The sequence below is a fragment of the Stenotrophomonas sp. STEN083 genome (genome assembly GCF_056759195.1).
In genome coordinates, this window is sequence record NZ_JBRRCU010000005.1 from 1 (window position 1) to 57671 (window position 57671).

Sequence of the window (57671 nt, forward strand, 5' to 3'; positions counted from 1 at the left end):
CGGCCCTCCCCCGCGGTGCCCTGGGCGCGCCGCCGCTCCGGGCGCGCGCGCGCGCTCGGCGCGCCTGTGCCGCGCGCACCCCCCCCGCCCGCCGCCGCCCGCCCCCCCCCCCCCCGCTCCTACAAAGCGCTGCAGCTTTGCAGTGTTGGGGCGTGGCGATTGAAGCACTAACGGGCAGGCCGCTGCCGAGCATGGCTCGGCACTACCAGTGCTTGGCTGCATGCTTTTGTGGGAGCGGCGTGAGCCGCGAAGCCCGGAATCCTTGCGATCACGGGCTTTGCTGCAATTCCAGCTGATCGAGCTTCGCGGTTTACACCGCTCCCACAAGGATCAGATGCCTTGTGGGTACGGGTGCCGAAGCGGTATCGGGCAGGCCGCTGCCGAGCTTGGCTCGGCATTACATGCCGGATCTGCAGTGTGATCGCCTGATGGTCAGGCGATGCGTTCTGCGCCACCCATGTACGGGCGCAGTGCTTCCGGAATGGTGATCGAGCCGTCCGCGTTCTGGTAGTTTTCCATCACCGCGATCATTGCCCGGCCTACCGCCACGCCCGAGCCGTTGAGGGTGTGCACCAGCTCCGGCTTGCCATTGGGGTTGCGCCAGCGCGCTTGCATGCGGCGCGCCTGGAAGTCACCACAGTTCGAGCACGAAGAGATTTCGCGGTAGGTCTGCTGCGACGGCAACCAGACTTCCAGATCGTAGGTCTTGATCGCCGAGAAGCCCATGTCGCCGGTGCACAGCAGCACCTTGCGGTACGGCAAGCCCAGCTTCTGCAGCACCGCTTCGGCGCAACCGGTCATGCGCTGGTGCTCGGCTTCGCTGTCTTCGGCGGCGCAGACGCTGACCAGTTCCACCTTCTCGAACTGATGCTGGCGGATCATGCCGCGCACGTCGCGGCCACCGCTGCCTGCTTCGGAGCGGAAGCACATGGAGTGCGCGGTCATGCGCACAGGCAGACGCTCAGCGTCGATGATCTCGTCGCGGACGATATTGGTCAGCGGCACTTCCGAAGTCGGGATCAGATAGCGCGTGGATTCACCCAGCGCGGTCTTGAACAGGTCTTCCTCGAACTTGGGCAGCTGGCCGGTGCCGCGCAGCGAGTCGGCATTGACCAGCACCGGCACATTGGTTTCTTCGTAGCCATGCTCGTTGCTGTGCAGGTTGAGCATGAACTGCCCCAGCGCACGGTGCAGGCGCGCGATCGAGCCGCGCAGCACAGTGAAGCGCGCGCCGGACAGCTTGGCCGCGGTTTCCGCGTCCAGGCCATTGTTGCGGGCGCCCAGTTCGACGTGGTCGAGCACCGGGAAGTCGAATTCGCGCGGGGTGCCCCAGCGCAGCTGCTCGACGTTCTCGCTCTCGTCCTTGCCAGCCGGCACATCGGCGGCGGGCAGGTTCGGGATGCCCATCGACAGGGTTTCGATCTGCTCGCGCAGCACGTCGAGCTGGGCCTCGGAGCTCTTCAGCTCATCGGCGAACGCGGCCACTTCGGCCATGATCGCCGACACGTCCTCGCCCTTGGCCTTGGCATGGCCAATCGACTTGGAACGGCTGTTGCGCAGGCTCTGCAGCTCCTGGGTGCGCACCTGGATGCGCTTGCGATCAGCCTCCAGCGATTCGAAGGCGGCCACATCCAGCACATAGCCGCGCGTACTGCGCAGGCGTTCGGCAAGTTCGGCGGGCTGCTGGCGAAGAAGGGCTGGATCAAGCATGGCTGGGCACTGTGTACGGGTGTGAGCGGTAGATTATCGCGCGAACTGCGCTTGTCTGCCGCGTGATTCACCTTTCCTGTGCAAGAATCGGCCTGATCCACACGGTCAAGACCATGTCTGCCTCAAGCTCCCGCTCCGACCAGAATTTCACTTTTCACCTGCCTCGCAGCAGCCTGAAGATTGCCGGTATCGCTTTTGGCGTCGGCGTACTGTTGTTCCTGGTGGTCTGGCTCAATGCCCGCCGCCACAACGAGTTCTACCGTGCCGACCCGGCGCAGCCGCAGGCAAACAGCGCCGTGCTGGCTCCATTGCCAGCGCCACTGCCCGCCGGTGCCGGCGCCAGCGACATGCCCGATGCGCGCCCGGAAGCCGTGGAAGAAACCCCGGAGCTGGTGGAAACCGTGCCTGCCGCGCCACCACAACCCATCGCCGAGGCCGCACCGGTCGATACCGCACCCGCCGCGCCTGCCGCTGCGGTCGCCCCCAGCGACCAGCCGGTGCCGCTACCCGGCCAGAGTCCTGCCCCGGACTACCCGCCGGCGGCGCTGCGTCGTGGTGAAAGCGGTACGGTGATCGTTCATGCGGATGTCGATGCCAATGGCGTTCCTTTGGACGTCCGCGTCGTCCAGCGCAGCGGCTCGCGGGACCTGGACCGGGCCGCGCAGGAAGCCGTCCGCAACTGGCGCTTCCAACCGGCGCAAAGCAATGGCCAGCCGATGCAGGGCAGCCTGGAAATCCCGTTCGACTTCAAACCCAGCCCTTAAGCTGAACCCCGGCTCCCCGAGGGGGCCGGTTCATGCCCAAAGTCATTCGCCGTTTGGGAGTGCAGGACCAGACTTGCTGCGTAGACGTTACGCAGAGCCAACATGTCGATGTCCAGCATCCCGCAGCACAACACAACCCACCACCCAGTTTCAGCCCGCCCGCATGGCGTTGCTGCGGCTTGGCTGTGGGGCCTGTTGGCGCTGGCGGTTGTGAGCATCTTCAGCCTGTTGGGCTACCGTACCCTGCAGACACCTGTGGCCACCGGTCCGGTGTCCATCACCACGGCCGATACCACCTCAGTGGTCAGTGTGGCCGGCAACCGTGGCGCTGAGCCGCTGGCCAGCAATCCGACGCCTGACTACCCCGCCGCCGCGCTGAATGCCGGTGTCGAAGGCGATGTGATCGTGCGCCTGCAGGTGGACGCCAACGGCCGGGTCAGCCAAGCCGTAGTGATCGGACACGAGGGCGGCATTGATCCAGCTCTGGATCAGGCCGCCATCGCAGCACTGCAGCAATGGCGCTTCCAGCCCGCGATGCGGGATGGACGCGCAATCAACAGCGTCGTACAGGTACCGGTGGAATTCAGGACCGGACGCTGAGTCCGAAGCCGGCACCACTGGCCAGGCTGTCGAAGCCCGGGAATGAGGTCGCCACGTTGGCGACATCATTGATACGCACTTCACCGGTGCTGAGCTGACCGGCAATGGCGAAGGCCATCGAGATACGGTGATCGCCATGGCTTTCGATGGTGCCGCTGCCCAGCGGGCCGCCGAAGATGGTCGCACCATCTTCGGTTTCGTCCACGCGCAGGCCCAGGTCACGCAGGCCGGTCGCCATCGCCGCAAGACGATCAGACTCCTTCACCCGCAGCTCGGCCGCACCGCGTACGACGGTCTGGCCTTCGGCGGCAGCTGCTGCCACGAACAAGGCCGGGAACTCGTCAATCATGTCCGGTACCAGCGCTTCTGGAATCTCCACGCCCTTCAGCTGGGCGTAGCGCACCACCAGGTCAGCGACCTGCTCGCCACCGTGCTCGGCGTGGTTCTCCTCGGTGATATCCGCTCCCATCAAACGCAGCGCCGCCAGCAAGCCGGTGCGGCGCGGGTTCAAGCCCACTGAGCGCAGGCGCACTTCCGAGCCGGGGATGACGCTGGCAGCAACGATGAAGAACGCCGACGACGAGAAGTCTGCCGGCACCGAAATATCAGTCGCACGCAGACGCTGGCCACCGCGCAGGCGCGCTTTGCCAGGCTCGAACTCGATCTCGACGCCGAACGCGCGCAGCATGCGTTCGGTGTAATCGCGGGTCGGATGCGGCTCGACCACCGAGGTCTCGCCCTGCGCATACAGGCCAGCCAGCAGCACCGCCGACTTGACCTGCGCACTGGCCACCGGCAGTTCGTAATCGATGCCCTGCAGCGACTGCCCGCCATGGATGTGCAGCGGCGGCGTGCCATCTTCCTGGGTGTCGATGCGCGCGCCCATCTGCGCCAGCGGCCCGGTCACCCGGCGCATCGGCCGCTTGGACAGCGACGCATCACCAATCAGCGTGGTGTCGAAAGGCTGTGCGGCCAACAGGCCCGCCAGCAGGCGCATGCCGGTACCCGCGTTGCCGCAGTCCAGCTCGCCTTGCGGCGCCTTCAAGCCATCCACGCCTACGCCATGGACGATCCGCTGCGACGCCGACGGCGTTTCAAAACGCACGCCCATCTGCTCGAAGATGTGGGCGGTGGCGCGGGTGTCCTCGCCTTCAAGAAAACCATCGATATGCGATACGCCATCAGCCAACGCGGCAAACATCACCGAACGATGCGATACCGACTTGTCGCCGGGTATGGCGAGCGTGCCCTGCAGGGCGGAACCTTTGCGTGCAATCCAGTAGGGCTGGGAACTCATGCGGTCTCTCTAGTATTCAGTGCGCCAGCGGCGCGTCAGCAAACCCTTCTCCCTCCGGGAAAAGGTGCCCGAAGGGCGGATGAGGGCAAGGGCGAAGCCTGTCTGCACTGATTGGACAGCACGTGCCGCCCAACCCTCACCCCAACCCCTCTCCCGCAGGGAGAGGGGCTTTGTCACTCACGGCACGGCCACCGGGTAGGAGCCGAGTACCTTGATCTGCGCCGAGTGCGCCTTCAGCTCGGCCAACGCGGCCTGCATCGATTCGTCTTCGATGTGGCCGGCCAGGTCGATGAAGAAGCCGTATTCCCACTTGGCCTGGTGCGACGGCCGCGACTCGATGCGGTTCATGCTGATGCCGTGGCGCGCGAACGGGCTGAGTACGTCGAACAATGCGCCCGGCTTGTCGTGGATGAAGACCAGCACCGAGGTACGGTCATGCCCCGAAGACGGGAACAACTGGCGGCCAATCACCAGGAAACGTGTGGTGTTGTCGGCGTCATTCTGGATCGGCTTGGTTACCACCTTCTTCAGGCCGTATACGTGCCCTGCACTCTCGCCGCCGATGGCCGCTGCGTCTTCGGCATTGCGGGCGCGGCGGGCACCTTCGGAGTTACTGGAAACCGGCACCTTTTCAGTCCTGGGCAGGTTCGCCCGCAACCACGCCGAGGTTTGCATGAAGGCCTGCGGGTGCGCGTAGATGCGCTCGATGTCTTCGATGCGGCCGGTGCGCGAGAGCAGGTACTGCTGCACACGCAACTCGACTTCGCCACAGATCTTGAGGTTGGAGGTCAGGAACATGTCCAGGGTTATCTGGATGGTGCCTTGCCCGGAGTTCTCGACCGGCACCACACCGAAGTCGGCGTTGCCGCTCTCGACTTCCTGGAAGATCTCTTCGATGTTTGCCAGCGGCAGACCCAGCGCCGAGCGACCAAAGTGCTTGTGCGCAGCCTGCTGGGTGAACGAGCCTTCCGGGCCAAGGTAGCCGATCTTCAGCGGCTCCTGCTGGGCCAGACAGGCCGACATGATCTCGCGGTACACATGCACCAGCACTTCGTCACTGAGCGGGCCTTCGTTGCGGTCAACCACCATCCGCAGCACCTGTGCTTCGCGCTCCGGGCGGTAGTAATCAACGGCGGCGGCGAGCTTGCCCTTGGCCTTGCCCACTTGATGGGCGAAGTTGGCCCGCTCGGCAATCAAGGCCTGGATGCTGCGGTCGATCTGATCGATCTTGGCGCGCACATCCGACAGTACCGGCTTGGCGACGGTCAGCGTTTCGGCGACAGCCTTACTGCTGACAGCGGCTTTCTTGGCTGCAACTTTCTTGGCCGGCGCTTTCTTCGCGGCAGGTTTGGCTGCAGCGGCCGGCTTGGTCCTGCTGGCGGTCTTGCTTGGCTTGGTCGCCATGGAATCGTCTACCTGATACAGGCCGGCGCAGTGCGCACGGCGGGAATGGTTCAACCGTTGCGCTGCTGGAAGTCGCGCATGAATGCCGCCAACGCCTGCGCGCCTTCCAGCGGCATGGCGTTGTACAGCGAGGCACGAATGCCACCGACAGCCTTGTGGCCCTTCAGTGCCAGCAGGCCGGCCGCCTTGGACTCACTGACAAAGCGTGCATTGAGCTCGTCGCTGGGCAGGAAGAACGGGATATTCATGCGCGAACGCACCGCCGCAGCTACCTCGTTGCGGTAGAAACCGCCCGATCCATCAATGGCGTCATAGACTGCCGACGACTTGGCAAGGCTGAGCCTGGCGAAGGCTTCCACACCACCCTGGGCCAGCATCCACTTGAACATCAGCCCGGCCAGGTACCAGTTCCAGGTCGGTGGCGTGTTCAACATCGAATCGCGTGCGACATGCGAGCGGTAATCGAAGATGTCCGCACGCGGCTGGCCGGCGCGCTCCAGCAGATCGCGGCGGATGATGACCACGGCAATGCCCACCGGGCCCAGATTCTTCTGAGCGCCGGCGTAGATCACGCCATAGCGCGATACATCAATCGGCTCGGAAGCAATCGATGAGCTGAAGTCAGCGATCAACGGCACGCCGCCCACATCCGGCACATCGCGGAACTCGATGCCGTGAATGGTTTCGTTGGCGGTGATATGCACATAGGCCGCGTCGTCCGACAGCTGCCATTGCGAGCGCCCCGGGATATCCCGGTAGCCACTGGCCTCACCGCTGGCGGCGATGTTGACCTCGACATAGGGCTGAGCCTGCTTGACCGCGGTGTTGCCCCAGTGACCACTGACCACATAGTCCACGCGCTGGCCGGGGCTGGCGAAGTTCAGTGGCAACAGCGCCTGCTGGGTGGTGGCACCGCCACCGAGGAACAGCACCGCATAATCGTCGGGAATGCCGATCAGACGGCGCAGATCGGCCTCAGCCTCGGCCGCCACGGCCATGAAATCGGCGCTGCGATGGCTGATCTCGACAATGGACGCGCCTACGCCATTCCATTCCAACATTTCCGCCTGCGCCTGACGCAGGACCGATTCCGGCAATGTCGCAGGGCCGGCACTGAAATTGAATGCGCGCGTCATGTCACACCTGTTGAGCAGAACCCCTAGTATGCCGCAGCGCAACAGCCTTGGGCCATCTGGAAAAGGTTGCATCTGCACCCATTCCGGGCCGCCGTTTCCCGCCTGCCCCGGCATCGGGACAACTGCTACTGCAGCTGGTACTCAGCGTGCGCCGAACAGCAGCAAGGCGCTGATCGCCGCGCCCAGCAGCAAGGCGCTGAGCAGCAGCCATGGCCAACGCCGCGGCAGCTTGGGCTTTGCCGGTGCCAACGTCGATGGCTTGAGCGCCACCGGCTCGTCATCGTCCTCGACTGGGAATGCCGCACCGGCAGAAACCGGGCCCAGCGGTATTTCCAGCACAAAGCGATGACTGCCTTCGAACACCACCTGGTCGCCGGCCTGCAGCCAGCAATGCCGGGTAATTACCCCGTTGACCAGGCTGCCGTCGGCCGAGCCCAGGTCGCGCAGCAGCACCTTGTCGCCGTGCCGCTCGAATCGGGCATGACGCTCGGCGAAGGCCGGGTCGTCGATAAGAATGTCGCTGGCCGGGTCACTGCCGATGATGCGCGGCTTGTCCAAGGTAAAGCTGCGTCCATGGTGGCGCCCGCCTACCCCGCGCAGCAGCACCCGCAGATCTTCGCTGCCGTCACTCGGGGCTTCGGGGGGATGCGGCACCTGCTCGCAGTCGCCACGCAGCAGCATTTCCGCGCCGTCGGCATAGACCGAATCACCGGCGCGCAGCAGAGCCATGCGCCGCACCGGGCGACCATTGACGTGGATGCCGCGGCCGCCATTGGCCACCTGCAGCCAGACCCCGCGCTGATCGGTACAGAACTGCGCCAACAGCAACGGGCCGACGCTGCCGTCACCCAACCTGACTTGACCAGAGGCGTGGCGCACAATGCGCTGGACACCCGGCATCAAGGACTGATCCGGCTGCTGACGATTACTGAAATGTACTTGCAGAGTGCGCACCGGCAGCAGACTAGCAGGTCATCCGGTCATGCAGAAGATGCACGCGAGGCTTGGACTACGCCGCGCAGGTCCGCACAATGGCGCATCTTTCTTACTACCAGCAGTTCAGGCCGCACGCCATGTCCAACATTGATATCCAGCACCCCCATTCCCTGTCCGATGACAAGGCGCGCACCGCCATTGCCGAAGTCGCCGAGAAACTGCAGGAACGCTTTGACGTGGTCACCCGCTGGGACGGCCCCGTGCTGCACTTCAACCGCTCCGGCGTAGACGGTGCCATCGAGCTGTTGCCGGGCGCTGTGCGGGTGAAGGCCGAGCTGGGTTTCCTGCTGTCGGCAATGAAGGGCATGGTGGAATCTGAAATTCAACGCGTGCTGACTGACAAGCTCGGCTGAGCTGGCCCCGTCACACAACTTAAGACGCTAAGCCGTTACGGTGTAGCTGGACTCTTCAACCCCGCATTAGGAGCATCGTCATGACCACGTACGAGCAACGCCCGGAAGACGAGGACGACAGCGCTGGCGCACAGGGCCAGGCCGAGCGCTTGACCCGGAAGGTGACCGAGTCGGCCCAGCAGGTCTGGCTGGCCGGCCTGGGCGCGCTGTCGCGTGCACAGGCCGAGGGCAGCAAACTGTTCGAGACACTGGTCAAGGAAGGCCAGGACAGCGAAGCCCGTTCCCGCGAGCACTCGCGCAAAGGCGAAAGCCTGCGCGACACGGTGGAGAACACCCTGGGCCAGGCCCGCGAACGCGCAGCCGGTACCTGGGACAAGGTCGAAAAGTCGTTTGAAGACCAGGTCCACAACGTGCTGCGGCGCATGGACATCCCCTCACGCAAGGATATCGAGGCATTGAACGATCGTCTGGACGCCCTCAACCGCCGGCTTACCCGGGCCGAGAGCCGCGCCGCGCACGACGGGCAACAAGCTGAAGATCAGTAATGTTGCAAAGCAGCAATTCTTGCGTGAGAATCAACCTACCCGCCAGCAGTACCGCGCCGTAAGTCTCCCTCCCCTCACGGCATCGGATGGCGGGTTTTTCATGCCTGCGATTTGCCCGGGCAGCCATTTCTCGGGTTTCAAACCTGCCAGCAAGCGATAATCCACTGTTCACCGCGCCGCTTCGGCAGCATCAGGCGGCGCAAGCAATCGCTGGAGGCACGCATGCAAACCCCGCACCCGGACGCTGATTCCGGCACCCAGACCCGTCACGCCCTGCACGGCCAGTACCCGCGCGCCGACAGCGTGGATGACTTCCGCCAAAATCTGGCGCTGGTCCAGGAACGCATCGCTGCAGCTTGCCAGCGCGTCGGCCGCGACCCGTCCGGCGTGCGACTGCTACCAGTCAGCAAAACCATCGACGAATCCCATATCCGCCTGGCCTATCAGGCTGGCTGCCGCCTGCTCGGCGAGAACAAGGTGCAGGAAGCGCACCACAAATGGGAGGCCATGCAGGATCTGGGCGACCTACGCTGGTCGGTCATCGGCCACCTGCAGACCAACAAAGCCAAGCTGGTGGCGCGCTTCGCCGACGAATTCCAGGCCTTGGACAGCCTGCGCCTGGCCGAAACCCTGGAGCGTCGACTGCAGACCGAAGGCCGCTCGCTGGACGTGTTCGTGCAGGTAAACAGCTCCAACGAGGCCAGCAAGTACGGCCTGGCGCCTGAAGCGGTCGCCGGCTTCCTGCAGGCCCTGCCGCGCTCCGGCGCGTTGCGGGTCCGCGGCCTGATGACCTTGGCCCTGTTCTCCGCCCAACCCGGACAGGTCCGCGCCTGCTTCGTGCGCATGCGAGAGTTGCGCGAGCAATTGCGTCAGCACGCGCCAGCACACATCGGGCTGGATGAGCTGTCGATGGGCATGTCCGGGGACTTCGAGATCGCCATCGAGGAAGGCGCCAGCGTGGTCCGGGTCGGCCAGGCCATCTTTGGCGCGCGGGCGCTACCAGACAGCCATTACTGGCCGACCGCAGCGCTTGCGGATTAATTCGCAGGCGCTGCTCAAAAAGGCGAAGTCAGCCTGCTCTTACGGTCGTCAGGGAAGATAGACTGGGCCCCATCTCTAGGCTTTCAGGTATGTCGATGTTTTCGTGGATTCTGGCCCTGTTGCTTGCGTTGCTCTTGTGGGGTCTGGCTTCTGCATACCTGTGGTTGGTCGCCCGCCGTCAAACCGAGCGCCAGCATGGTTTGGCCGCACTGGCGGGCATGCGCTGGCGCGAATTCTCCCGCATCGTGCATCAGGCCATGGCCGAGCAGCGCGACCTGTACCCGCTGACCGATGCCGAGGACAACGATCGCGGCACCAGCAGCGACTTCCTGCTGCAACGCGACGGCCAACGTTGGCTGGTTTCGTGCAAGCACGGCCGCGCCTATCGGTTCGATGCCGGTGCAATCCACGAACTGGCATCGGCGATCAGCCTTACCGGCGCCGCCGGCGGCCTGCTGATCACCGAAGGCCACGTTGAACGTGATGGTCTGGCCGAGGCGGAAAAGCACTCGATCGAAGTCATCGATGCACGCCAGTTGTGGGAGCTGCTGAAGCCTTACATGCCCGCCGAAACGCGCGAGACCGTTACCGGCATCGCCCGCCGCGAAGCCGTTCGTCACACCGGCATTGCGGGCTTGGCAGCAGTCACCTTGGGCCTGCTGGTAGGCATGGGCTACATGACCATGCAAGGAGATTCCCCAGCAGCTGCGCCGATCGCCACGGCGCCGCGCGTTGTCGCCGAACCAACTGCCGGATCGGCAGCTCCAGCTCCAGCTCCAACTCCAACTGCAGCCGAGCCTGCCATTGAACCGGGCAAGGCCAAACCAGCAGCTGCCGCTGCAGCCAAGGGTGCCCCTCACCCGGGCGATCTGGTCCAGGATCCGGACGCTGCTACCTTGCTGCGCTACCAGCAATCCGTTTCAAAAGCCCTGGCAGGCACCTCTGGCGTGGTCAGCGGCATCTGGCTGACCCGCTCCACCCTGTCGGTCGAACGCAGTGGCGATGACGCCCATGTGTGGCCGCTGATCTGTCAGCAGCTGCAGCGCTATCCGGCGCTGCGCACCACCCGCGTACAGCTCAACCCGCGCCCGGGTGTGGATGAGCCGGTACGCTGGCGGCAGTGCAGCACGATCTGAAGATCAGCAGCGTCCAGCCCGGCCGCCGGCTTGGCTGGATGTTGAATCAGGCGGATTGAAACATACGCGTAGAATCAGCGTGCGCCCGGCGCGAAGCGTGCAATCAGGTCGTAGGCATCGCCGAGGAACATCTGCCGCACCCAGGTAATGGGCAGCTCGCCGCGCCAGGTCTGGCGGTCGATGACCAGGCAGGCCGTGCCCACTGCCACCTTCAACAATGCAGCTTCATCAGCGGTCGCGGCCACCGCGCTGATACGGTGCTGGCCGCGTGTCCATGACACGTTCTGCAGCAACCAGCTACCCGGCGCGTGGATGGAGAAATCCACTTTCAGGGTTTCCGGCACCGCTTCGGGATTGATCAAGCGGCGCTCCAGCGCCAGCGGCTTGCCGTCGGCCAGGTGCAGGCAGCGCATCGCCAGCAACTTGCCCTCGCCTACCAGCAGCAGCTCTTCGGCCGAGTTTTCCCTGGCCTTGCGATGTGCGCGCTCCAACAGCTGGAAGCCGTATTCGTGGCCGCGATCAGTGACCGCCACCTCGATGTCGGGGATTTCCAGCGCCACCTGCTCCAGGTGTGGTGGTTGCCGCGCCACGAACGAGCCGGCGCGACGGCGGCGCTCGATCATGCCGCTCTCGGCCAGCGCAGTGAGCACCTTGTTCACCGTCATCCGCGAGCAGCCGTACTGCTCCATCAACTCGTGTTCAAACGGAATACGGAAGCCAGGCTCCCATTCGCCGCTGAGGATGCGGCCTTCGATGTCACTGCGGATGCGGTGATTGAGGGTGGGAGCTTTCTTGCCCTTCACTCGGGTTTCCTGAAAGAGACGGCGTCTGGCCGATAACCGACCTTAGTCCAGTATCCGCGCAAGCGCGGTACGGTAACGCGCCATGATCGCATCACGGTTCACGTGACGACCATCGCGGACCAGGGCACGACCGTTACGCCAGACGCTACGAAGGGCGCCATTACGTGCGGCGAACAGCCAGCTGTCAAGCAAGGCGTCACCGCTGCGATTGAGAAGCGCTGGATGCTGGGCATCCAGTTCCAGCAGGTCAGCGGCAGCGCCCACACTCAAGCCACCCTGCACGCCCAACGCCTGTGCGCCACCCTCGCCTGCCTGCTGGTAGAGCCAGCGACCACTGGACAGGTCGCCGGGGGAGAGCACATTGCGCCCGCGCAGTTGCAGACGCTGGCCGTACTCGAGCAGACGCAGCTCCTCGGCTGCATCGATCAATACATTGGAATCGGAACCGACGCCGAAACGGCCGCCGACCCGCACGAACTCGCGCATCGGGAACAGGCCATCGCCCAGATTGGCCTCGGTAATCGGGCACAGGCCCACCACCGCGCCACTGTCTGCCATCAACTGCACTTCCTTGTCGTTGACGTGGGTAGCGTGCACCAGGCACCAACGCGCATCGACAGCTGCATTTGCATACAGCCATTCGACCGGTCGCTGACCGCTCCAGGCAAGGCAGGCATCGACTTCGCGGGTCTGCTCGGCAATATGGATATGGATCGGACCCGGTGCCAATGCAACCAACGCCTGCAACTCCTCCGGTGTGCTTGCGCGCAGGCTGTGCGGGGCCAGCCCCAGCACCGCATCGGGCGTGTCTGCCAGGGCGCGTTTGCAGCCTTCAAGCAGGTCCGCAAAACCATCGATGTCGTGCAGGAAGCGTCGCTGCGCCGGGGTTGGCGCGGCTCCGCCAAAGTCGCTGTGCGCGTAGAACACCGGCAGCAGGGTCAGGCCCAAACCGGTTTCATCCGCCGCCGCCGAAACCCGGACCGACATTTCTGCATGGTCGGCGTAACGGCTGCCGTTTTCGGTGTGGTGCAGATAGTGGAACTCTCCGACGCGGGTGAAGCCGCTTTCCAGCATCTCCATGTAGGCCTGCGCGGCGATGGCCTGGAAGGTGTCCGGATCCAGCCGGTCCAGGAACCGATACATAAGCTCACGCCAGCTCCAGAAGCTGTCGCCCGAGCGCCCACCAACCTCGGTCAGCCCGGCCATCGCCCGTTGGAAGGCATGGCTGTGCAGGTTGCCCAAGCCCGGGACCACCACGTCCAGACGTTGCGACTGGCCGTCCCAGACTTCGCCGACAGCCACTGCCGTGATCACACCAGCGACGCTGTCGATGCGCACATCCTGCGCCCAGCCCTGCGGCAACAAGGCCTGGGCGGCGTGGAAACGAACAGATGAGGCTGGCTTGATCGTTGTCACTGGACACTCTCCGATGGTCGCCGTTATTGTATATACAAATAGGCACGGAGAGGGACAATGCGCTGCGACACGCTATGGCACAACGCCAACCTGATGACCCTGGACGACGCCTCGGGCGGACTGGGCAGCATCCGCGACGGCGTGATCGCCGCCCGCGACGGCCGCATCCTGCATGTCGGTCCGGCAGCGGACGCACCTGTATTTGATGCCGATACCCGCATCGACTGCAATGGCCGCTGGATCAGCCCCGGCCTGATCGACTGCCACACCCATCTGGTTTATGCAGGCAACCGCGCCAACGAGTTCGAGCAGCGCCTGCAGGGTGTTAGCTATGCGCAGATCGCCAAGGCCGGTGGCGGCATCGTTTCCACAGTCAGCGCGACCCGTCTGGCCGACGACGCTGCCCTGATCAAGGCCAGCCTGCCTCGGCTGGATGCGATGCTGGCCGAAGGCATCACCACCATCGAGATCAAATCCGGCTATGGCCTGACCCTGGCCGACGAGCGCAAGCAACTGCGCGTAGCGCGCGCGTTGGGCGAATTGCGCACGGTGGAGATCGTGCCGACCTTCCTCGGCGCGCATGCAGTGCCGCCAGGCCACGAGGCACAGGCTTACATCAACGAAGTCTGTGCAGTAATGATCCCGGCTATCGCAGCCGAAAGCTTGGCCGAGGCGGTCGATATCTTCTGCGAGAACATCGCGTTCTCGCCGGCGCAGGCGCAACAGGTTTTCGATGCCGCCAAGCAGCACGGACTGGCAATCAAGATCCACGCCGAGCAGCTGTCCAACCAGCACGGTGCGGAGTTGGCTGCACATAATAGTGCGCTGTCCGCTGACCATATCGAACACCTGGACGAAGCCGGCATTGCTGCGATGCGCGTGGCTGGCACCGTAGCTGTGCTGCTGCCCGGCGCTTACTACTTCACCCGCGAGACGGTGTTGCCACCCATCCAGGGCCTGCGCGATGCGGGCGTACCGATGGCCTTGGCCACCGACTGCAACCCTGGCACCTCGCCGCTGACCAGTCCGCTGCTGACGATGAACATGGGCGCCACCTTGTTCCGCATGACTGTGGACGAGTGCATCGCCGGCTTCACCCGCGAAGCCGCACGCGCGCTGGGCCGCGCCAACCGGGTTGGCAAGCTGGCTGCAGGCATGGACTGCGATCTCGCCATCTGGGACATCGACGCACCTGCCGATCTCGTTTACCGGATCGGTTTCAACCCGTTGCATGCCCGCGTCTGGCGCGGACAAACCGTCTGAACTCCCCGCTTCAATCTCCCACGTTGAATCTCGCACTTTGAATCTCGCACTGCTGGAGCACGCATGAGCACTACCTTGACCCTCCTCCCCGGCCACGTTCCGTTGGCACAATGGCGGCAGATCTATCGCGGCGCCGATGTGCGCCTCGACGAATCCGCCCAAGCCGCAGTGTTGCGCAGCGCGCAGGTGGTAGATGCCATCGTCGCCAAGGGCGAGCCGGTGTATGGCATCAATACCGGCTTCGGCAAGCTGGCCAGTGTCCGCATCGAGCGCGAAGATCTGGCAACCCTGCAGCGCAACATCGTGCTGTCGCATGCCGCCGGTGTAGGCGAGCCAATGCCGGTCGATGTCGTGCGGCTGATGATGGCGCTGAAGCTGACCAGCCTGGCCCAGGGCGCCTCGGGCATTCGCCCGCAGACCTTGGCGCTGCTGGAAGCAATGTTGCAGAAGGACGTAGTGCCGGTGGTGCCCTGCCAGGGTTCGGTTGGCGCTTCCGGCGACCTCGCACCGCTGTCGCATCTGGCCAGCGTGATGATTGGTGTCGGCGAGGCTTTTGTCGGTGGTGTCCGGATGCCGGCCGAAGCCGCGTTCGAGCAGGCCGGGCTGAAGCCGTTGGTACTGGGCGCGAAAGAAGGCCTGGCGCTGCTCAATGGCACCCAGTACTCAACCGCTTATGCACTGGCCGGTCTGTTCGAGATCGAAGTGGTTTTCCAGGCTGCACTGGTTACTGGTGCATTGTCGGTGGAAGCCGCCAAAGGCTCCGATACGCCGTTCGATCCGCGCATCCATAGCATCCGCGGCCAGCGCGGACAGATCGCCACCGCCGCTGTGCTACGCGAACTGATGCAGGGCTCGGCGATCCGTGAATCGCATCGAGACAACGACGTGCGTGTGCAGGACCCTTACTGCCTGCGCTGTCAGCCGCAGGTAATGGGCGCTGCGCTGGATGTGATGCGTCAAGCGGCCACCACGCTGGAAATTGAAGCCAATGGCGTCTCCGACAACCCACTGGTGTTCACCGATACCGGCGAAGCACTGAGCGGCGGCAACTTCCACGCCGAGCCGGTGGCATTCGCAGCGGACATGCTGGCGATGGCGGTCTGCGAGATCGGCTCGATCAGCGAGCGTCGTACCGCGATGCTGGTGGATCCTGCGTTGTCTGGCCTGCCAGCCTTCCTGACCCCGAAGCCGGGCCTGAACTCCGGCTTCATGATTCCGCAGGTCACCGCTGCGGCACTGGTGTCGGAGAACAAGCAGCGAGCCTACCCGGCCAGCGTCGATTCGATCCCGACCTCGGCCAACCAGGAAGACCATGTATCGATGGCCGCGCACGGCGCACGTCGTCTGATCGCGATGGCCGAGAACGCTGCCAACGTGATCGGCATCGAGTTGCTCGCTGCAGGCCAGGGCTGTGATTTTCATGCGCCGCTGCGTTCGAGTTCGGCATTGGAGCAGGTGCGTTCGACCTTGCGCGCGCAAGTGCCAACCTTGGTAGACGATCGTTACTTCCACCCGGACATGGTGGCTGCGACTGCATTGGTGCGTGCTGGGGCACTGACGGCCGGGCTGGGTGTGCAGTTGCCGGGTGTTGATGTGACTGACAAGGCCTGATCGAAGCGTATGCAGAGCTGCTGGCTAACGTTGGGGCTTTATCGCGAAGAGCGCCCTCACCTGCCCTCCGGGCATCCTCTCCCGCACGCGGGAGAGGCGACAGCGAGCAGCGCTGCAATCTGCCAGACCAAGCACAGTTCGCCGCAAGCCACGATGCAATCCCTTCTCCCGCTTGCGGGAGAAGGTGGCGCAAAGCGCCGGATGAGGGAAGTTGTTGACCTTCACCGCGTAAAGCGCCCCCTTCTGCCCTTCGGGCATATTCCCCCGCTACCAAGGGAAGACAGAAGCCCACCCTGCCACAGGAACCTCCATGACGAACTCCACTGACTGGCTGCAGATTCACCACGGTCACGCTCCGCTGATCGTCAGCTTTCCGCATACCGGCACCGAACTGCCGGCATCGCGCGTCGGCCACTTCGTATCTCCGTGGTTGGCACGCCGCGATGCCGACTGGTGGGTGCACGAGCTCTACGCCTTTGCCAAAGCGATGGGTGCGACGACGGTACGCACCGCGATCTCGCGCTCGCTGATCGACGTCAATCGCGACCCCTCCGGCATCTCCCTGTACCCAGGCCAGAACACCACCGGCCTGTGCCCACTCACCACCTTCGACAACCAGCCGCTATACCGCGCCGGGCACGAGCCCGACGAAGCGGAAATCCAGTACCGGCGCGAGACCTGGTTCGATCCTTACCACGCAGCTATCGCTGCCGAAATCGAACGCTTGCGCGCAAAACACGACACGGTTGTCGTCTACGACGCGCACTCGATCCGCTCCCTGATTCCGCATCTGTTCGAAGGCGAACTGCCGCAGTTCAATATCGGCAGCGCCGGCCCCAGCGGCGCGCCGGATACCTCCTGCGACAACGCACTGACTGACGTGGTCGAGAACCTGTGCGCCATGAGCGGCATGTCGCACGTGCGCAACGGCCGCTTCAAAGGTGGCTGGGTCACCCGCCACTACAGCAACACCGCCAACGGCGTGCACACCCTGCAGATGGAGCTGGGCTGCCGCGGCTATATGCACGAACCCGCCCCCGAGGACGTGGACGAGCACAGCTGGCCCACGCCCTACGACCCCGAACACGCAACCCCCGTCCGCAACACCTTGCAGCAAGTGCTTGGCGCTTGTCTGGAATTTGCTACCAGGAGAAATGCATGACCCGTCACGACCCCTCCCGCAACCCGCGCGCACCTCGCGGCAACACGCTCAACTGCAAATCCTGGCAGACCGAAGCGCCGTTCCGCATGCTGCAGAACAACCTCGATGCGGAAGTTGCAGAAGACCCGACCTCGCTGGTGGTCTACGGCGGCATCGGCCGCGCCGCACGCGACTGGGAAAGCTACGACAAGATTCTGCACACGCTCAAGCGCTTGGACGACAACCAGACCCTGCTGGTGCAATCCGGCAAGCCGGTTGGCGTGTTCCCTACCCATCCGGATGCACCGCGCGTGCTGATCGCCAATTCCAACCTGGTGCCGCACTGGGCCAACTGGGAGCATTTCAACGAGCTCGATAAGAAGGGCTTGATGATGTACGGGCAGATGACCGCCGGCAGCTGGATCTACATCGGCAGCCAGGGCATCGTCCAGGGCACCTACGAGACCTTTGTCGAGATGGGCCGCCAGCACTACGGTGGCAGCCTGAAGGGCAAATGGATACTCACTGCGGGTTTGGGCGGCATGGGTGGCGCGCAGCCGCTGGCCGCGTCGCTGGCAGGCGCCAGCAGCCTGACCATCGAATGCCGCCAGAGCAGCATCGATTTCCGCCTGCGTACCCGCTACGTCGACGAACAGGCCAGCGACATCGACGACGCACTGGCACGTATCGCCAAGTACACCGCCAGCGGTGAAGCCAAGTCGATTGCTTTGCTCGGCAATGCCGCCGAGATCCTGCCGGAACTGGTACGTCGCGGCGTGCGTCCGGACTGCGTCACCGACCAGACCAGCGCCCACGATCCGGTACACGGCTATCTGCCGATCGGCTGGAGCGTGGAGCAATGGCTGGCCGAACAGCAGGCCAATCCGGAGAAGGTCCGCGATGCCGCCAAGGCGGCGATGCGCGTGCACGTCGAAGCCATGCTCGCCTTCCATGCCGCAGGCATTCCGACCGTTGACTACGGCAACAACATCCGTCAAATGGCCTTCGACGAAGGCTTGAAGAATGCCTTCGACTTCCCCGGTTTCGTGCCTGCGTATGTGCGTCCGCTGTTCTGCCGCGGCATCGGCCCGTTCCGCTGGGTTGCACTGAGTGGCGACCCGGAAGACATCTACAAGACCGATGCCAAGGTCAAGGAAATCATCGCCGATGATCCCAGCCTGCATCGCTGGTTGGACATGGCACGTGAACGCATCGCCTTCCAGGGCCTGCCAGCGCGCATCTGCTGGGTTGGCCTGGGTCTGCGTCACAAGCTCGGCCTGGCCTTCAACGAAATGGTTCGCAATGGCGAACTGAGCGCGCCGGTGGTCATTGGCCGCGATCATCTGGACAGCGGCAGCGTCGCCTCGCCCAACCGCGAAACCGAATCGATGAAGGACGGCTCCGATGCGGTCTCCGATTGGCCGCTGCTCAACGCCATGCTCAACGTCGCCGGCGGCGCCACCTGGGTCAGCCTGCACCACGGCGGCGGCGTTGGCATGGGCTACTCGCAGCACTCCGGCGTGGTCATCGTCTGTGACGGCAGCGAAGCCGCCGACCAGCGCATCGCCCGCGTGCTGTGGAACGACCCGGGCACCGGCGTGATGCGCCATGCCGATGCCGGCTACGACATCGCCATCGACTGCGCCAAGGAGAAGGGATTGGACCTGCCGGGCATCCTCGGCTGATCCAGCGCCCCCAGGTTGCGACTACAGCGGGCAGGCCATTGGCCTGCCCGCTGTGTATTCAACATTGCATGGCTTCTGGTCCCGGCCTGCAGAAACACTCAGCCGCGGCGTCCGCTCAAGCCATAGCGGCCACCACCGGTGACCACCAGCAACAACAACCCGCCCGCGATGGACAGGTTTTTAAGGAACTGGATCAGGTTCATGGCTCTGTCCGCACCCTCCATCGTCCAGAACGGGTGGCCAAGAACACTCGCACCCAGCGCAAACAACGCGAGCAACAGGCTCAATGGGCGCACCCACAGCCCAAGCATCAACGCGATCCCGACAACCAACTCCATCGCCACCGCAATCAGCGCCGCCAGTTGTGGCATAGGCGCGTGCAGCGAATCCATATACCCCACCGTAGCCTGGAAATCGCTCAGCTTTCCGAAGCCCGAGTACGCAAAAACCAGCGTCATCGCGATGCGTACAAACAGGATGATTCCATCGCGATTATGTTCTACCAGCCTATCCAACATGGCATTGCTCCCACGTTCTGCACCGCATGGCAGCCGATCTGGCCGCCGTCCTTGAATGCGCCCCTGCCCGCGCTCACCAGCCCGCTTGTTACCTCCGTTCGAACGATGTGCTATTGAAGGCCATCGTCACAGCTATGGTCCTCACATGCGCGGCTTGCTTGTCGTTCTTCTATTGCTTTGTGCGGGAACTACCTCAGCACAGAACTTATCGGCCGTTGCGCCTGCGCGGCAGCATGATCACGCGATCGATGCGGCCATGCCTGAATTGGCCCAGGCCACTCTGGCCAGTCACCAGCACGCTGACCCGCAACGTCTCCTCGACAACCGCTTCCGCCTGCAACTTGTAGCAGGCGAGTACGCGCAGGCGATAGAGAGCATCCACCAGCTGCGTGCACTGCGCAAGGGTCCGTCACAGCAACCACCGCTGTACCTGCAGTACGAGGTGTACGCCTCGGCCAAGCAACTGCAGCGCGATGAACGCATCAGCTTTGCCGATGCGTGGAATCGCAGCTTCGCGGCGCACTTTTCGCAGCTGGACGATGTCAGTGCGCTCAGGGCCGAGTATTCCTTTGGCAGCAACCTGCAACGTTTACGCGCCGATAGAGACAGGCAAATCGATGGCGCCGGCAATCTCAATGCGTTGAGCGAGGAACAAACCATCGCGCTGCTCCGCGCATGGCAGGTTCACAGCGCCTACGCTGAGTTTCTTCCCTTGGTGGCGCAAGCGATTGCCGAAGACGATGCGCGCCGCTACCGCATCGATCGCAATGTCACGGTCACCACCAGCGATGGCGCGCGCATCTCTGCCATCTCCGTGTATCCAGCCAAAGCAAGCAAACTACCGGTGTTGCTCACCTTCACCATCTACGCCAATGACGAGTGGGCGTGGTTGGATGCAAAAACCATGGCTGCGCACGGCTACGGCAGCGTTGTTGCTTACAGCCGCGGCAAGGGGCGCAGTCCTGATCCAATCCGTCCTTTCGAACACGATGGCAGCGATGCAGCCGCGGTAATTACCTGGGCTGCTGCACAGCCCTGGAGCAACGGCAAGGTCGGCATGTACGGCGGCAGCTACAGCGGTTTTACCCAATGGTCGGCGCTCAAGCAGCGACCTCCAGCGCTCAAGGCCATCTCCACCTCGGCAACCACCGCACCCGGCATTGACGTGCCGATGGAAGGCGGAATCTTTCTCAATTTCATCTATCCGTGGCCGTTCTACACAACCAACAACAGCGCGCTGGACGACGCCACTTATGGTGACAGCGAACGCTGGAGCACACTCAACAGCCGCTGGTACGGCAGCGGCCAAGCGTATCGCGAGCTGCCGAAGCTGGACGGCGTTCGAAACCCTTTGTTCGAACGTTGGCTGCAGCATCCAACCTACGATGCTTACTGGCAGGCAATGATTCCGCAGGGGCGCGAGTTCGCCGATATCGGCATCCCGGTGCTGGCGACAACCGGTTACTTCGACGGCGCCCAGATCGGCGCCCTGCACTATTTCCGTGAGCACCTGAAGCAGCGCCCGGACGCCGATCACACACTGCTGATCGGCCCCTATGAGCACTTCACCATGCAGACCGGCGTGCCGGAACAGGTGCAGGGCTACCGCCCGGAGCCGGTGGCGCGCATCGACTTGCAGGCGTTGCGGCTGGCATGGTTCGACCATGTGCTGAAAGGCGCCGCCAAACCCGCGTTGCTCAGCGATCGCGTCAACTGGCAGGTGATGGGAAGTAATCGCTGGCGGCATGCGGCAACGCTGGATGCCATGCCAACGCGGCAACAGCGCCTCTACCTGGTGCCGGGGAGCGATAGCACTCAACAACTGGCTGTGGAAGCTGCCCCGGTACGCAGCAGCCTGCAGCGCGTCGATTTTCGCGACCGCAGCGATGCGGGTTGGCAAGCGCCACGCGACGTCATTAACCGGACGCTTGACCCGCATGCCGGGCTGGTCTTCCGCGGTGAGCCGCTGACGCGGGAAACCGAACTGGCAGGCGCGTTCAGCGGCATACTCGATTTCAGCCTCAACAAGCGCGATGCCGATGTGGCGCTTGCCATCTACGAGCTCACCGCCGATGGCCAGTATCTCGATCTCGCCTACTGGCTGCAGCGGCTAAGCCATGCGCAGGACCCGAGCCAACGCCAGCTTCTGAAACCCTCGCAACGTCATCGCGTGCGCATCAGTGATAGCCGCCTGATCGGCCGCAGACTCGCCGCGGGGAGTCGCGTGGTGGTCACCTTGGGAGTGATCAAACAACCGGACCTGCAGCTCAACCTCGGCAGCGGCAGAGACCCCAGCGACGAGACGATTGCCGATGCGGGCGCGCCATTGGAGATCCGCTGGCATGGCAGCAGCCATATCGACCTGCCCGTTCGCGATTGAAGACCAGCGCTTGCGTTGAGTGCCCTGCGAAAAGTGCGGACATTCGCAGCAATTGCCACAGATGTTCAGATACTTCCTGTAGCCAAAGCGCAGGAGTGGGTCCCGACGATTGCTGAATGAACTCAGCCAGGGCTGGGCCATTCCAGACCTGCAACCGGCCTCTACATTCTCTTGCCCATCGCCGGGCTAGAATCGACCGGTAGCCCACAATGAGATTTGCCATGCTGGATCAGGATGCCCTGCTGGCCCCGATTGACGGACACGCTGCGACCGGTGAAGACCTGTCGTTCTCCGTCGAGTTTGATCGGATCATCGAAAACCGTCGCGCCGACGACCCTACCCTGGACCAGGGGGCGTGGCAGACCGACATCAAATACGCCGACTGGGGCAGCGTGCTGCGCGACTGCAACCAGTTGCTGCAGACCCGTACCAAGGACCTGCGGCTGGCGGGCTGGCTGTGCGAAGCAGCAACCCAGCAGGATGGCTTCAACGGCCTTGCTGCGGGCTTCCGGGTCACCGCAGGCCTGTGCGATCGCTATTGGGATGATGTGCATCCCGTAGCGCACGACGGCGACTACGAAGAACGCATCGGCAACCTGAGCTGGCTACTGACCAATACCTCGCAGTGGCTGCGTGCAATCCCCATTGCCGTCGCACCGCAGGGCCGCTTCAGTCTGGCTGATTTCGAACATGCGCATGCCAGCAACGGCGACCATTCCGATGGCCGCCCGAGCCTGGACGTTCTCGAAGCGGCGCGCCGCAGCACGTCACACGATGTCTATCGGCAGCTGGTTGCGGCCCTGCCCGACTGCAGCCAAGCGCTGGATGAGCTGCAGGCCGCCGTGGACAGCCGCCTAGGCATGGATGGCCCCAGCTTCAGCGCGGTACGCGAACAGCTGGATCACCTGCAGCGCACGGTTCGGCGGTTTGCCCGCGAAGCCGGCATGTTGCTCGATGGCGAAGTGGATGACCCCGCTGATGATGCTGGCGACACCTTCAACGCGTCCACCGCTGCTACCGAGCCAACAATGAACAGTGCCGCGCCACGCGGCCCGGCAGGTGCCCCGACCAGCCGCAAGGAAGCCTTGGCACAGTTGCGTCAGGTGGCCGAGTTCTTCCGCCGCACCGAGCCGCACAGCCCTGTCGCCTATCTGGCCGAGAAGGCCGCCAATTGGGGCGAGATGCCGCTGCATGTCTGGCTGAAGCGCGTCATCAAGGACCACACGACCCTCGAGCAGATGGAAGAAATGCTCGATGTCAAAAACGAAAACGACGGGCTTTAAGCCCGTCGCTCTCTTTCACAACTGACAAAGCGCTTTTACTGGATCTTGAACTCGATACGACGGTTGCGCGCGCGGCCGTCGTCGGTGACGTTGTCGGCCACCGGCTCATCCGGGCCTTTTCCAAGCACGTCCATATGCGTGCTGGGAATGCCCTTGGACATCATGTAACTCTTCACTGCAGCTGCACGCGCATGGCTCAAGGACAGATTGGATGCGCGCTGCCCCACATTGTCGGTATGGCCAATGATCAGGAAGCGGCTGTCCGGCATCTGCGCCATCTTGGCGACCATCTCGTCGAGGATGCTCATACCGAATGGCGTCAACCTGGCGCTACCGCTCTGGAATTCGATGATGCGGTTGGCCAGCGTCTGATCCAGCACGCCCTGCTGTGAACCCACCTTCAAGGCATTGTTGACCGTGTAGCTGGTGTTGCTGGCGAGGCTGAGATCACTGGCCACCTGCTGACGCAGGGCTTCATTGGCCACCTCGCCGGTGACGCGTACAGATTGGCCGTTGACCTCGAGCTTGCCCGGCGACACGCGCTTGAGCCCGGGATTGATCATTCCGGCAACGTAGTCACCCCAATTGGGCGGCGTGGCGATGCTTTCGACCTGGATACGATCCACAACGCGTTCTGCGCCATATACCGCTCGCAGATTGTTGAGCAATTTGGCCTTGGTGGTCTGATCAGGTACCACACCCTCGATTATCACTGGCCGCTCTGCAGCCGAGGGCGCCGTCACGGTTGCCGACGGCGCGGTCTGCGCGAACACAGGCGTGGCCACCAACATCAACGCAGCGATATAGCTAACTTTGAACAAATGCATCGTCAGGTTCCCAGGAAGGTCTCGCCAAACAGCCGACGCGCAGTGACCAATGCAAGGTCATCACGTTCGAGGAAGCTGCCGAAGCGGTTCAAGTTGTAGTCGCCGTGCAGGTAGTCGTCCACCCACTCCGAATGCTGCAGGTGAATCAGGTAGTCGCCAGCTTCGGACGGATCCAAGGCCGCGCGCAGCACCATGCGATCCGCGCCATTGAAGCCGATCACCATCGTCGGCTTGGCATCATTGCGGATCAGCACCGCCAGCTCGAAGTCACCCCGGCTGACGAAGCTGGACACCAGGTCCAGCCAGAACGCGGCCACCAGCGGCCGGTAGGCCGGGTCGCGTACCAGCGGCAGCACCAGTGCCTTGTCGATGTTCACCTCGCCACCGCTCAACACGGGCTGCAACAGCAGACCCAGTGCCGGCAGCATCTGCCGCAACGAAACCTCGCCATGCCCAGCCTCACGCAGGCGTTGTTCGAAGCTGGCGATGGTTGTGCCTTCAAGGAAGTCCTGGAAGCTGGCGTTGTAGTCGGCCGGATCGGTGCTGATGCTGAAGCGAGCATCAGACAGCTGGCTCAGCGCCTGCGTTGCATCGGCATCTTCGTTGGCCTGCCGAGCCAGACGGGCCAGCCCCGACCATGCGTTGGACAATGCCAACGGGCTGCGGCCGATGAAGGGCAGCGGCTCGGGCGCCTCCAGTCGCAGTGCTGAAAGCAGCGGGAAGCGCCGCTCAGAGGCATCGCGACTGGCAAGGAAATGGCCGCACACCAGCATCTTGCTGCGCGAGCCGAGGAAGGCGTAATTGATCTCCGGCGCCTCGTCGTAACGCTGCTTCCAGTCCGGGCTTTGGCTCAGCAGCTCCAAGGATTCGCCAGCCCAGCGATCAAGCCAGCCAAGCAACTGGTGGTTGTCGGCGGCGCGCACGAAGTCACCGCGCGACGGCACCTTTCCGAAGTAGGAAACCCCGGCGCTGACAACGCGGCTCATCGTGCACCTCCCGCGGCCTGCTGCGGCGCGGCTGGCGCGCTCGCAGGTGCTTGCCCTTCGGGTGTAACCGGAGCAGCAGCGGCGACAGGTACGCCACCGGCCACCCGCTCCGGCAACTGCAGGCCACGCTGCCAATCACTGCCATCAGAACCCGTGCCAGCACGGCGCACCACGCGCATCTCCACGGTCACGGCAACGCCGCTGCCTTCCCAGGTGATACGGCTGGAATCATCAAGCCGTTCGTACTGGCCTTCGGACATCAGGCGTTTGAAGCCGTTCGAGCCCGGTGCATTGAACACCTCCACCGTGCGCCCATCACCAGTAACCGCCGAAATCTTCACCCCAGGAATCTGGCCTGCGTTCGGGTATTGCATGGTGGTCCACTGCGGCGGTGTGTTGCGATAGCGCAGCTGCTGGCCATCAATCTCGATGGTGTATTCCACCGCACCGGTTGCAGGCGACGGCAACAACTCAAAGATAGTCGTGTCCTGGGCAGCGCCTGCACCCGCGCCACTTACCCAATTGCCATAGTTGGCGACCAGTTCGGAAGACAAGTTGATACCGATACCTGCCCAACGGCGTGCTTCAAGCAAAGGACCACGCTGGATGACCAAAGCCCCCATCGCATCCTTGTTGAAGGTGGCGATGCTGCCGCTGGCACCGAAGATGGCAGCGATGTCGCTGGCGGCTGCATCCACATCCGAGTTCAGGTTGAACGGATACTGCTGGCCGATGCGCGCCTTGAAGGGATCATAGACCTGGGCCTTCCAGGTCTTGTTGACCTCATCCTCGGTCGGCAACACCAGGGCCGCAAAGGTCTGCGTCAACGGACGCAACAACAACGGACGCAATGCCTCGCGCTGCTTCTCGTCCAGCCCGTTCAATACCTGCTCGTCGACCAGCGCCAAGGCAACGCTCAGCTCGGAGCCCTCATTGCTGAAGGTGTCCTGCATCAGCTTGCGTGCACCAACGCCCACGTCGCCTTGCGACTTGATGGCGTTCAAGCGTGCCCGCAGCTTGCCCAAGGTATCAAAGTAGGCCGAGATTACCGCCGGCTGATCACCGCGCGGCATTGTCAGCCGTGCGATGCCTTCAAACGCCTTGCCAATCGGCCCCACCGGCGCGGCAGCGGCGGCCGCCGCCGGGTCCTTGCGCAGGATGGTGCGCTGGAACCAGGCCACGAAGCCCTTGCCGGACTTGCTGGAACGCGCCTGTGCAGGCGGGTTGTCCCAGATGGTTTCCTCGTTGATCTTCTCAAGCAAGGTACGCAGCGGCGAGTTGCTGGCATCACCAAGGCGGTTGATGCGCGCCGTGGCCTCGTCGAAGGTATTGAACTCGGCAACACTCAAGCCGGCAACGAACTTGCCCCACTCGCGCGCGTACTCCTGCTTGTACATCGTGACCAGCTCACGCGACACGTGTTCCGGGCTGCCGGCCAGCGACAGGTCGCTTTGTTCGGTCGTGCCCAGCACCCAGTCGGTGGTGCTCAGCTGGGTATTGGCCGCTTCCTTGATCGCGTCCTGAACATAGTCTTCCCAGGCCTTGCGGCTGAAGGCGCCGGAGATGGCATAGCTGCCATTGATCAGGCGGGCATTGCGCTCCTCGCCCACCAGACCATCCACCGTCACCGTGCCAAAGCGCGCACCAGCACGCGCCTTGATCTGCGCGAAGACGCGCTCCATCGCCGGCTGGCCCTTCATCACCTGCGACAAGGCCTGGCGCGAATCGGTGACCAGCGTCACCTTGTTCTGCACCTGCGGCCAGCCCGGTTTACCGGCCTGCGCCACATAGAAGGTCATCAGCTTTTCGGCGGCCCGCACCATTTCCTCGCGGCTCATCTGGCCACGGTTGGCTTCCAGCCAGTTGCGCCAGAACAGTGTCAGCTGCTGCGACAGATGTGCGCCTTCCACGTACTTGGGATTGCCCAGCATCAAGTAGGTCTTGAGCGCGTTGTAGGCGTCGTTGGTGCTGGTCGGCGATGCGTTCTGGTACAGCGTCTCGCTCTCCGCAGCGCCTGCGTTGGCCTGGCCGAGCTTGTCGCGCTCGGCAACCACCTGCCCAAGATAGTTCTCGAGGTTGGAAACGGTGGGGGCCAGCATTACCTGCTGCATGCCGTGGTTGTACTCACGCAGCAGCTTCTCGCGGATCGCGTCGCCTTGGTACAGGCCGAGGCTGGTGGTGATGCCGCCTTCCTTCTTATAGCGGTCCAGCTGTTCCATGCGGTCCTGCAACAGCAGCAGCGCATCGACGCGGGACTTCAGATCCATGCGGTCCTTCTGCACGCGCACGGCCTGGTCCAGATCCTTGGTGGCATTGGCCACCAGCTGCGCATTGGTGGTGTAGGACCAGGTCCACAGGCCAAGCCCGAGCGCCAGCACACCCACCGCGCCTAGGAAAACACCGTAGCGCAGGCGGTTCTGGTGCGGACTCGCGTACTGCCGTACCAGATCGCGGTCAGCAAAGATCACCTTGCGGAACAGGTCCTTCAGGAAGAAGGCAGTCTGCCCGCTTGGTGCTTCGTCCACGTTCGAACCGCGTTGCAGGCCAAACTGCCTGCCCACGCGCTCGGACGCGTGATGCACTGAGCGACCCTCCTGCAGCGCACTGCTGAAGTAGAAGCCACGGAACACCGGCTTGAACTGATAGGGGTTGTCTTCGAACAGAGTGGCGATGAAGGTCCGCAGCGCGGGCTTGATGCCAACGAACTCCAGCGGCAAGGACAGCAGGCCCGGCGATACTTCGCGCCCGCGCTGCATCGCCATGTGCGTCAGGCTCATTTCCTTGATGCCGTCGGCCAGCTCGTCGAAATGCTTGTCGAAGGCAGTCAGCGCATCACCCTGCTGCAGCACATCAGCCGGCAACGTCGCGCCCCAGACATTCTCGCGTTCGCCCGGATCCAGATTGCCAAAGAATTCGCTGAAGCCGGCAATCAGGTCGGCCTTGGTGAACAACACATACACCGGAGCGAACACCTCCAGCTGCTCGGTGACTTCCTGCACACGCTGGCGCAGGTTCTTGGCCAGCTCCATCGCAAACTCGGGCTTGCTGCCAGACAGCTCGGCAATGCTCACCGCGATGATCACGCCATTTATGGGTGCGCGCGGACGGTTCTTCTTCAGCAGCCCGAGGAAGGTCAGCCACTCCATGCGGTCTTCGGTACTTACCGAATAACGACCGGCCGTATCCAGCACGATTCCGTTGGTGGTGAAGTACCAATCGCAGTTGCGGGTACCACCGATGCCCTGGATGACATTGCTGCGGTTGTCCTCGAACGGGAACTGCAGCCCGGAGTTGAGGATCGCCGTGCTCTTGCCCGCTGCCGGGTTACCGATGATCACGTACCAAGGCAACTCATACAGCGCAGCTTTGCCTTTGAGCATACCCATCCGCGAGGACTTGATCTGCTTCACCGCATCCAGCATGCGCTTGCGCAGGGCCTCGGTATCGGCACGCTGCGACGGTTGCGCGTTGGCCACGGCCTTGTCGGCCTCGCCCTGCACCATCGCCTCCACACGCCGCGCCGCGCGCCGCGCCATGATCCGCTTGATGATCCAGACGATCAGCGCAATGACCAACAGCGCTGCAAGCACGATCGCCGCCCATATCCCGATCTGCCTGGCCTCGGCCTCACCGTATTTGGCCAGCCCAGCGGCGCCGATAAGACCAATCACCATCCACAAGCGATAGTCGCGCAGGTAGTAGCTGAAATTGCTCAAACTCATGCAAGGAATCCAGGGTTCAGGAGACTGCCGGCATTGCAACCGCCAGCGTCGGGGAAGGAAGCGGCTCTACGAGGCCAAACAAACGTTGCTGCGCGTCGGCAACGCCCAGCAACACAACTGCCTCGGACTGGCGCTGCAGCTGCGCTTGGGCCAAAGCCAACAAGGCGACCGGCAACACCGGGCCGAGCTCACCAGAGCACAATGCCAGGGCAAGGCTCTGTGAACTGAAATCAAGATCAGGGTTGATCGCAGCCGTGACTGCCGCTGTATCAACCAGCGATTCAGGGCGTTGATCGGAATCATGCATCACGAACTGCACCCGCGCCGCGTCGGCAAGCAAAGGCTGCAACCACTGCGTTGCCGCGCTGGCGAGCTGACGGCGGAGCTCTGCAGGACGCGTGCCGTGAACCGGCTCCAGACGCTCGAACTGCGGCCGCCAGAAACGAGCGGCACCCTCATCTGCGAGCTGGCTGCTGGCCAGCAACACACCAGCGGCACCCTCGCCCGGCACGTGACCATCGGCGTGTTGCGCGGTTGCCAGCAGGCCGCGCGCCAACCAGTTATTGATGACCGCAGCGTCTATCGCTGAATAGCAGGAAGCGATCAAATGCCAACGCGGTGTGCCCGAGCTCAAGGCATCCACAACCCGCTGCAGATGTGGCCACACATCACCGGAACGCTCGAACGCGCTGATGCGCACATCAAACCGTCGCGCATCCAACCCGGCCTGCAGCGCCTGTTCTTGCAGCCATGTCTGCGCCCAATGACGCAGACCGTCCGACCAGGATGGCGAAACGACGAGCTCCACGGTAAGAACATTCTCGACCCGATCTTCTTCGCGCCGACGCAGACCAGCAATCACAACTTCTTCACCACCAACAATTGCCGGCATCGCGCCATAAGCCGCGTCGAGTAATTGTTCGAGAACGGGCTGCAACAACGCCATCGCGCGCCGCTCATGGGCTGCGGTATCAATCGCTCCTTCGCGCTCAGACAACACTGCCCACTCGTCAAGACCAGCGACGGCACTCACACGAATCGGAAGATTGTTGGCGTCGCGGAAACGCGTGTCCAACTGCGGCCGTGGCAACGCCGAGGCGACGGCCAACACCGCGTTCGCATCGTTGCCCGCAGGCAGGTGAACGCTTCCTGCGGTGATTGCCACCGAGGAAACATGCGTGCCGCTGGACTCGACTGCAGCTGCAGGTTCGGCCTCTTCGGCATTCGCGCTGGCTGCAACCGCCTTGTCAACGCCACGTGAAAGCATGCCGCGCAGCATGTAGCCCGCACCGCTCAACCCCACCGGCAATACGCCGAGGTAGGCCAGCATCTGCATGCCATTGGGGGTGGTGCCACTGCTACGCCAGTACATGATGGCCGCTGCCCAGGTGGCGGCAAAGACCATCATTACGCTCCCCGCGTTCTTCAACCATCCTGCCATCAGTCGCTGTGCTCCATGCGCTGCTCCTGTACCGCGTGTTGCGCTCAGCCCAACCCAGTGCTGCTCTGTGTGGCCATCAACGTGGCCCCACATGCAGTGCGATCTCCGTCACGTGCTACAGGCTGCCCGTCGATTACGACGGTAGCGTCACCACTGATGATTGAAGTTGCCCCGTGCACCGCGCAGATGGCGCGGTCCCCGATGCGGGAAACCGGCTTTCCATTCACGTCTGTCTGGGCAGTGCCAGACACCACGCTACCACCATGACTTAACTTGTCGCCGACAACGATAAACGGTCGTGCCATGCATCACACTCCTTGATTCGCCGTGACCCAGTCTTTCCATCGCCCCTGTCCAACGGCGACCCGAGTCATCACCGGCGTACGATACCAGCACTTGTTCGCGCTTATAAGCCTTGGCGTCGCAGTTCATCACGCTTCGCGTTGCGTGCCACCTTGCATCGCGCCGTGGCCTCTACGTGCACATAGTCCTTGATGCTGCGCCAGTTGCCGCCCCAATCCAGACCTGCCTGTTCAGCAAGCTCGCCGTACAGAAAATAACCGCGCCGGGTCCACGGATCTTCCATGTCCCATTGCAGACGTCCGTCACGAATTGGCGCACTGTCCACACCCAAACCGTACTGATGACAGCTCTGCCAAGCACCGGCGCGGGTCGCCTTGCCACCGGCCATCAACTCGGCCTGTCGCTCGGGGCTGCGATAGCCTTCGATCAACACCATCTCGTAACCATACTGACGGCGCATGACTTCGTAGATAGCCAGAACGCGTTGCTGCAGATCCGGATCAATCTGGTTCCATTTGCGATCAGCAGTGACTATCTCTGGTCGCAGGCGGCGAATTTCAGTGGTCGTGAACACTTCCGGCGGCGGCGCAGGCGGCGGCGTCAGACGCTCACCACGCAGCAACTGCGCAACCATGGAGCCGGACTGGGCAAGATCATCACCGCGGAAATCAGACAGCACCACTGTCTGTCGTGACATCAGAATTATCACCGGAGGAATACACAGCAAGCCTATTGCGATGGTCAGCACGGGCCAGTGACGACGCAGCGTGCCACGTACACTCACAACCTCTTCACGAACCCCGCTGCGCACACGCGCAGCACCTGCGCCAGCGCGATCGCCTGCACGTCCCGCCCTTTGTCGCACTGCAACCCAACGCGCCCGCAGACGCGCAAACACCGGACCCAGCGACTCAGGGAACAACAGGCCCCAGCAAAGCAACGCAACAAGCAGCAACAGCACAATGGCTACAACGACAATTACAGTCACCGGTCCTCCATGACGACAATGCAGGTTGACGCATCGAGAGGCTTACTCTACAAATGCGCGTATTCGTCTCGGCACTAGCCGACTCAAACCAAGGGCTGGAAGCACTTGAATAATGGCGGAATAAATCGGCCGAGTCTGCTCTCAGGGGGAGCGCAGAACAACGGCCCGGCACCGAACACGGGCCGCATTCTCGCAGACATGGAAGGTCGACAGGTTGCCGCATCATCGCGCGCCACCAAAGACCACTCCCCCCAAAGCCGGCGTGTCTGGTGGTGGGTTGGTGCGGGTTGCGCACTGCTGCTTGCATTCACAAGCGCAACACTGTGGTGGCTCTCAAGCAGCCGCACACAGGACGATGCCGAGTACTCGTTGAACCCTGACGCAGTTCCAGATTCGTCTGCAACTTCTGTCACCGGACACCCCGATGCACCCGCAGCTGCAGGTAGCAATGGTGCCGCGATGATTGTTGATGCACCGGACACCACGGACGCAAACAGCCGCAATGCAGCCACGTCGGCGCAGGCGTTGCCGGCGACAGCAAGTACAACTTCAAGTGCAACGGCTGCAGCTCCTGCAAGAGAAGCGCGTGCGCAGCGCGCACCAGCAGCTGCACGCACCGCTGCAGGCAGCAGGACGCAGGATGAAAACCTGCTCGGCACGCTGCTGGGCATCATCAAGGAAGAAGAAAGCAAGAAGAAGAAAGCTGCTGCAGCGCCACAGCCTCAGACCATGGACGATCTGATCGCGAAGATCGAAGCAGACGACAAGAAGCGTGCCGATGACGAACGCGTCGCGTTCGAGCAGGTGGCAACGCGGAAGACTGCTTCAACAGAATCGACCATCCAGACCCAGCTGCGCGCCTGCCCTGGTGCGAACACCACCAAGGGTTTGGAGTGTCGCGCGAAGATCTGTGCAGGGGTACGTGGAAGGGATCCGGCTTGTCCTGCTATGTGATGGCGTGTGTGATGCGCTTGGGCATCGAAGGGAAGTCAGCAATTCCCGAACGACGCTGACTCAGCCATCGGGAGGCTCTGCACTGCTTCTCAACGAGCCCGCCTAGGCGGGCTTTTTCTTAAGCGAAGCAGGCATCGAACTACAAGGGGTCTGTACCGCCCCTTCCGCGCTTCCGCTCACGATGAAGCTGCCTCATTCTCGCCACTACGTCCGGGCGCTCACCAAACTGGTCGATGTATTCAGGCTCTTCCCAACGCCCCTCGTCATTTGGATCAAATCTACTCTCCGCAACGGTCGCGGGCGAAAAATGGGGCGTCGCACATGTTGCCATAACCAGCCAACGAGTTAGCGCCAATACCCCATACCAAGGAAACAGGAAGTGTCTTAAGGGAAACAACGACCTGCCAAGCAAGAAGCAGGTCCAGCGATATGAGTTCCTAAAGCTGTTCTTCATGGACAGCGTAACGATCTTATCCGACTCGTGAGCAACAGCATAATCGGGCCCACCGTCCATATACCTGTTAATAAATTCCCAGCGACCACGAACTCGCGAAGGATCGTCAGTGAAAGTCCCCACAGTAAACGTATCTACGATGATCCGATTTTTATCTAAAATATGGCGACGAAGGTCGCACAACTCTTTGTTTTGATTGCCCCAGCCCAAAAAGAAGAAGAGATCCTCACTTCCCCAGGAAACAACAACCTCGCCATTCGCGCCGTTATTCCTGAAAATATGAACCTTCCTCGTCAGCCTGTTGAATCTGATCGGATAATAACGGCATGCAAATAAGTCGTGCCGAAGCACCAGGTTCCAAAAAAAGTATACGAACCCGCCCATCAGCAATAAAAAAAGAACCACAACCGTGAACTCGGTCAATGTTGGATCCACCGGAAAAACCAAAACCACAGCGCAAATAGTAAGAACGGCGCCGAAAAGGCTAAGAGCACCTGCGGCGAATGTAGGGATGAAACCTTTCATTGAAAAGGTTCGATCCACGAAGTCCGCATATGTCGAGTTAAGGGATATCAGTGATGCGGAGTCATCTGGATGGAAATCACCGCCTACCCCCTGAGCAAGATGCTCTTTCTTTTCGACATTGAGTATCCCTCTCTCAGCCTCAAATTTTGGATACCAACCTGTCAACATATCAACTCACTCCATATGCACGCAAATACCCATCCGTCGCTTGCATAACTATCAATACAGCGTTGAAATTTACGAACCTCGACCAGCTATAGGAAGACCGCAATCGATTACGGAATCTCCAGTTAACAATACTGCTTCTGATACCGATTAATAGCGGAAATAGAAAGGACCGAGCGCTGGCGGATCATCCGGCCGAATAGAAGTCATAGTCTTCTTGCGCAAATTTATTTCCCCAGGGTTCTTCCAACCAACCGAAGTGAAAACAATCTCCGCCATTTTCACAAACGGAAGATACTTTCTTGAAACATTCCAACCAATAAGTGAAAAAATAGCGACAACCGCCAAAATAACTACACCAATAGTTACCATCAGCATAGGCAAATCCCCTCCACCACCTAGAACCCAGAAAAAAGCTAGCACGACATTAGTGACGATAACGACAGCCAATGACATCCACAGCAAACCCCTGATTGTGGTCTTAATATGCGCCGATCTACCGGACACAACGTGAGGGAAAAGAGCGATGATCCGGTCACGTGGACGAAGCACGGCGAATGCTCGCATGTAACCATCGGCCTCTTCCGCCACCACTTCAACCTCGTCTCCATCCTGAAATGGGTTCCCCCATAAAACCGCACGCACTTCCTCATCACCCAACTGAAAGGTCAGCGCAAAAGCCTCCTCGCGCATCTCTTCCATAGACATAGCCACCATCCCAGCAGCTAGCCCACTCAATCCGGCAGCAGCTGCCAGCGTTCCGGCAAGCGCACTGCGCTTTTGCAACTCCTCCCCCTGGAACGCGTCAACCGTTGTTACTTCAACTTTAAGGCTGCGCATGGTGCCCACCAGAACTCGCACCAATGACGTCGCTTCAGCATTCATCATTACCCTCCACCGGCATTCACGATTCTAACGTCGACAACTGCCGCTCCAAAAGCTTTAGTCTGCTCTTCGCTCGTCTTGTACTTTGGCTCACTGCCTCCGAATCCAATCATATTTTTTTCTCGAACCTTACCCAAGTAATTTCGCTCACACCAGATCTCCAGTTCGTTGGGCGAAAGAACCCAAACCAACCCTTGTAGAGCGACAACCGCGAGAGCCACCTCCCACCCCGCAAGGAATAGCACGCCCCTACCAACTCCAGTAAGCGCACCAGTTCGAATTGCTGCAGAAGATGCCGCCGTTCCCGCAGCACGTGCCGCGCGAGCTGCCGTTGCCGCCTCGATGCCATAACGTGCATTGGTCAACCAAATTGTTGTTGCCCCCCTCCCCGCCACTCTCTCAAGCAGGGGCGCCGAGTAAACGATAACCCCAAGTAATTGAGCGCCGGAGACAAACAAATTTATTATTGCCTTCGTGGCAAGGACCATACTAAGCTCCCACCTTTTTGCTCTCCCAGCCTCAATAAATTCGATGCCATCCTGAAAGGTTGCCAGAGAACTACTTATTCCTCCTAGAAGGCCACCAATAGTTTTAATCCGGGCAAAGCTCATACTATCCTTAGAGAGCAAAGTCTCACTCACCTTGGTTGCAACTGTAACTCCTGAAGATGCCAGCGACAGCCCGGACGACACTAAACTGACATAGTCTTTGGCTCGCTTATCAGACCGAAAAGCAAGATTCGTAAAATTTATTACCTCTAGAACAGCCGTAAGTCCGGCCAATCTAATTGGACTCCTTGAAGATTGAGTCAACCCCCTCCAACGCTCGCGCATTACATCAACTCCTCTATGCTGCTCCAAATCAGCTAGAGCTAGCATATTCGCATTCGCGCGAGTGCTAGAGTTTCCATAATAGTGCTTCACGCGATCCGAGTAGTAAGCCCGTATAGCTGGGAGATGCGCCGCTTCAGCCGTTATTAAATTGCTCGACTCCACCGGATCCATTAACGCGCGAATTGACAACACATGCTGGACCATGTATTCACCCAGCAACTTGTCACCCTTTTCAAGACGCAAAGCCTTCATCAAAAAATCGCCGGCGCCGACCACAAAATGATCAACACCTGCATTTTTCAACGCCCTCCCAACGAACGAGTCAGAATAAACATCCTTCTTAAGCTCCTCGTAGCGTTTGTAGTATCCAATAAATTTATTAAGACCAGCAGCGGCTGTTGTAAATACACTCCAGCCAGCACCTACAGCACCTAAAACTGCGCTTTTGTTATCATCTGCAGCTTTCAGATATGCGTTTAGCTCATCACAAGCATCATCTTGATTGAGCGCGATCGCGCGCCATAAAATGCTCCGCTTATCATTTACGCAAATATTGCGGGACTGTTCTTCCAGGTACTCTCGTCCAACATCGTCGGCCCCAAGCCCAACAATAGCTTCTGATATAGCAACTTCGAAATTAAACCCGCTCTTGATATCTTTGGTATCAAAATCCTCGAGTACGACTAGGAACAAGGGGTTAGAAAGCCACGCTTTAAGGGCGCGCGAACGAGGCACCACCAACGACATTGCGGCGGCAACCATCGCCTCATACAAATCTTTTCTTTGTTTGTGCGCGTCCCAATCTATTAGAGGCTTATACTTCTTCTCCCACCTATCTCGAGCGTCGCGCTGAAAGCTTTCCAGAACAGCTCTGGATTGTCCTGTCCAAGTCTGCGGCGTATCCATCACCCTCAAGCTGTCGTGGGCAGAAAACCGCCTATTAATTTCATCGCGTCTAGCATTTGGATTCAGATAATCATTATCCGCTGATAGACCCGAATGGCGCGCAATCGACGCATTACGTCGCTGTAGATATTCCGACCAGCCAACTTTTCCGTCACGAAAATCCAGGTAAATACTTCTATTCTCAGAAGTTATCGCCTTCTCACTCCCCCTTAAACCCTGGTCGACATACTCATCTCCATCGGCAACCATGCCGCGCAAAGCATCCCGGTTCGAACTTGCAAACTTATCTGCCATGACTGCAGCATTGTTGTGCTGAAGCACTACAATCTCATCGATGTACTCCTTTGCACTCAGTGCAAGCTCTTGCTCTTTTCGATATCTCGCAATATGGCCCAGCACATCATTCCTGTACCCATTTAGCTCATGAACGGCGCCAATTGGATCCCAAAGCTTTAGCAAGAGCGGAGTATAGGGCTTCTCCTGAGCCGCTCCTCCATGGCTGGCTGCCTTAATGATGTTGAAGCGCTTATCCAAAGGTCGCTCGCCGGTCGCGGCACCTAGAACCGAGTTCCGAAGGCTCCACGGATATCTTGTAGAGCTGCTATTGAGAACATCAGGATCGTAGCCGCCATCAGCAGTACTAACCGGCCTCGGCACGGATAGGTGGGGAAGATCCGCCGGCTCGGAGGACGGGTATGGGCGGTATTCCATTACGCTGACCAGCCTCTCCGCACTATCCAACGGCACCAAATCGCCCTTTTGCTCAGGACTAGCTATCCAGTTTTTTGGCTCGATATACTGCATGCGCTTTGCGCGCAACGTTGCGTCGCTTGCATACCGCTCTCTTGTGCGTTCAGTCCAAGGTTCTTGAGAGTAAGCAATCCATACTTTCTCACACAGTTCGGGACGTTGGATGACCAAGAACTCCATCCGCTCATGCGTGTGTGCCTTACGCGAGCAAGTAGGAAGCCCCCCTCCAACTATTCGCTCCGAGGCACCAATCGTTGCTCTAATCCATAACGTACCGTTCTCGGCAACGGCATAAGCCTCCCATTGGTTTGCACCAAAGGGACCGCCCCCCTCGTAGTACAGGTAAACCATGCCTTGTCGGAGAGTTCGCAATGTATAGGCGTAACCATGTTGGCCTATAGGAACGTCACAACCAGGGCTTTTCTCCTGCAAAATGCCTTGCCCAGCTGCGGTGCACGTCTTGGGCACCACTGCATATCGCACGGGAAGGATCGCAAGACCTGTGGTACGGCAAACATCACAGGGAACCTCTCCTGCCGCCCCTGGCGGTGGAACTCTAACTGTCGGAGCTGTAGGAATCCCCTTCGACTGCCTACTGGGCTCCACGACATTGACCGTAACATTCTCAGTCGGTGTTATCGTTTCACTCATAGCGCCACGTTCCTTGTGAATGAATTCATTCTCTTTGCCTCTTCGCCAATCAAACGCCACTCATCGTCGTCGACCTCATGAGCCAATCCGATATAGTCACTGTTCGAATCAACTCTCCGAACCATCCTCTCGACTTTCGGGTGATTCAAAATCTCGGGGCCGTACTGAAATATATGCCACGCGAAATAGTCCATATCGAGACGACCATGCAGGCCAAGCGCTAACGCAGTAAAAAGCGCCTTCGCCGCTTCGTCAAATGATTTTCTATCTGCCGAAAGTTTCTCGCGCTTTGCGCGAAGCCAAGCCTGATGGAGCGATCCAACCCCAGCCAAACGGCTCCATTGAATATCTGTCAATCGAAGCACAGAATGATTAGCACCGGCCGACTTGGCCGTTTCGCCGGATACTACGTGCAAATTCTGCCAAGGGTCGACAAAACACCACGAGCTGATACCACTGAGAAGGCCGATTCTCTGCTGTTCCTCAAGTACTGGCCAAAAAACCAAGCCAACAATCGGATCATAGAAACGCATCCATCGATATCTAGATGACCTAGGCGATCTGATAATCGCGGCAGCTCTGATCGCGCGCTCGACATTTTCGGCACTATCATTGGAGAAAATGAACGCGCAAACTCGCTGAACGCATCCACGACTCAAGGCATCAAGTTCTAGATCGTGATTAACCATTGCGCGGAGGGCATCCAGTATCTGCCAGTGCATACTTTTCTGGAGATCAAGATGTAGCAACAATGGATGTAATTCTGAAGGAAGCTTCGCGAGAGCAACAGACTTCACAACGACACAAGCGGAACCGCATAAATTATCAAACGCCTCCGCATCACCTCCTGCATCTGCAGAGCGCTGCATCAACACAAAACATCGCCCTCCAGCCGCAGCTGCAATTTTCGACAAACCATCAAACCAAGGCGAAACGTGGGCCTCTCCGCCGTCGCTTGAAGCAACAGCGCAGCTCATAGCCCAATCTCCACGAAAGCCTCTTGTCTCAGCACGGCGTTAGCAAGCCCGGGTTGGCAGCCTTGATAAACACCGCTCGCTTTCCGCACATCACCACTCACACTAGCCGGCCCCACCCAATCCCTCTGACTCGCCTTGAACTCAATCTTCCCGGGCGCGCCCAGCTCGATGTTGTCGCCCTCAATCCGGATGTAAGCACCAGCCGCAGTAGCCAGCAGATGCTTGCTCGGCGCCGCCATTTCGATATTGGCTTCGGTGCTGGCAATGCGGACATTGGTCTTCGCAGCGATCGTGGCCTGGTTCTTGTGCGCGCGTGCGCTTACCTTGCCTTGTGCTGCGTGCAGGGCGATGCCGCGCTCCTGATTGGGGCTGTCTTTCCTGCCCTCGCTGCCCACGGTGTAGAGCACCAGACCTTGCGCGACTGCCAGGCTCAGCGAGCCCTGCGTCATCCAGTTCAATGCGACACCGCTGCTCAGCAAGGTGTGGGTACCACTTACCCATGCTTGATCGGCTGGGGTCAGGCTCATCACGCCGGCTACGCCGCTGCCGAGTAGTACGGGCGCGCTCCAGCCGGGTGCTTCGCCGTCGCCGCCATTGATGCTGCCGGCGCTGCTGCCGCTATGCGTTGCTTTCAGCTGCTCCTGCAGTTCGGCCAGGGTTTGGTCGATGGGCAGTTCGGCAGGATCTTTGGGCAGCTGCGCTGTTTGATCAGTTGCGGAGTCGGCCAGGCTCTTGAGCAGGTCGTGGCCTTGCTGCAGCTGTGCGATGGCTTGTGGTGCTGCCATCTGCGGCGTGCCCTCCTCCGTTGTCAGCAGCAGGCCGCGACCGGCGCGCAGGCTGCCGTGTGCTTGGGTTGAAAGCTCGACGCCGAAACCGCGCTCGCCTTCGCGCACGTTATCGTCACCGCCTTTCAGGTGACCGAGGGTCAAGGTGGTATCGTGCTGCGTTGTCGACAGCTGGGCGCGGCCCTGCCCCGGCGTGTCGTCGAAGCGTAGCTGCTGGTAGCCGCCGGTGCCGCTTTGGCTTTCTGCCAGCGCCTGGCTCTTGAAGCCGGTAAACACGGCGGCGTGATCGTTGCCTTCGAACCATGCGGCGGCGTTGCCGGTGGCGTTGGCGCCACCGCTGTTCAACTTGTTGTGCTGTGCGTCCTGTTGGCCGCGGCCGTTATAGAGCGCGCCAACAATCACGGGGCGGTCGATATCGCCCTCCAGAAATGCGACCAATACTTCCTGGCCGCGCCGCGGCAGCACTACGCCACCCCAGTTGTCGCCGGCCCACGGGGTCATTACGCGCACCCAGGTCCAGGCATTGCCGCTGGCGGGCGCATTGTCGTCGCCGGCCGGGTGCGCCAAGCCGTTGCTGGCATTGCCGCCTCGCTGCCACGGGAACTGCACTTTGATGCGGTGGTCGCGGTCAGACAGCAAGGGATCGCCATCACTGACCACAACTGCACTCAAGGTGCCGGTCACGCTGGGCCGCGGGTGCAGGTGTACGCCATGCCCGTCTTCAGTCTGCGGGCGGTAGATGACCTCGGCCGGAATCACCGCGAACTGGTTGTCGTAGAAACCTGTGTTGATGTCATTACGGCCTGCACCATTACGGATGCCCGCCAATGCCGTTGGCAGCTCCAGTGCGCGCTGGTTGATCGGGCCAAGCGTCTGCTCAAGTGCATCGAATACATCAGCATCCAGGTTATTGCGGGCCTGATGTCGTACCGAGATACAGAGGAATGCAGCGTCCTCGGCTACCTGCGGGTGCTGTGACAGGGCGAGCTTGGCGCCCGGCGCAAGTGCACGCCACTTGCCGCCGCCTTCAATCAGATGCGAGCGCACGCGCATTGCATCCAGATGCTGCTGCGCGCGACGTTGCCCGCGCGCATTGTCCTGCCAGCCGTAAGGTCCACTGGTGTCCTGGTCAACCACGCCCAGGTTGGCGCCCAGCTCTGCTTCGGCGCTTGCTTGGCGGCGCTCAAGGCTGCGGTAATCCCAGGTTGCCCGCTCCACCTTCGGCGTGCACCAGCTGCGGGCTTCCTGCCACTGCTGGATGGCATCGCTGCGTTCGCTTTCGTTGCTGCGATGGAAGCGAACGCTGCCGAGATCGGTAACGTCATGCGCGTGATCGGCCAATACCAAGGTGTGCTTGCCGAAAGCCGCTGCATCCGGGTCGCCTTCATGCTCGAACCAATAGAAGATGCCTTCTTCAGCCAGCAGGCGCTGTACGAACGCCAGATCGCTCTCCTGGTACTGCGTAGTCAGGCTGCGCTTGGCGTATTGGCTGGCATCGGTAAGCACCCAGCGCCACTCGGGCGCCAAGCTACCGTAGTCGGCAAAGATGTCTTCGATGATCTCGACCACGGTCTTGTCGTGAAACACATAGCTGTCTACGCGCTGCGACAGAAATGCCAACCATGGCTGCAGGCGCAGGCGATAACGGGCGAGTCCGCCATTGCTGCCAATCCGTTCGGCGGCGGTGATGCGTCCGTGCAATGGCCGGTGATTGCCATCGGCCTGCTGCAGCTGGAGCAAGGCGGGCTTGCCGATCAGCGGCTGCAATTGCAGGCCAGCATCAACGGATAGCGCGGTCATCGTCCATTGAAAGCCGATACCGTCGATCTGCTCGACGCCATCCAGGGTCTCCGCAACCAGCACGTCGCCGCCCAGCGCGGTATGCAGCCGCAGGAAGCGTTGTGTCTGCGCGGGCCCGGCCAGGGCTGCCAATACGTTGTTTACCAAATCCATGGTGTTGATCTGCCTTCATGGGCTGTAGTGCGCGCTACGGCCCGGACTGAAAACTGCTGGATGCATCTGTTTGTTGCCATCCATTCCGGTACCCGCCAGCACCGGAATGGCGTTGTTAGCGTTGCATCAAGCGACCTGCGCGATTTCCTCAAGGCGCAGACGCACGCCTTCGCTGACCTGCAGACGATAGTCACGTCCACCAGCAGAAATAAGCACCTCACGCATATTGCTCACCAGCTGCGGCTTGCCGACCGGCGCGCTATCCATGTGGATGCGCCAGGAGCCACGACTGATCTGGCCAGCCACAATGCGTGCATCCTGGCGTGCTGCCGGCACTGCAGTTTCGAGCAGCTCGACGATGTGCTCCGGGCGCAAGCGGTTCCATGCGCGCACGCGGTCGAGGTCGCGCCCCAAGCCCAGCTCGAGGCTGTCGCAGTGGTCCAGTGCTGCCTGGCGGTCAAATCCGAAAAATTCCATGCTGTTCTCCTTCTTCCGTAATCAAGAAACTTTGTACTTGAAATCGCCCTTCTTGCCGGCGCTGACTTTGATGCTGTTGATGCGGGTGCCTTCGGCCATGGCGGTCAATACGTTCTCCGCAATCTCCGGCAGCAAGGTGCCGTTGAGAATGTGATCGACATTGCGTGCGCCCGAGTCCACCTCGGTGCAGCGCGCCAGTACAGCTTCAACCAGACCTTCATCCCAGCTGAAGCTGGCCTTGTGGTTTACGCTGACGCGGTCACGAATTCGGCCGAGCTTGAGGCTGATGATGCGCACCAGCACGTCATCGCTGATCGGGTAGTACGGCACGACCTTCAAGCGTCCAAGGAAGGCCGGTTTGAAGCTGCGCATCAGGATCGGCCGCAGGGCTTCGGAAAGTGCGTCTGCGGCGGGAATTTCTTCTGCCGGTTTGTTGAGGCAGGACTGCATGATCTGCGAGGAACCGATGTTGGAGGTGAGGATGATCAAGGTATTGCGGAAATCGATTTCGCGCCCTTCCGCATCATCCATCACACCTTTGTCGAACACCTGGAAGAACATTTCCAGTACGTCCGGATGCGCCTTCTCCACTTCGTCGAGCAGCACCACGCTGTACGGGTTGCGGCGCACAGCTTCGGTCAGCACGCCGCCTTCGCCGTAGCCAACGTAGCCCGGCGGGGAACCCTTCAGGCCGGACACGCTATGCGCTTCCTGGTACTCACTCATATTGATGGTGATCAGCTTGCGCTCACCCCCATAGAGAATGTCGGCCAAGGCCAGCGCGGTCTCGGTCTTGCCCACGCCGGAGGGCCCGACAAACATGAACACGCCGCGCGGCTTGTTCGGGTCTTCCAGTTTCGCGGTCGCGGTCCGCACACGCTGGGCGATGGCGTCGAGCGCGTGGTCCTGGCCGATGACCCGCTCTTCCAGCAGGCTGCCCAGCGAGCGGATGGTGCGGATCTCATCCTTGACCATGCGACCAAGCGGCACGCCGGTCCATGCCGACACGATTTCAGCGACGACGGTGCCATCCACCTGCAGCGGAACCATCGGGGTCTCGCCCTGCAGGTCACGCAGCTCCGCCTGCAACTTCGCCAATTCTGCATGTTGCGGCGAGAGCTCACGCGTTGATTTGCTGCGCTTGCCAGTTGTTTTCGCGACAGCGACGTCGGCCTGATCGTCCGCCGAGGCATCCGCATCACCCTCGCCCGCCAGGCCTTGTTCAAGCTGCTGGCGCAGCGCTGCAACGCGCCCGGCCAGTTCGCGCTCGACGCTCAAACGCTGCTCATTGCTGGCAAGCACAGCCTGCGCTTCAAGCTGCTGCGCCTTCAGTTCGGCAAGACGCTCCTCATGCAAGGTGCTGCCGCCGGCAGTCTCGCGCTGCAATGCAGCCAGCTCGGCCTCGAGCCGATCCAGGTGCTTGCGGGTGTCTTCGATGATCGCGGGCGTTGCGCTCTGCCCAAGTGCGACCTTGGCGCAGGCGGTATCGAGCACGCTGACCGCCTTGTCCGGCAGCTGGCGGCCGCTGATATAGCGGTGCGACAGGCGCACGGCTTCGGTCACGGCCTCATCCAGCACACGGATGCCGAAATGCGCCTCCATCAGGCTGACCATGCCGCGCAGCATGGCAGCGGCCAGTACTTCGCTGGGTTCCTCCACCTTCACTACCTGGAAACGACGCGCCAAGGCGGCGTCCTTTTCAAAGTACTTCTTGTACTCGCTCCAGGTGGTAGCGGCGATGGTACGCAGCTCGCCACGCGCCAGGGCCGGCTTGAGCAGGTTGGCGGCGTCGTTCTGGCCAGCGGAGCCGCCGGCACCAATCATGGTGTGGGCTTCGTCGATGAACAGGATGATCGGGTGCGGGCTCTTCTTGACCTCGTCGATCACGTTCTTCAAGCGGTTCTCGAACTCGCCCTTGACGCTGGCACCGGCCTGCAACAAACCCATGTCCAAGGTATGCAGCTCAACGCCTTGCAGCACGTCGGGCACATCCTTCTCGGCAATGCGACGGGCCAGGCCTTCGACGACGGCGGTTTTGCCGACGCCGGCCTCACCGGTGAGGATGGGGTTGTTCTGGCGGCGGCGCATCAGGATGTCGATGACCTGACGGATCTCGGCATCACGGCCAATCACCGGGTCGATCTTGCCGTCACGCGCACGCTGGGTAAGGTTGGTGGTGAACTGGTCCAGCGCCGGGGTCTTGGACAGGCCGCCCTTGGCTTCGCCCGGTACTGCGTCCGCGTCCTCGCTTGCACCTTCGCCCGTCGCCGAAGCATCGGCGAAGCGAACGGTCTGCGCTTCCTGCGAGCCTTCGGTCAGCTTTGCAAAATCGTGCTTGAGCTCTTCACGCTTGAAGCGCACGAACAATTTGGAGCCGCGGTACGCCAGCTGCGCAAGATCAGGCTCGGTCAGCAGCGCCAACAGCAGGTGACCGCTGCGGATGCGGGTGGTTTCCGAATCCAGCGAGGCGATCAGCCAGGCGTGCTCGAACAAGGCAGGCAGATGCTGGGAGAACACGGGCGTGCGTGTGTTGCCGGTCTTGAACTGGCCGATCTCATCGCTGAGGTCGCGCTCGAGTGATTCGGGCGATATGCCACTGCGCTGGGCAATCAGCACGAAGTCGCTCTTGGGCTGCTCCAACAAGGCGAGGAACAGATGTTCCAGATCCACCTCGTAGTTGCCACGCGCCATGCACAGATTCGCTGCGCGCTGGGTCGCCTGACGGCAGGTGTCGTCCAACTTGCTGATAAGTGTTTTGAGGTTGATGCTCATTCGGAACCACGCACTCCCTGCTGAAACCGTTCAATTACCGGCAGCGTCATCGCTGCCGGCGCCTCGTTATTGCAACGTATGGATGCCATAGGTGGTGTCGTCGCGCGCGCCGTCTTGCCCGCGTGTACACATATAACTGTCCCAACCCAAGCGCGCTCCTGTTCCCAGTGCGCTGCCTTGGACATCCTCGGCACGCAGCACCAGCCGCACCTCGTACTCAAGCGTGCCGCCGGTGAGCAGCGACAACCACTTGGCCAAGGCCAAGGCTGCGGTGCCGCCGGGCAGGAAATCATCAAATGCCTTCTTCGACAGCGGGCCGATGCGCAGGCGCAGGCGCAGATCGCGCTGCCAAACGCGGTCGCCCGCCAGCGCGCTTGCACCCAGCACGGCATTGGCTTGCCCCAGGCGCGTCGCCTGCCCTGGCGGTACGCGGTACCAGGCGCCGACAAACTGCTCTACCTCAAGCGTTACCTGGAAGTAATCCGAGAGCACGCGCTGCATCAATGCTGCCGATACCGGCCGCTGCCGGATCGCGCCTGCGTAGTACGCCACTGCCTGATCGAAGATGTCGCCTTCGCCGTCATGCAGGCGGTCGCGTAGCTCGTGCATGCCCATGCCAAGCAGCGACAGCACCAATGGCAGGAAGCGCTCACGCCGGTCCAGCTCGTACTGCAGCGCCAATCTGTGCTTCTTCCACGCCGCGTAGTGCAGCGCAACGGCGCGGGTTGAGAAAATGTCGAGGAAGGCACGTGCGGTGCGATCGCGCTCGTAGAGTTCGCGGATCTGCAGCGTTTCGGTGTAGTGCAGCGGCAATGCGCCGGAGGTGCCGAGCAAGCCCATGAACTGCGGGGTCAGATGCACTTCACCCAGGGTTTCGGCAGCCAGTGCCTGCTCGATGTCTTCGCGCTCCAGCAGGCGATCACCGGACAGCGAATACACCTCGCCATCGGCAGACAACTCGGTCGCCGGGAAGCCCAAGGACAGGTTGTTGCGGAAACGCACCCGCATCGGAATCGCCTGCCCCGATTTCACCCCTTGCCGCTCGAACAACTGCTCAAGCAAGCGCACCGCCTGGAAGAACTCGAAGCGGTGTGGTTCGGCCAGCAGCTGCTGGGCTACGCCAGGATCGATTCGCCGCTGCGCGCTTCGCATCGGACGATCTCCTCCCCGCTGTCGCCGGAAATCAGCACCAGTCGGGTAAAGCTGTTGGCATGCACATACAGTGCGAAGAAGTGATCCATCACCTGCGCGAATGCAGCCACGCCGGTACCGACAAAATGGGCCTCGTTGATGGTCAAGCGAATTTCAAGACCGCGTACGACAGATGCGAACTGGCGACCGGACATCCAGGTGGTTGCCGGCACCTGCTCCAGCGCAAGAATGCCGTCGACCTGCCGCGCGGAGACATTGCTGCCAGACAGGTCATACAGACGCAGCATTTCTTTCAGCGCAGCCAAGCCGCTGCCACTCAGGGACAGCTGGTTAAGCGACAGATGCGAGATCAGGCGCCACTGCGCGCTGCGCCCGTGGCGGAAGCGCAGTGGTCGGGTTGGCTTGCGCAGCAGCGTGATGGCCTTGGCAGGGCTGCCGCCTTCGATGCTCAAGTCGCCACCGGCTACGCCATACGCAAGCTGATGCGGCAGGTCACGGTTGCTGCAGGTCAGCTCAATGCTGACCGTGTCTGTCTGCGGCAGCACCGGGTTGAAAGAGAGATCAACGAAGCTGATCTCCATCTCGAAACCGGGGCTTTGCCTAGCGATGTCTTCGTCGTGGCGGGCGACCCAGTATTGCCCGGTACGATCCGGGTCTTCGCCGTGATGCAGCGAATAGAACGGACGGAACTCGTGAATCGCCTCGCCCTGCGGCGTCTGCCGGATGCGGTACACCGAATCGATGGAATGCACTTCGAAGGCATAGGCACGGCGTGCGTCCGCCAACACTGGGTAGTTCACCGTGCGATGGGTTACCCGGATCGGCTCACCGTTGATCTTGAACAAATTGACGATGGGCGTACAGCCCAGCCGCACGTTCTGCAGGCCGATGTCTTCCAGCACCATTGCATTGGCCCGTTCCTGCTGCCCGGCGGGCAGGATCAGGTGCAATGTGAAGCGGCGGCTGGCGCCAGCGCTGGTGGCAATCAGGTCCAGGTCAACGAAACCAAACTTTTCCGGGTAGCCGAACAGTTCGGTCAGCAAGCGATACGCAGGGTGCGAACGTGCCGGGAAATCGATCAGCGCTTCGCTGTCGGCAAAGCCAACCGGGCTGATCGGCACTGACTCAAGCCGGCGCCAGCGACCGTCGCCGTCGGACTCAACATACGAAGCCTTTACGCCAAGCAGCAGTGCGTCGCGCAAAGCAGCGCGCACCGACGGCTCGCCGTCGAGGAACAGGCGCAATTTATCGGTACCCAGCTGAGCGAAGCCAAGCTGATCTGAAAGCAGATTGAAGCTCAGTGAGATCTGCCCTCCACTACCGCCCGGCAATGCCGTTGCCATCGGCGCGTCAGCCACCGCCCGATAGGTGACGGCGGAGATGCCGATGGGTGCCAGCACCACGTCGTAACTGGTACGGAAATCACAAGGGACGCCGCGCACTGCGCGACTCTGCAAGGAGGTGCCGCGCGGAATCCGCACTGGCGCGCTCAGCTTCGACGCCACGCCGTCCATATCGAAATAGACGATCGAACAGGCTGGGAACGGCCGCAGATAGTGTGGGTAGAGCACATCCAGCAGCGCATCGGTGAACTCAGGGTAGTCGTCATCGATGCGCTTGGATACGCGCGCACTCAACAGCGCGAATGCCTCGATCAGGCGCTCAACGTGCGGGTCCTGGCTGCCATCCGCGGACAACTGCAGACGGCCGGCGATCTTCGGGTAACGCTCGGCGAACTCACGGCCATAGCGGCGCAGGTAAGCCAGTTCGCGCTCATAGAAGGGCAGCAGATCCTGCATCACAGTGCCTGCTGGGTGCGACGAGCGCGGGTAACCTGGTACTGCAGCGTGGACGGCTGCAGCATCGCGTCGAAACTTACCGGCTCACGCGCCGGCTCAAGATCCAGCAGCGCATGAATGGTGAAATGCAGGCCACCGGCGAACTGGTTGCCGGCATCAAGCTGCACGCTGACGTTCTTCAAACGGCGCTCATGGCGGCCGACCGCCTGCTCCAATGAACGGCAGATGGCAGAACGGTCATAGGCATTGGCAAGGCTCATCGCCGAAAAATCGGCAAGCCCATAGGTCAACAGGGATTGGCGGCAGTTCGGGAACGCCGCCATATCGCTTTCCTGGAATGCGGCGCGCGAATTCAGCAGCCCCTCCAGGTCACGCGCAATGGACTCTTTGTACTGCTCCAGCGATACGGACTTGAAGATCGGCCCGGCACCCGCACTGCGCGGATTATCGTCAAACAGCTTTTCCAACAGGCTGGGTTCGAGTCCCTTCATCGTTGTTTCCGGTAGCTAGGCATCCGTGCGTCAAGGCAGCGATGCAACCGCAGGGCCGTTCCTGGCCTTGCCGGGATTGAGACTGCGATGGCGCTTTAGGCGCCATCGCAGAACACATCATCAAACGGTGTAGTTCGGGATGTTCTTGGTTGCGCTCCACTGTGCCACGGTCTTGCCACCAACTCCGCCTTCCGGCTTCTGCTGCTGGTAAGTCCACTTGATTGCACCGAAGCTCAACTGAACCACTTCCTGCGGCATACCTTCCTTGTCGACCGTGGTGGTGACGCGGTGTACCAGCACGTTCAGCAGCTCGACCAGGTAGTAATTGATCGCGTTGCCGTCCTTGTCCGCACGCATGAACTCAACGCGTGCCTTCGGGAAGGTGGTGCCGTTTGCGGCGGCCTGGTTAAGGGCCGTGGAAGCGAGATCGATCGACTTGATGATTTCGATCGGCGACAGATTCACGCGGGCTGCCGTGGTACCACCAGAGGTGGAGGCAGTGGCCGAGCGAGGCTGCAGCAGATCCTGCGAGAAGGACTGGATTTCAATCCAATCCTTGTGCTTGTCGTCGTGCGACTCACCTTTGATGGTGTCAATTGAAAGAAAAGCATGTTGCATATCTGGTCTCCTAAATTCCGTTCTTCCGTGAGATTGTTTGCCGGGCGGGGGCCCGGCGATTGAGGGGGGCTTCGCCCTCTAGAAATGTGCGCCACCGCTAGGCAGGGACCGAAGTCCCCACCCGACGCTAAAGCAACATCAAATCGTTACGCTTTCTTTGCCGACGCCGGCAGTTCAGCAACAAGACGCAACGAAACAGACAGCTCATCGAGCTGGAAATGTGGCCTGATGAAGGCCACCGCGCGGTAGACACCGGGCTTGCCCGGCACTTCCGAAACCTGCACAGATGCTTCACGCAACGGGAACTGCGCCTTGGCTTCCTGGCTGGCGTTGTCGTCCAACAGTACGTATTGGGCGATCCACCGATTCAGGAATTCCTCGACGTTGCCCGCGGATGCGAAGCTGCCGATCTTCTCGCGCATCATCGCCTTCAAGTAGTGAGCGATACGCGAAACCGCGAAAATGTACTGCAGCTGCGCAGACAGGATCGCGTTGGCATTGGCCGAATCGGTGTTGTACTTCTTCGGCTTCTGTGCCGACTGCGCACCGAAGAAGGCGGCGTAGTCGGTGTTTTTGCAGTGCACCAGCGGCATGAAGCCGAGGTCACTGAGTTCTTTTTCACGACGGTCGGTGATGGCAACCTCGGTCGGGCACTTCAGTGCCACTTCGCCATCATCGGTGCGGAAGGTGTGCGTCGGCAGGTCTTCGACCAGGCCGCCACCTTCAACACCGCGAATCGCTGCGCACCAACCGTAGCTCTCAAATGCCTGGGTCAGGCGCGCACCGGCCGCATAGGCGGTATTGCACCACAGGAATTTGCTGTGATCGGCAGCTTCGATCTCTTCAACGAAGTTGAAGCCTTCAACCGTGGTGCCGTCCTTGGGGTTGTACGGCAAACGGCCGAGGAAGCGCGGCAGCGTAAGGCCTACATAGCGGCTGTCCTCGCTCTCGCGGAACGACTTCCACTTGGCGTACTCCACCGTGTCGAACACCTTGGCCAGATCGCGCGGCTTGCCCAGGTCGGTGAACGACTCCAAGCCGAACATGCCTTCGCTGGCAGCAGACAGGAACGGCGCGTGTGCGGCGGCTGCCACGTGCGACATCTGTTCGATGAAGTACATGTCTTCCGGCTGACGACCAAGGAAGTAGTCACCGATCAAGGCACCGAACGGCGCACCACCGAAGGTGCCGAACTCTTCCTCATAGACCTTCTTGAACAGCGCGCTCTGGTCGAAGTCGATAGCCGACTTGAAGTCCTTGACCAGGTCCTTCTTCGGCGAATTGAAGACCTTGATCTTCATGTTCGGGCCGGTAGAGGTCTGCGAGCACAGATAGTGCAAGCCACGCCAGCTACCTTCCAGCGCCTGGAACTCCTGGGCATGCATCACCGCGCTGAGCTGCTCGGAAATGATCCGGTCGATCTCGGCGATACGCGCGTCCAGGGTCAGATTGAGGTTGTCAGACACCACGACCGTGCCATCCATCACTTCCTGCGCGAGCGCGGAGATGATGTCCTTGGCACGTTCATGCTCGGTGCGCGACTTGGCGACCTTACTCTTCTCTACGATCTGGTCGAGCAGATCGATTTCTTCAGTAGCCGCGACCGGCGCGGACAGTTGACTGGCTTCAGACGCCATCGCTTATTCCTCCTTCGCCGCGCCGAGCTTCTTGAGCTGCTCGGTGTTGTTGAGCACGTCGGTCAACAGGTCCTCGAGCTTCTCATTGCCCGCCAACTTGTTGCGCAGATCTGCCAGCTTGGTGCGCGACTCGAGCAGGCGACGCAGCGGATCAATCTGCTGCACCACCGATTCCGGACGGAAGTCATCAATCGAGTTGAACTTCAACTCGACGCCGAACTCGCCACCGCTTTCGCTGATCTTGTTGGGCACGCGATAGACCGCGCGCGGGCCAGCCGCTTCCATGACCTCGTCGAAATTGTCGAGGTCGACGTTGACGAACTTGCGGTCCTTGACCTTGGGCAGCGCATTTTCCGGCGTGCCACTGAAGTCACCCATCACACCGACCACAAACGGCAGCTCTTTCTGCTCGATCGCGTCGCCCTTTTCCACGTCATACGTAAGCTGCACGCGTGGCGGCCGGATCTTCTGCAACCGCTTTTGAACGCTGTCCTTCTTGGCCATGAGTGTCTCCTGACTGGTCCTGTTGATCCGGTTTAGTTGCCAATGTTCTGGAAGGGGTCCGCGCCGCTGTCACGCGCCGGGCGCGCCGGTGCGGGCTGGGCGGCTGCAGGCTGAGCGGCACGACGGCTCGCAGCCGTCGAACGCGTCGCCTGTCGCGTCGCACGCGGCTTTGGCTTGCCGGTTTCAAGAATGGCGTCACCCATGGTGCTACGCAGCGTAGTCACCAACGTCTGCGCTTCACGCTGTGCGGTTTCCGACGCCAACGCACCGCGCCCACCCAGGCGCTGCAGCGATTCGTTGGCAATGCGGAAGCCAGCGACGGTCAGAACGCCGTCGGCGACAAGGTCATCAGGATCCCGCTGCAATACTTCTTCAGCCGCAACGATTGCGCGTGCATAGCGATTCTGGTCGAACTGCAATTGCGCAATGCGCACCCACGGCTCCTTGCGTGTCGGATCGGCTTTCGCAGCAACCTCGAACGCACTGATCGCCGCATCCGGCCCTGCCGTAGCGACCTGCGCCTCGGCATTTGCCAACGTTACATCGAAAGGAATTTCCACTGCCTTCTTTGGTGTCGATGCACATGCGCCCAACCCCGACAGCAGTGCCAACGCCAAAACCGAACGACGTGTTGCCGCCCCAAACACCTTCACATCCATAGTGATTCCTTCGTCGAAATAAGTTCCTAAAGGGAGCCGCATTTCCGCCGATACATCTTGCGGGAATCCAGTCCCAGCGGCGGCAGTGTACATTCGCAAATGCGCGTGGGTATAGTTATTTTCAAATTCGCGATGTGTTTGCTCTAGACATTCCCTTCACATCGTCGTGCTGCACTTGCACCGACATGTCGTCACTTCCCCGCTGTTTTCTTGGTGCCCATCACTAAATGAATGCGTACATGAGCAAACTTCTACGTGTGGCTTCCGTCACAACTTTCGCCCTTGTGGCCACCATTGGATTAGCTGGTTGTGCGTCCGGTGGCAAGTTGAGCAAGGCGATGGACAGTACACTGCAAGCCGTTGGGCTGCGTGAAAGCAAACCTGAAAAACCCCCTGTAATACCGCTGAAAATCTACGCCGGGACAAATCTCAATGCCGGCAATGACAAGCGCGCAAGTGCTGCAGTGCTGAAGATCTATCACCTGCGCAGTGCACAACGGTTTGAGCAAGCCTCCTTCAACTCCTTCCTTGACCAAGCCGGTGAACAGACCGCGCTTGGGGCAGACCTTCTTTCTGTTAACGAAGTAGTACTGACACCGGGTGTACGCCAGGAATTGTCCGAACAACTCAGTGATGGCACCGCTGTCATTGGCGTCGTCGCGCTGTTCCGCTCGCCAGCAGAAGCACGATGGCGCATGGCCTTTGATGCACGCAACAAGACTCTTCCCAATGATGGTCTGACAATTGGTGTACACGCGTGTGCACTAACAACTGATAGCCCAGCATTAAGCTCACGCATCTCTGGTGATCCGCGCAGCCTGGCCTCAATACGCTGTGCAGGCGCCCGCTGAACGACGGTGCGTTTTTGCTGTAACAACAACATCAAGGCACGGGCATGCGCTAGTATCTGGCGCGTTCGAACCACAAGATGTGATGCGAATCCGGATGTGAATGGAGTTTTCACATCAAGCTGCGAAGCTGCCGGTGCAGCGGTAATGCGCCGAAGGGCGAAGCGCCTGAAGCAACGCGCCAACGAAATTTCCAAGGACTGAAATGTGGCTTACGTAAGCAGGATGTCGAAGGTCTTATGGGGTGAAGGCTTGTTCCTTCGCCCGCAGCACTTCCAGCGTCAAGACGCCTATCACGAGGCGCGCCTACAAGACCTGTCGCAGACATTGCATCCCTATGCCTGGGGCGCGCGCCGCGTGCGCTTTGATACGCATGCTCTGACAGGCGGCACCCTGCGCCCCCTAGATCTATCCGCGGTGTTTCCTGACGGCGAAAGCTACGATGCTCCGGTACACGACGGCCTGCCGGATGCTGTATCGCTGCAGGATCTTCCAGCGGGGATTCAGTCAACGATTGTGTATCTCGCATTACCGCTATTGCGTGATGATGGTCGCAATTGTGCTGACACCGAAGGCACCGCACTCGCGCGCTATCGGCAAGCCAACCGGGTTTCGGATGACTTGTTTACCGATGCAGCCGAAGCTGAATTGGCGTATCTCAGCAAAGCAGTGAAGCTGCTTACCGACGACCAGCCCAGGGATGCCTACGCAACGGTTCCTGTTGCGCGCGTGCGCAGGACGTCAAGCGGCGGTTTCGAGTTGGACGACGAGTTCATTCCGCCGTGCGCACAGTTGCAGGCATCGCCGTTCCTTCATCGCGAACTACGTTCCGTGCTGGATGCGCTGCAGGCAAAGGTCGACGCGCTTTACGGCCTGCATCGGCAGACCTCGCAGAACATCATTGAATTCCGCTCGGGCGACATCGCATCGTTCTGGCTGCTGCATACGATCAACTCTTCGTTCAGCGCGCTTGCGCACCTGCAGCATCATCCGCAACTGCACCCGGAGCGCCTGCATCAGGAGCTGCTGCGCATGGCCGGCGCGCTGCTCACCTTCTCCAACACCTACCAGCTCAACGACCTGCCGGTATATCGCCACGATCAACCGGAGGCATCGTTCCGCAAGTTGTTGGAGATCGTGCGTGCCTTGCTGGAGACGGTGATCTCCACGCGCTACTTCAAGATCGCGCTGAGTGAGATCAAGCCGTCCTATCACCTGGGCCGGCTCGACTCGCAGCGCATCGATGGCGAGGCTTCGTTCTATCTTTCCGTATCGGCATCGATGCCGGCGCAGGATCTCATCCAGACCGTTCCGATCCGTTTCAAGATCGGTGCACCGGATGACGTCGAGAAGTGTGTGCTCTCCGCACTGCCTGGCGTGAAGCTCACACACGCGGCGCAGGTTCCTGCGGCAATTCCTGTACGACCGGGCAGCCACTATTTCGAGATTGATCCTCGCGGCGCGCTCTACGAGCGCATGCTCAAATCACAATCGCTGATGATCTATGTCCCGGCCGGCATTTCCGACCTGAAGCTGGAACTCGTTGCGGTGACCACCTGATGAACTCACATCTGCCTCCAACCCCTGGTCCGATGCCGTCACTGACCGGCAACGCATCCATGGCCAGCAACACACCTATTTCGACAGCGCCGCAAAGCCTGCAGGATCTGATGTCGGACGGCTTCTACCTGCTGCTGTTGCTGAAGCGCGGCCAGCTGCCAAATGATGCCGAAGGCTTCGTGCAGACCGTGCAGAAGTTCCTCGACAGCGTCGAGCGCAATGCAATGCGTCTGGGCATCGCGGCCGAAGACGTGTACGCCTCCAAGTATGCATTCTGTGCAGCGGTTGACGAGGCCATCCTCTCGCAACCTTCGGCGTTGCATGAAGTATGGGAGCGCAACCCGCTGCAGTTGCGCATGTTTGGCGAGCATCTCGCCGGTGAACACTTCTTCGACAAGCTTGAGGAGCTGCGCCGCCAAGGCGGCCCGCGGCTACCGTCGCTGGAGGTATACCACTACTGCCTGCTGATGGGTTTCGAGGGCAAATATCGCCTGGAAGGTACCGAGAAGCTTGGCTACCTCACCGCGCGGCTGGGCGACGAAATCGTCTACCTGAAAGGCAAGCGCCATGGTTTCGCGCCGCATGCGCTGCCACCGGACAACATCAGAAACCAGCTGCGGCGGGTAATTCCGCTGTGGCTACCCGCTGCGGTTGTCGGCTGCTTCGGTGTGCTCGCCTTCATTGGCCTGCGTACCTACATGGGTCACGACACCCGCCAACAGCTGGCTGCTTACAACAATGTCGTGCAGATGCCAGAACGCACCGCACACATCACGATCACTTTGCCATGAGCCTGTCGATATGGACGTCCCGAGCTCCTCGTTGTCTACCGCGCTCGCCGCGATTTCACATAGCAATCGGCTGATCAAGCTACAAGCACCGAACGAAGGGTTGGTGGTTGAGCGTTTCGAGGGCGAAGAAGCCCTGTGCGGCGATATGCAATTGCAGATTGACTGCCTCAGCACCGACGCCTATCTGCAGGCAGATAGCTGGTTGGAGCAAGCGCTGACCCTGCAGCTGCAGCTACCCGATGGTTCACAGCGCCAATGGCATGGACTGTGCACCAACGTGGCGCAGCTCGGCAGCGACGGCGGGCTGGCCCGTTACCAGCTCAGGCTCGAGCCCTGGACCGCGCTGCTGCGCCTGCGCCGCAACGCGGTGATCTTCCAGGAGCTGGATGTGCGCGCGATCTGCGGGCAGATATTTGATGACTATCCGCAAGCAGCGTATCGCTTCGACGTCGAATCAAGCCTGCCGCAACGCGCCATCACCACCCAGTATCGCGAGACTGATTGGGACTTCGTCTGTCGGTTGTTGGCGGAAAGCGGGCTTGCCTGGCGTATCGAGCAGACGCAGGATGGCGACGGCTCCCATACACTGGTCGTATTCGATCCACAGGCCGAACTTTCCGATATCGGAACTGTGCGCTTCCATCGCATAGCGGCTAGCGAGTCCAGCGATGGCATCACCCATTTCGGCGAGCAGCGGCAACTCGTTCCAAACAGCAGCACAGTCGCCAGTTGGCATGGCGACAAACTTTCGGCCATTGCTGCACAGGCGAACGCCGAAGCTGGCGACGTTCCGTCGCTCGAAGTCTATGTACAACCACGCGCCGGCCGCTTCAACGAATCGAGCTGGGCGCAAAGCGAGGCGCAGGCGAGGCTGGATGCGCTGCAGCTTGCACAGGTTCTTTACAGCGGCAGCAGCAGTGAACGGCGCATGGCTGCCGGCTCCCGTTTCGTTCTATCCCAGCATCCGCAATACGAAGGCAGCGAGTTCCAGCTGTTGGTCGTCGCCCATACCGCGGTCAACAATCTCGACAGCGGCATCGCCGAACTGCTTGGCAACAGCGCGCTTGAGCGCGGCAGCTACCGAAACCATTTTCTTGCGGCCGATGCCAGCGTCCCGGTGCGCGCGCTGCCGCACGACCGCCCTGCCCTGCACGGCCTGCAGACCGCACGTGTCGTCGGCGTCGCCGAAGCCGCTCTCAGCCCGAACCGTGAGCACCAGGTACGTGTCCAGTTTTCGTGGCAGCGTGGCAGCACGCCCAATGCAGGTGGCCTGAGTGAAACAGGTAGTGCGCAGGCAGGACACGCTCCCGGCGATCACACCAGCGGCAGCTGGGTGTCGGTTGCCGAGTGGGTTGCCGGCCCCAACTGGGGCACCGCATTCCTGCCGCGTATCGGCAGTGAGGTACTGGTTGAATTCCTGCACGGCGACATCGACCAACCACGCATCACCGGCCAGCTTTACAACGGCAACGTAGCACCGCCGTTTGGCGGCGGCATCGATGAGAACGCAAAGCATCCCGGCGTGCTAAGCGGCCTGCACACGCGCGCGCATGACGGCGGCGGCAGCCAGCAATGGATGATGGACGACACCCCCGGGCAGTTGCGCACGCGCCTGCACAGTTCGCTTGCCGACAGTCGCCTGGAGCTCGGCTACCTGGTCCAGCATGAAGACACCGCGCGCGGTGCACTGCGTGGCGAGGGCTTTGAGCTGGCAACACAGGGCTGGGGCAACGTACACGCCGCGCAGGGCTTGTTGCTGTCCGCCAGCACACAAGAGCGCGCTGCTTCCACGGTGATGGACAACGCCGAGGTTGTTGCGCAGCTGAAAGGTGCAGAGCGTAGTCTTGAGCAGATGCAGCAGACGCTGCAGCAACAGCAGGTGCCCGGGCTCAAAGCCTGGCAACAGACCGGTCAGCTGCGCGAGCAGGTAGATCCAACGGCGGAAGGCAGCTTCAAGTCCGTGGTCAATGGCCAATCGCAGTTCAAGCCCAGCGACGGTCGCGCAACTGGTGATCAACCGGTCGAGCGTTTCGCCAAGCCCTTGCTGCTTGCCGAGGCGCCGAACCATATCGCATGGACCACACCAGCAAGCGCGATTGCCTTCGCCGGGCAGAACCTGCAGCTCACGGTGCAGCAGGATCTGCATGCAAGCAGCGGCGAAACAATCGCTGCGGTTTCAGGTGGCCAGGTGTCGCTGTTCGCGCAAGCTGGCCCGGTGCGCTTGATTGCCGCCAACGGCCCGGTCAGCCTACAGGCCAACGATGGCGAGCTGGAACTGCTGGCCGATCAAGCCATCACAGTTACCGCCACGGACCAGCGCATCGACGTGCTCGCCAAGAGCAAGGTCGTGCTGCAGGCCGGTAGCAGCGCGATCACGCTTGAAGGTGGCGACATCACCTTCAGCTGCCCCGGTGAATTCAAGGTCAAGGCCGGCGAACATCCATTCAAGAGCGGCAGCAGTGCGTCGCCGCGACTGCCGCCCCTGCCTGCATTCAAGATCAAACCTGATCCGACGCGAAAGATCGAAAGCACCTTCGCCTACGACCAGTTGCGTAGTGCTGCCGAGAAGTCGACCACCATCGAGTTCGTGATGATGATGGCACCGACATTCGGCTTCGACATACCCGCCAAAACCTACATGAAGCTGCAGGAGGCATTGAAGAGCGGCAGCTTCCCGCCGCCCAAGCACGAGGTGCTCAGCGGTGGCCCCTACCCTGCCGACTACGACAACAAAAAACGTCTCATCCGCGTACATGCATCGGCGGCTGATCAGGCATCGACGTCGATCGAGGCCTCACGCGAATTGCTGGCTGTGCTTCTGCACGAATTTGGTCACCACGTCGACAACGTGCTTCGCAACGATCTGGCAGAGAAAGATGCCAGTGGCAAGCCAAGCATCGCCGGCGACAGCGCGCATGAAGAAGGTACGAGCATGGCGTACCGGTTTGCCTTCTTCGATCTTGAAGGCAGCCATGAAACGACCTATGCCGACTACACCTCGCCCGAGTTCAGCGGCCCGCTGAAGGTCAACTATGCCGAGGTGCAGGCTGCACTGCGGCAGCAGGGTCCGGTTGCCGCGCAGGACAACCAGTCACACGACGGTCGCTACGAAGGCTTCAGCGCAGGCGATGGCGAGAACCACGCCAAGAACCCGGGGCAGTCATTTGGCCACCGCT

At 61.2% G+C, this 57671-nt stretch carries 45 protein-coding genes (1 of these 45 running past the window's edge); 17 read left to right on the forward strand and 28 right to left on the reverse strand.

The features are described 5' to 3' along the window. Window positions 1-432: 432 nt before the first annotated feature. On the reverse strand, window positions 433-1710 hold the full coding sequence (serS, locus tag ACVOK8_RS02730) for a serine--tRNA ligase (RefSeq protein ID WP_481565466.1): 1278 nt from the start codon (window positions 1708-1710) through the stop codon (window positions 433-435). A gap of 113 nt (window positions 1711-1823) precedes the next feature. On the opposite strand from serS, the gene ACVOK8_RS02735 reads away from it, so the two are divergent. Beyond that, a complete protein-coding gene (locus tag ACVOK8_RS02735) occupies window positions 1824-2474 on the forward strand; it encodes an energy transducer TonB (protein ID WP_481565467.1) in 651 nt (216 codons plus the stop codon). A 102-nt stretch (window positions 2475-2576) separates the two neighbouring features. After that, a complete protein-coding gene (locus ACVOK8_RS02740; RefSeq protein ID WP_481565468.1) occupies window positions 2577-3074 on the forward strand; it encodes an energy transducer TonB in 498 nt (165 codons plus the stop codon). On the opposite strand, the gene aroA is transcribed toward ACVOK8_RS02740, so the two are convergent. From aroA to ACVOK8_RS02760, 4 genes are all read right to left on the reverse strand, one after another. Further along, a complete protein-coding gene (aroA, locus tag ACVOK8_RS02745) occupies window positions 3058-4371 on the reverse strand; it encodes a 3-phosphoshikimate 1-carboxyvinyltransferase (RefSeq protein ID WP_481565469.1) in 1314 nt (437 codons plus the stop codon). The two genes, ACVOK8_RS02740 and aroA, sit on opposite strands and share 17 nt — an antisense overlap. Before the next feature lie 177 nt (window positions 4372-4548). Next, window positions 4549-5775 (reverse strand): prephenate dehydratase, encoded by a 1227-nt coding sequence (gene pheA / locus ACVOK8_RS02750; RefSeq protein WP_481565470.1) that lies wholly within the window; start codon window positions 5773-5775, stop codon window positions 4549-4551. 50 nt (window positions 5776-5825) lie between these two features. Further along, window positions 5826-6911, reverse strand: coding sequence for a 3-phosphoserine/phosphohydroxythreonine transaminase (gene serC / locus ACVOK8_RS02755; protein ID WP_481565471.1), 1086 nt, complete (start codon window positions 6909-6911; stop codon window positions 5826-5828). Between the two features lie 141 nt (window positions 6912-7052). Further along, entirely contained in the window at window positions 7053-7865 is an 813-nt protein-coding gene (locus tag ACVOK8_RS02760) for an FHA domain-containing protein (RefSeq protein WP_481565472.1), read from the reverse strand. A 119-nt stretch (window positions 7866-7984) separates the two neighbouring features. Between ACVOK8_RS02760 and ACVOK8_RS02765 the strand changes: the two genes are divergently transcribed. The 4 genes from ACVOK8_RS02765 to ACVOK8_RS02780 all read left to right on the forward strand — a co-directional run bounded on the left by ACVOK8_RS02765 (window position 7985) and on the right by ACVOK8_RS02780 (window position 10982). Then, window positions 7985-8260: a polyhydroxyalkanoic acid system family protein gene (locus ACVOK8_RS02765; RefSeq protein ID WP_481511312.1), complete on the forward strand. Its 276-nt coding sequence runs from the start codon at window positions 7985-7987 to the stop codon at window positions 8258-8260. A gap of 80 nt (window positions 8261-8340) precedes the next feature. Further along, complete coding sequence (locus ACVOK8_RS02770) at window positions 8341-8805, forward strand: phasin family protein (protein WP_481565473.1); 465 nt, start codon at window positions 8341-8343, stop codon at window positions 8803-8805. 222 nt (window positions 8806-9027) lie between these two features. Then, complete coding sequence (locus ACVOK8_RS02775; protein WP_481565474.1) at window positions 9028-9846, forward strand: YggS family pyridoxal phosphate-dependent enzyme; 819 nt, start codon at window positions 9028-9030, stop codon at window positions 9844-9846. A gap of 89 nt (window positions 9847-9935) precedes the next feature. Then, window positions 9936-10982: a restriction endonuclease gene (locus tag ACVOK8_RS02780; RefSeq protein WP_481565475.1), complete on the forward strand. Its 1047-nt coding sequence runs from the start codon at window positions 9936-9938 to the stop codon at window positions 10980-10982. A 74-nt stretch (window positions 10983-11056) separates the two neighbouring features. On the opposite strand, the gene hutC is transcribed toward ACVOK8_RS02780, so the two are convergent. Beyond that, entirely contained in the window at window positions 11057-11785 is a 729-nt protein-coding gene (hutC, locus tag ACVOK8_RS02785; protein ID WP_481565476.1) for a histidine utilization repressor, read from the reverse strand. A gap of 42 nt (window positions 11786-11827) precedes the next feature. After that, window positions 11828-13192: a formimidoylglutamate deiminase gene (locus ACVOK8_RS02790; RefSeq protein ID WP_481565558.1), complete on the reverse strand. Its 1365-nt coding sequence runs from the start codon at window positions 13190-13192 to the stop codon at window positions 11828-11830. A 66-nt stretch (window positions 13193-13258) separates the two neighbouring features. Here ACVOK8_RS02790 and hutI point away from each other — a divergent pair, with 66 nt between their 5' ends. The 4 genes from hutI (at window position 13259) to hutU (ending at window position 18901) form a co-directional block, all read left to right on the forward strand. Next, entirely contained in the window at window positions 13259-14464 is a 1206-nt protein-coding gene (hutI, locus tag ACVOK8_RS02795; protein ID WP_481565477.1) for an imidazolonepropionase, read from the forward strand. Window positions 14465-14527: 63 nt separating this feature from the next. Beyond that, complete coding sequence (hutH, locus tag ACVOK8_RS02800; RefSeq protein ID WP_481565478.1) at window positions 14528-16075, forward strand: histidine ammonia-lyase; 1548 nt, start codon at window positions 14528-14530, stop codon at window positions 16073-16075. A gap of 310 nt (window positions 16076-16385) precedes the next feature. Further along, window positions 16386-17237 carry an N-formylglutamate deformylase gene (hutG, locus tag ACVOK8_RS02805; RefSeq protein ID WP_481565479.1) on the forward strand — a complete coding sequence of 284 codons (852 nt, stop codon included), beginning with the start codon at window positions 16386-16388 and terminating at the stop codon, window positions 17235-17237. Further along, on the forward strand, window positions 17234-18901 hold the full coding sequence (hutU, locus tag ACVOK8_RS02810; RefSeq protein WP_481565480.1) for a urocanate hydratase: 1668 nt from the start codon (window positions 17234-17236) through the stop codon (window positions 18899-18901). The genes hutG and hutU overlap by 4 nt, the downstream gene beginning before the upstream one ends. Window positions 18902-18999: 98 nt before the next feature. Here the strand turns inward: hutU and ACVOK8_RS02815 are convergent, their stop codons facing one another. After that, on the reverse strand, window positions 19000-19419 hold the full coding sequence (locus ACVOK8_RS02815; protein WP_481565481.1) for a DoxX family protein: 420 nt from the start codon (window positions 19417-19419) through the stop codon (window positions 19000-19002). Window positions 19420-19675: 256 nt separating this feature from the next. Here ACVOK8_RS02815 and ACVOK8_RS02820 point away from each other — a divergent pair, with 256 nt between their 5' ends. Beyond that, window positions 19676-21799, forward strand: coding sequence for a CocE/NonD family hydrolase (locus ACVOK8_RS02820; protein WP_481565482.1), 2124 nt, complete (start codon window positions 19676-19678; stop codon window positions 21797-21799). Window positions 21800-22020: 221 nt separating this feature from the next. Continuing rightward, window positions 22021-23082 (forward strand): type VI secretion system protein TssA, encoded by a 1062-nt coding sequence (gene tssA / locus ACVOK8_RS02825; protein ID WP_481565483.1) that lies wholly within the window; start codon window positions 22021-22023, stop codon window positions 23080-23082. Window positions 23083-23117: 35 nt separating this feature from the next. Here tssA and ACVOK8_RS02830 read toward each other — a convergent pair whose 3' ends face one another. The 6 genes from ACVOK8_RS02830 to ACVOK8_RS02855 form a co-directional block, all read right to left on the reverse strand. Next, window positions 23118-23909, reverse strand: a complete 792-nt coding sequence (locus tag ACVOK8_RS02830; protein ID WP_481565484.1) for an OmpA family protein — start codon at window positions 23907-23909, stop codon at window positions 23118-23120. Window positions 23910-23911: 2 nt separating this feature from the next. Then, the gene (gene tagF, locus ACVOK8_RS02835) at window positions 23912-24895 is read right to left on the reverse strand and encodes a type VI secretion system-associated protein TagF (RefSeq protein ID WP_481565485.1); all 984 of its coding nucleotides are present in this window, start codon (window positions 24893-24895) and stop codon (window positions 23912-23914) included. Further along, on the reverse strand, window positions 24892-28617 hold the full coding sequence (gene tssM / locus ACVOK8_RS02840) for a type VI secretion system membrane subunit TssM (protein WP_481565486.1): 3726 nt from the start codon (window positions 28615-28617) through the stop codon (window positions 24892-24894). Before tssM ends, tagF begins: the two co-directional genes overlap by 4 nt. A 16-nt stretch (window positions 28618-28633) precedes the next feature. Further along, window positions 28634-30025 carry a hypothetical protein gene (locus ACVOK8_RS02845; protein ID WP_481565487.1) on the reverse strand — a complete coding sequence of 464 codons (1392 nt, stop codon included), beginning with the start codon at window positions 30023-30025 and terminating at the stop codon, window positions 28634-28636. 77 nt (window positions 30026-30102) lie between these two features. Continuing rightward, window positions 30103-30363 (reverse strand): PAAR domain-containing protein, encoded by a 261-nt coding sequence (locus ACVOK8_RS02850; protein WP_303749871.1) that lies wholly within the window; start codon window positions 30361-30363, stop codon window positions 30103-30105. Window positions 30364-30464: 101 nt separating this feature from the next. Continuing rightward, window positions 30465-31058, reverse strand: a complete 594-nt coding sequence (locus tag ACVOK8_RS02855; RefSeq protein WP_481565488.1) for a M15 family metallopeptidase — start codon at window positions 31056-31058, stop codon at window positions 30465-30467. A 660-nt stretch (window positions 31059-31718) separates the two neighbouring features. On the opposite strand from ACVOK8_RS02855, the gene ACVOK8_RS02860 reads away from it, so the two are divergent. Beyond that, window positions 31719-32303: a hypothetical protein gene (locus ACVOK8_RS02860; RefSeq protein ID WP_481565489.1), complete on the forward strand. Its 585-nt coding sequence runs from the start codon at window positions 31719-31721 to the stop codon at window positions 32301-32303. A 139-nt stretch (window positions 32304-32442) separates the two neighbouring features. Here the strand turns inward: ACVOK8_RS02860 and ACVOK8_RS02865 are convergent, their stop codons facing one another. The 14 genes from ACVOK8_RS02865 to ACVOK8_RS02930 all read right to left on the reverse strand — a co-directional run bounded on the left by ACVOK8_RS02865 (window position 32443) and on the right by ACVOK8_RS02930 (window position 51197). Continuing rightward, a complete protein-coding gene (locus tag ACVOK8_RS02865) occupies window positions 32443-33450 on the reverse strand; it encodes a DUF6708 domain-containing protein (RefSeq protein WP_481565490.1) in 1008 nt (335 codons plus the stop codon). A 147-nt stretch (window positions 33451-33597) separates the two neighbouring features. Further along, window positions 33598-34332, reverse strand: coding sequence for a putative type VI secretion system effector (locus ACVOK8_RS02870; RefSeq protein ID WP_481565491.1), 735 nt, complete (start codon window positions 34330-34332; stop codon window positions 33598-33600). A gap of 2 nt (window positions 34333-34334) precedes the next feature. Continuing rightward, the gene (locus tag ACVOK8_RS02875; RefSeq protein ID WP_481565492.1) at window positions 34335-37472 is read right to left on the reverse strand and encodes a T6SS effector BTH_I2691 family protein; all 3138 of its coding nucleotides are present in this window, start codon (window positions 37470-37472) and stop codon (window positions 34335-34337) included. Beyond that, the gene (locus tag ACVOK8_RS02880; protein ID WP_481565493.1) at window positions 37469-38449 is read right to left on the reverse strand and encodes a hypothetical protein; all 981 of its coding nucleotides are present in this window, start codon (window positions 38447-38449) and stop codon (window positions 37469-37471) included. The genes ACVOK8_RS02875 and ACVOK8_RS02880 overlap by 4 nt, the downstream gene beginning before the upstream one ends. Further along, window positions 38446-41187, reverse strand: a complete 2742-nt coding sequence (locus tag ACVOK8_RS02885) for a type VI secretion system Vgr family protein (protein WP_481565494.1) — start codon at window positions 41185-41187, stop codon at window positions 38446-38448. The genes ACVOK8_RS02880 and ACVOK8_RS02885 overlap by 4 nt, the downstream gene beginning before the upstream one ends. 126 nt (window positions 41188-41313) lie before the next feature. Further along, window positions 41314-41664: a hypothetical protein gene (locus tag ACVOK8_RS02890; protein WP_481565495.1), complete on the reverse strand. Its 351-nt coding sequence runs from the start codon at window positions 41662-41664 to the stop codon at window positions 41314-41316. Window positions 41665-41685: 21 nt separating this feature from the next. After that, window positions 41686-44436 (reverse strand): type VI secretion system ATPase TssH, encoded by a 2751-nt coding sequence (gene tssH, locus ACVOK8_RS02895; protein WP_481565496.1) that lies wholly within the window; start codon window positions 44434-44436, stop codon window positions 41686-41688. 66 nt (window positions 44437-44502) lie between these two features. Next, window positions 44503-45588 carry a type VI secretion system baseplate subunit TssG gene (tssG, locus tag ACVOK8_RS02900; RefSeq protein ID WP_481565497.1) on the reverse strand — a complete coding sequence of 362 codons (1086 nt, stop codon included), beginning with the start codon at window positions 45586-45588 and terminating at the stop codon, window positions 44503-44505. Further along, a complete protein-coding gene (tssF, locus tag ACVOK8_RS02905; RefSeq protein WP_481565498.1) occupies window positions 45552-47387 on the reverse strand; it encodes a type VI secretion system baseplate subunit TssF in 1836 nt (611 codons plus the stop codon). The genes tssG and tssF overlap by 37 nt, the downstream gene beginning before the upstream one ends. After that, window positions 47387-47878 (reverse strand): type VI secretion system baseplate subunit TssE, encoded by a 492-nt coding sequence (tssE, locus tag ACVOK8_RS02910; RefSeq protein WP_481565499.1) that lies wholly within the window; start codon window positions 47876-47878, stop codon window positions 47387-47389. The genes tssF and tssE overlap by 1 nt, the downstream gene beginning before the upstream one ends. A 120-nt stretch (window positions 47879-47998) precedes the next feature. Further along, a complete protein-coding gene (locus ACVOK8_RS02915) occupies window positions 47999-48496 on the reverse strand; it encodes an Hcp family type VI secretion system effector (protein ID WP_057628616.1) in 498 nt (165 codons plus the stop codon). Between the two features lie 146 nt (window positions 48497-48642). Continuing rightward, window positions 48643-50133 (reverse strand): type VI secretion system contractile sheath large subunit, encoded by a 1491-nt coding sequence (gene tssC / locus ACVOK8_RS02920; protein ID WP_481514707.1) that lies wholly within the window; start codon window positions 50131-50133, stop codon window positions 48643-48645. A gap of 3 nt (window positions 50134-50136) precedes the next feature. Continuing rightward, the gene (gene tssB, locus ACVOK8_RS02925) at window positions 50137-50637 is read right to left on the reverse strand and encodes a type VI secretion system contractile sheath small subunit (protein WP_481565500.1); all 501 of its coding nucleotides are present in this window, start codon (window positions 50635-50637) and stop codon (window positions 50137-50139) included. 32 nt (window positions 50638-50669) lie between these two features. Next, window positions 50670-51197 (reverse strand): tetratricopeptide repeat protein, encoded by a 528-nt coding sequence (locus ACVOK8_RS02930; protein WP_481565501.1) that lies wholly within the window; start codon window positions 51195-51197, stop codon window positions 50670-50672. A 338-nt stretch (window positions 51198-51535) separates the two neighbouring features. Between ACVOK8_RS02930 and tssJ the strand changes: the two genes are divergently transcribed. From tssJ to tssI, 4 genes are all read left to right on the forward strand, one after another. After that, complete coding sequence (gene tssJ, locus ACVOK8_RS02935) at window positions 51536-52147, forward strand: type VI secretion system lipoprotein TssJ (protein ID WP_481565502.1); 612 nt, start codon at window positions 51536-51538, stop codon at window positions 52145-52147. Window positions 52148-52369: 222 nt separating this feature from the next. Continuing rightward, entirely contained in the window at window positions 52370-53704 is a 1335-nt protein-coding gene (gene tssK, locus ACVOK8_RS02940) for a type VI secretion system baseplate subunit TssK (protein WP_481565503.1), read from the forward strand. Next, window positions 53704-54495, forward strand: coding sequence for a type IVB secretion system protein IcmH/DotU (gene icmH / locus ACVOK8_RS02945; RefSeq protein ID WP_481565504.1), 792 nt, complete (start codon window positions 53704-53706; stop codon window positions 54493-54495). Before tssK ends, icmH begins: the two co-directional genes overlap by 1 nt. 10 nt (window positions 54496-54505) lie before the next feature. Next, window positions 54506-57671, forward strand: the 5' portion of a protein-coding gene (gene tssI / locus ACVOK8_RS02950; protein WP_481565505.1) for a type VI secretion system tip protein TssI/VgrG. 1427 nt of this gene lie beyond the right edge of the window; 3166 of the gene's 4593 nt are visible here — the first part of the coding sequence; the start codon lies at window positions 54506-54508; its stop codon lies beyond the right edge, outside the window.

What these genes read in the sequence shown, in the direction of transcription:
- pheA (WP_481565470.1), bottom strand. Translation starts at nt 5,775, where the DNA reads ATGGCGACCAAGCCAAGCAAGACCGCCAGCAGGACCAAGCCGGCCGCT.
- ACVOK8_RS02850 (WP_303749871.1), bottom strand. Translation starts at nt 30,363, where the DNA reads ATGGCACGACCGTTTATCGTTGTCGGCGACAAGTTAAGTCATGGTGGT.
- hutU (WP_481565480.1), top strand. Translation starts at nt 17,234, where the DNA reads ATGACCCGTCACGACCCCTCCCGCAACCCGCGCGCACCTCGCGGCAAC.
- ACVOK8_RS02815 (WP_481565481.1), bottom strand. Translation starts at nt 19,419, where the DNA reads ATGTTGGATAGGCTGGTAGAACATAATCGCGATGGAATCATCCTGTTT.
- tssJ (WP_481565502.1), top strand. Translation starts at nt 51,536, where the DNA reads ATGAGCAAACTTCTACGTGTGGCTTCCGTCACAACTTTCGCCCTTGTG.
- ACVOK8_RS02780 (WP_481565475.1), top strand. Translation starts at nt 9,936, where the DNA reads ATGTCGATGTTTTCGTGGATTCTGGCCCTGTTGCTTGCGTTGCTCTTG.
- serC (WP_481565471.1), bottom strand. Translation starts at nt 6,911, where the DNA reads ATGACGCGCGCATTCAATTTCAGTGCCGGCCCTGCGACATTGCCGGAA.
- ACVOK8_RS02885 (WP_481565494.1), bottom strand. Translation starts at nt 41,187, where the DNA reads ATGGATTTGGTAAACAACGTATTGGCAGCCCTGGCCGGGCCCGCGCAG.
- ACVOK8_RS02875 (WP_481565492.1), bottom strand. Translation starts at nt 37,472, where the DNA reads ATGAGTGAAACGATAACACCGACTGAGAATGTTACGGTCAATGTCGTG.
- tssM (WP_481565486.1), bottom strand. Translation starts at nt 28,617, where the DNA reads ATGAGTTTGAGCAATTTCAGCTACTACCTGCGCGACTATCGCTTGTGG.
- ACVOK8_RS02765 (WP_481511312.1), top strand. Translation starts at nt 7,985, where the DNA reads ATGTCCAACATTGATATCCAGCACCCCCATTCCCTGTCCGATGACAAG.
- ACVOK8_RS02775 (WP_481565474.1), top strand. Translation starts at nt 9,028, where the DNA reads ATGCAAACCCCGCACCCGGACGCTGATTCCGGCACCCAGACCCGTCAC.
- ACVOK8_RS02820 (WP_481565482.1), top strand. Translation starts at nt 19,676, where the DNA reads ATGCCTGAATTGGCCCAGGCCACTCTGGCCAGTCACCAGCACGCTGAC.
- icmH (WP_481565504.1), top strand. Translation starts at nt 53,704, where the DNA reads ATGAACTCACATCTGCCTCCAACCCCTGGTCCGATGCCGTCACTGACC.
- tssF (WP_481565498.1), bottom strand. Translation starts at nt 47,387, where the DNA reads ATGCAGGATCTGCTGCCCTTCTATGAGCGCGAACTGGCTTACCTGCGC.
- ACVOK8_RS02770 (WP_481565473.1), top strand. Translation starts at nt 8,341, where the DNA reads ATGACCACGTACGAGCAACGCCCGGAAGACGAGGACGACAGCGCTGGC.
- serS (WP_481565466.1), bottom strand. Translation starts at nt 1,710, where the DNA reads ATGCTTGATCCAGCCCTTCTTCGCCAGCAGCCCGCCGAACTTGCCGAA.
- tssE (WP_481565499.1), bottom strand. Translation starts at nt 47,878, where the DNA reads ATGAAGGGACTCGAACCCAGCCTGTTGGAAAAGCTGTTTGACGATAAT.
- tssA (WP_481565483.1), top strand. Translation starts at nt 22,021, where the DNA reads ATGCTGGATCAGGATGCCCTGCTGGCCCCGATTGACGGACACGCTGCG.
- hutH (WP_481565478.1), top strand. Translation starts at nt 14,528, where the DNA reads ATGAGCACTACCTTGACCCTCCTCCCCGGCCACGTTCCGTTGGCACAA.
- ACVOK8_RS02735 (WP_481565467.1), top strand. Translation starts at nt 1,824, where the DNA reads ATGTCTGCCTCAAGCTCCCGCTCCGACCAGAATTTCACTTTTCACCTG.
- ACVOK8_RS02830 (WP_481565484.1), bottom strand. Translation starts at nt 23,909, where the DNA reads ATGCATTTGTTCAAAGTTAGCTATATCGCTGCGTTGATGTTGGTGGCC.
- ACVOK8_RS02870 (WP_481565491.1), bottom strand. Translation starts at nt 34,332, where the DNA reads ATGAATGCTGAAGCGACGTCATTGGTGCGAGTTCTGGTGGGCACCATG.
- tssB (WP_481565500.1), bottom strand. Translation starts at nt 50,637, where the DNA reads ATGGCCAAGAAGGACAGCGTTCAAAAGCGGTTGCAGAAGATCCGGCCG.
- tssC (WP_481514707.1), bottom strand. Translation starts at nt 50,133, where the DNA reads ATGGCGTCTGAAGCCAGTCAACTGTCCGCGCCGGTCGCGGCTACTGAA.
- ACVOK8_RS02855 (WP_481565488.1), bottom strand. Translation starts at nt 31,058, where the DNA reads ATGTCACGACAGACAGTGGTGCTGTCTGATTTCCGCGGTGATGATCTT.
- ACVOK8_RS02740 (WP_481565468.1), top strand. Translation starts at nt 2,577, where the DNA reads ATGTCGATGTCCAGCATCCCGCAGCACAACACAACCCACCACCCAGTT.
- ACVOK8_RS02880 (WP_481565493.1), bottom strand. Translation starts at nt 38,449, where the DNA reads ATGAGCTGCGCTGTTGCTTCAAGCGACGGCGGAGAGGCCCACGTTTCG.
- ACVOK8_RS02865 (WP_481565490.1), bottom strand. Translation starts at nt 33,450, where the DNA reads ATGTTGACAGGTTGGTATCCAAAATTTGAGGCTGAGAGAGGGATACTC.
- tssK (WP_481565503.1), top strand. Translation starts at nt 52,370, where the DNA reads ATGTCGAAGGTCTTATGGGGTGAAGGCTTGTTCCTTCGCCCGCAGCAC.
- hutI (WP_481565477.1), top strand. Translation starts at nt 13,259, where the DNA reads ATGCGCTGCGACACGCTATGGCACAACGCCAACCTGATGACCCTGGAC.
- tssH (WP_481565496.1), bottom strand. Translation starts at nt 44,436, where the DNA reads ATGAGCATCAACCTCAAAACACTTATCAGCAAGTTGGACGACACCTGC.
- tssG (WP_481565497.1), bottom strand. Translation starts at nt 45,588, where the DNA reads ATGCGAAGCGCGCAGCGGCGAATCGATCCTGGCGTAGCCCAGCAGCTG.
- ACVOK8_RS02845 (WP_481565487.1), bottom strand. Translation starts at nt 30,025, where the DNA reads ATGATGGTCTTTGCCGCCACCTGGGCAGCGGCCATCATGTACTGGCGT.
- tagF (WP_481565485.1), bottom strand. Translation starts at nt 24,895, where the DNA reads ATGAGCCGCGTTGTCAGCGCCGGGGTTTCCTACTTCGGAAAGGTGCCG.
- hutG (WP_481565479.1), top strand. Translation starts at nt 16,386, where the DNA reads ATGACGAACTCCACTGACTGGCTGCAGATTCACCACGGTCACGCTCCG.
- ACVOK8_RS02915 (WP_057628616.1), bottom strand. Translation starts at nt 48,496, where the DNA reads ATGCAACATGCTTTTCTTTCAATTGACACCATCAAAGGTGAGTCGCAC.
- ACVOK8_RS02890 (WP_481565495.1), bottom strand. Translation starts at nt 41,664, where the DNA reads ATGGAATTTTTCGGATTTGACCGCCAGGCAGCACTGGACCACTGCGAC.
- aroA (WP_481565469.1), bottom strand. Translation starts at nt 4,371, where the DNA reads ATGAGTTCCCAGCCCTACTGGATTGCACGCAAAGGTTCCGCCCTGCAG.